The 43851-nt window shown below is 46.0% G+C and carries 44 protein-coding genes; 5 read left to right on the top strand and 39 right to left on the bottom strand.

Going from position 1 to position 43851, the window contains the following annotated elements; genetic code table 11:
• Positions 1-88: 88 nt before the first annotated feature.
• The 14 genes from buk to DEH07_04950 all read right to left on the bottom strand — a co-directional run bounded on the left by buk (position 89) and on the right by DEH07_04950 (position 14364).
• Entirely contained in the window at positions 89-1195 is a 1107-nt protein-coding gene (buk, locus tag DEH07_05015) for a butyrate kinase (protein HBY03898.1), read from the bottom strand.
• 12 nt (positions 1196-1207) lie between these two features.
• Positions 1208-1654: a hypothetical protein gene (locus DEH07_05010; GenBank protein HBY03897.1), complete on the bottom strand. Its 447-nt coding sequence runs from the start codon at positions 1652-1654 to the stop codon at positions 1208-1210.
• 252 nt (positions 1655-1906) lie between these two features.
• Positions 1907-4054, bottom strand: coding sequence for a bifunctional 4-hydroxy-3-methylbut-2-enyl diphosphate reductase/30S ribosomal protein S1 (locus DEH07_05005; GenBank protein ID HBY03896.1), 2148 nt, complete (start codon positions 4052-4054; stop codon positions 1907-1909).
• Between the two features lie 4 nt (positions 4055-4058).
• Entirely contained in the window at positions 4059-4646 is a 588-nt protein-coding gene (locus DEH07_05000) for a 1-acyl-sn-glycerol-3-phosphate acyltransferase (protein ID HBY03895.1), read from the bottom strand.
• Positions 4646-5317: a (d)CMP kinase gene (locus DEH07_04995; protein HBY03894.1), complete on the bottom strand. Its 672-nt coding sequence runs from the start codon at positions 5315-5317 to the stop codon at positions 4646-4648. The genes DEH07_05000 and DEH07_04995 overlap by 1 nt, the downstream gene beginning before the upstream one ends.
• Positions 5318-5414: 97 nt before the next feature.
• A complete protein-coding gene (aroA, locus tag DEH07_04990; protein ID HBY03893.1) occupies positions 5415-6701 on the bottom strand; it encodes a 3-phosphoshikimate 1-carboxyvinyltransferase in 1287 nt (428 codons plus the stop codon).
• Positions 6702-6704: 3 nt separating this feature from the next.
• The gene (locus DEH07_04985; GenBank protein HBY03892.1) at positions 6705-7799 is read right to left on the bottom strand and encodes a prephenate dehydrogenase/arogenate dehydrogenase family protein; all 1095 of its coding nucleotides are present in this window, start codon (positions 7797-7799) and stop codon (positions 6705-6707) included.
• Positions 7800-7829: 30 nt separating this feature from the next.
• Complete coding sequence (locus DEH07_04980) at positions 7830-7970, bottom strand: radical SAM protein (protein HBY03891.1); 141 nt, start codon at positions 7968-7970, stop codon at positions 7830-7832.
• Between the two features lie 5 nt (positions 7971-7975).
• Positions 7976-8635 carry a ribulose-phosphate 3-epimerase gene (locus tag DEH07_04975; GenBank protein HBY03890.1) on the bottom strand — a complete coding sequence of 220 codons (660 nt, stop codon included), beginning with the start codon at positions 8633-8635 and terminating at the stop codon, positions 7976-7978.
• Positions 8632-9513, bottom strand: coding sequence for a ribosome small subunit-dependent GTPase A (gene rsgA, locus DEH07_04970; GenBank protein HBY03889.1), 882 nt, complete (start codon positions 9511-9513; stop codon positions 8632-8634). The genes DEH07_04975 and rsgA overlap by 4 nt, the downstream gene beginning before the upstream one ends.
• 32 nt (positions 9514-9545) lie before the next feature.
• Positions 9546-11423 carry a Stk1 family PASTA domain-containing Ser/Thr kinase gene (pknB, locus tag DEH07_04965; GenBank protein HBY03888.1) on the bottom strand — a complete coding sequence of 626 codons (1878 nt, stop codon included), beginning with the start codon at positions 11421-11423 and terminating at the stop codon, positions 9546-9548.
• 93 nt (positions 11424-11516) lie between these two features.
• Entirely contained in the window at positions 11517-12233 is a 717-nt protein-coding gene (locus tag DEH07_04960; protein ID HBY03887.1) for a Stp1/IreP family PP2C-type Ser/Thr phosphatase, read from the bottom strand.
• Positions 12234-12266: 33 nt separating this feature from the next.
• On the bottom strand, positions 12267-13031 hold the full coding sequence (locus tag DEH07_04955; GenBank protein ID HBY03886.1) for a hypothetical protein: 765 nt from the start codon (positions 13029-13031) through the stop codon (positions 12267-12269).
• A gap of 13 nt (positions 13032-13044) precedes the next feature.
• Complete coding sequence (locus DEH07_04950; GenBank protein HBY03885.1) at positions 13045-14364, bottom strand: serine protease; 1320 nt, start codon at positions 14362-14364, stop codon at positions 13045-13047.
• A 455-nt stretch (positions 14365-14819) separates the two neighbouring features.
• Between DEH07_04950 and DEH07_04945 the strand changes: the two genes are divergently transcribed.
• Positions 14820-15713, top strand: coding sequence for a hypothetical protein (locus tag DEH07_04945; GenBank protein ID HBY03884.1), 894 nt, complete (start codon positions 14820-14822; stop codon positions 15711-15713).
• Positions 15714-15815: 102 nt separating this feature from the next.
• On the opposite strand, the gene DEH07_04940 is transcribed toward DEH07_04945, so the two are convergent.
• The 6 genes from DEH07_04940 to DEH07_04915 form a co-directional block, all read right to left on the bottom strand.
• Positions 15816-16142: a DUF1992 domain-containing protein gene (locus tag DEH07_04940; GenBank protein HBY03883.1), complete on the bottom strand. Its 327-nt coding sequence runs from the start codon at positions 16140-16142 to the stop codon at positions 15816-15818.
• Positions 16143-16211: 69 nt separating this feature from the next.
• Positions 16212-18887, bottom strand: a complete 2676-nt coding sequence (locus DEH07_04935) for a pyruvate, phosphate dikinase (protein HBY03882.1) — start codon at positions 18885-18887, stop codon at positions 16212-16214.
• 56 nt (positions 18888-18943) lie between these two features.
• A complete protein-coding gene (locus DEH07_04930) occupies positions 18944-19570 on the bottom strand; it encodes a TetR/AcrR family transcriptional regulator (protein HBY03881.1) in 627 nt (208 codons plus the stop codon).
• 82 nt (positions 19571-19652) lie between these two features.
• Positions 19653-20423, bottom strand: coding sequence for a transposase (locus DEH07_04925; GenBank protein ID HBY03880.1), 771 nt, complete (start codon positions 20421-20423; stop codon positions 19653-19655).
• Positions 20398-21987 (bottom strand): hypothetical protein, encoded by a 1590-nt coding sequence (locus DEH07_04920; protein ID HBY03879.1) that lies wholly within the window; start codon positions 21985-21987, stop codon positions 20398-20400. Before DEH07_04920 ends, DEH07_04925 begins: the two co-directional genes overlap by 26 nt.
• A gap of 79 nt (positions 21988-22066) precedes the next feature.
• A complete protein-coding gene (locus DEH07_04915; GenBank protein HBY03878.1) occupies positions 22067-22684 on the bottom strand; it encodes a TetR/AcrR family transcriptional regulator in 618 nt (205 codons plus the stop codon).
• Positions 22685-23273: 589 nt separating this feature from the next.
• Here DEH07_04915 and DEH07_04910 point away from each other — a divergent pair.
• A complete protein-coding gene (locus DEH07_04910) occupies positions 23274-23519 on the top strand; it encodes a spore coat protein (GenBank protein HBY03877.1) in 246 nt (81 codons plus the stop codon).
• Positions 23520-23707: 188 nt separating this feature from the next.
• On the opposite strand, the gene DEH07_04905 is transcribed toward DEH07_04910, so the two are convergent.
• Complete coding sequence (locus tag DEH07_04905) at positions 23708-26161, bottom strand: DNA internalization-related competence protein ComEC/Rec2 (GenBank protein ID HBY03876.1); 2454 nt, start codon at positions 26159-26161, stop codon at positions 23708-23710.
• Positions 26162-26182: 21 nt separating this feature from the next.
• Between DEH07_04905 and DEH07_04900 the strand changes: the two genes are divergently transcribed.
• Entirely contained in the window at positions 26183-26419 is a 237-nt protein-coding gene (locus DEH07_04900; protein HBY03875.1) for a hypothetical protein, read from the top strand.
• Between the two features lie 34 nt (positions 26420-26453).
• Here DEH07_04900 and DEH07_04895 read toward each other — a convergent pair whose 3' ends face one another.
• The gene (locus tag DEH07_04895) at positions 26454-26750 is read right to left on the bottom strand and encodes a hypothetical protein (GenBank protein HBY03874.1); all 297 of its coding nucleotides are present in this window, start codon (positions 26748-26750) and stop codon (positions 26454-26456) included.
• Between the two features lie 288 nt (positions 26751-27038).
• Here DEH07_04895 and DEH07_04890 point away from each other — a divergent pair, with 288 nt between their 5' ends.
• Positions 27039-27407, top strand: a complete 369-nt coding sequence (locus tag DEH07_04890; GenBank protein ID HBY03873.1) for a hypothetical protein — start codon at positions 27039-27041, stop codon at positions 27405-27407.
• Positions 27408-27473: 66 nt separating this feature from the next.
• On the opposite strand, the gene DEH07_04885 is transcribed toward DEH07_04890, so the two are convergent.
• From DEH07_04885 to DEH07_04825, 13 genes are all read right to left on the bottom strand, one after another.
• Positions 27474-27821 carry a cupin gene (locus tag DEH07_04885; protein HBY03872.1) on the bottom strand — a complete coding sequence of 116 codons (348 nt, stop codon included), beginning with the start codon at positions 27819-27821 and terminating at the stop codon, positions 27474-27476.
• Between the two features lie 97 nt (positions 27822-27918).
• Positions 27919-28155 (bottom strand): hypothetical protein, encoded by a 237-nt coding sequence (locus DEH07_04880; protein ID HBY03871.1) that lies wholly within the window; start codon positions 28153-28155, stop codon positions 27919-27921.
• 169 nt (positions 28156-28324) lie between these two features.
• The gene (locus DEH07_04875) at positions 28325-28696 is read right to left on the bottom strand and encodes a hypothetical protein (protein ID HBY03870.1); all 372 of its coding nucleotides are present in this window, start codon (positions 28694-28696) and stop codon (positions 28325-28327) included.
• 354 nt (positions 28697-29050) lie between these two features.
• Positions 29051-29677 (bottom strand): competence protein ComEA, encoded by a 627-nt coding sequence (locus tag DEH07_04870; protein ID HBY03869.1) that lies wholly within the window; start codon positions 29675-29677, stop codon positions 29051-29053.
• Positions 29678-29707: 30 nt separating this feature from the next.
• Entirely contained in the window at positions 29708-30661 is a 954-nt protein-coding gene (locus DEH07_04865) for a nitronate monooxygenase (protein ID HBY03868.1), read from the bottom strand.
• Between the two features lie 144 nt (positions 30662-30805).
• The gene (locus tag DEH07_04860) at positions 30806-31531 is read right to left on the bottom strand and encodes a glutamine amidotransferase (protein ID HBY03867.1); all 726 of its coding nucleotides are present in this window, start codon (positions 31529-31531) and stop codon (positions 30806-30808) included.
• A 19-nt stretch (positions 31532-31550) separates the two neighbouring features.
• A complete protein-coding gene (locus DEH07_04855; GenBank protein HBY03866.1) occupies positions 31551-32915 on the bottom strand; it encodes a DUF1727 domain-containing protein in 1365 nt (454 codons plus the stop codon).
• Positions 32916-33071: 156 nt separating this feature from the next.
• Positions 33072-34172: an arabinose ABC transporter permease gene (locus DEH07_04850; GenBank protein HBY03865.1), complete on the bottom strand. Its 1101-nt coding sequence runs from the start codon at positions 34170-34172 to the stop codon at positions 33072-33074.
• 355 nt (positions 34173-34527) lie between these two features.
• A complete protein-coding gene (locus tag DEH07_04845) occupies positions 34528-36693 on the bottom strand; it encodes a PAS domain-containing sensor histidine kinase (GenBank protein ID HBY03864.1) in 2166 nt (721 codons plus the stop codon).
• A 1-nt stretch (position 36694) separates the two neighbouring features.
• Complete coding sequence (locus DEH07_04840; GenBank protein HBY03863.1) at positions 36695-37360, bottom strand: accessory regulator AgrB; 666 nt, start codon at positions 37358-37360, stop codon at positions 36695-36697.
• Complete coding sequence (locus tag DEH07_04835) at positions 37357-37827, bottom strand: hypothetical protein (protein HBY03862.1); 471 nt, start codon at positions 37825-37827, stop codon at positions 37357-37359. The genes DEH07_04840 and DEH07_04835 overlap by 4 nt, the downstream gene beginning before the upstream one ends.
• 190 nt (positions 37828-38017) lie before the next feature.
• Positions 38018-38137: a cyclic lactone autoinducer peptide gene (locus DEH07_04830; protein HBY03861.1), complete on the bottom strand. Its 120-nt coding sequence runs from the start codon at positions 38135-38137 to the stop codon at positions 38018-38020.
• 64 nt (positions 38138-38201) lie between these two features.
• Positions 38202-38684, bottom strand: a complete 483-nt coding sequence (locus DEH07_04825) for a hypothetical protein (GenBank protein ID HBY03860.1) — start codon at positions 38682-38684, stop codon at positions 38202-38204.
• Positions 38685-38919: 235 nt separating this feature from the next.
• Here DEH07_04825 and DEH07_04820 point away from each other — a divergent pair, with 235 nt between their 5' ends.
• On the top strand, positions 38920-39432 hold the full coding sequence (locus DEH07_04820; protein HBY03859.1) for a hypothetical protein: 513 nt from the start codon (positions 38920-38922) through the stop codon (positions 39430-39432).
• A gap of 49 nt (positions 39433-39481) precedes the next feature.
• Here DEH07_04820 and DEH07_04815 read toward each other — a convergent pair whose 3' ends face one another.
• The 4 genes from DEH07_04815 to DEH07_04800 all read right to left on the bottom strand — a co-directional run bounded on the left by DEH07_04815 (position 39482) and on the right by DEH07_04800 (position 43680).
• On the bottom strand, positions 39482-40291 hold the full coding sequence (locus DEH07_04815) for a hypothetical protein (GenBank protein HBY03858.1): 810 nt from the start codon (positions 40289-40291) through the stop codon (positions 39482-39484).
• Positions 40292-40306: 15 nt separating this feature from the next.
• Positions 40307-41983: a hypothetical protein gene (locus tag DEH07_04810; protein ID HBY03857.1), complete on the bottom strand. Its 1677-nt coding sequence runs from the start codon at positions 41981-41983 to the stop codon at positions 40307-40309.
• Positions 41973-42416 carry a hypothetical protein gene (locus DEH07_04805; GenBank protein ID HBY03856.1) on the bottom strand — a complete coding sequence of 148 codons (444 nt, stop codon included), beginning with the start codon at positions 42414-42416 and terminating at the stop codon, positions 41973-41975. The genes DEH07_04810 and DEH07_04805 overlap by 11 nt, the downstream gene beginning before the upstream one ends.
• Before the next feature lie 73 nt (positions 42417-42489).
• The gene (locus DEH07_04800) at positions 42490-43680 is read right to left on the bottom strand and encodes a methionine adenosyltransferase (GenBank protein HBY03855.1); all 1191 of its coding nucleotides are present in this window, start codon (positions 43678-43680) and stop codon (positions 42490-42492) included.
• Between the last annotated feature and the right edge of the window lie 171 nt (positions 43681-43851).

Below are 43851 nucleotides of genomic sequence, written 5' to 3'. Positions count from 1 at the left end.
GTCCACCCCCCCAAACATCCCCTGCCACCCCCCCTTCACTTTGTCAACCCTATCCTCTTTAATCCGCTACGGCTCCTTAGTTTTTATCTTAGTTTTTATTTTCCGGTATAATCATACAGCTATCCGTGGAATATGTTTTTATCTGTTCCTCACCCTTTAAAACTCGCAGGCCACCCTCGGCCAGGGCAAGCATTTCATCTTCACCGGGAAAAACAAATACACTGCCGATAAAGGAAATCCGATCTTTTATCCAATTAATCAGCCTTTCCGAGTAAGCCAAACCGCCGGTAATTACAATGCCGTCAAGATTGCCTTTTATCACAGTCGCCATAGCTCCTATATCCTTGGCAATCTGGTAGGCCATGGCTTCAAAAACTAGCAGCGCTTTTTCATCCCCGTCTTTGATCATTTCCTCAACTTCCCGGGCATCGTCAGTACCCAGGTAAGCTTTTAATCCGCTTCCGCCGACTAATATATCCCTCACGGCGGAAACGCTTTGGCCCCTGGCGAGACTAACCAGCGGCAGAGTTGGAAGGCCGCCGGCGCGTTCCGGTGTAAAAGGTCCTTCATACAAGCCATGAGTAGAGTCAATAACCCTTCCTTTTGAATGTGCGCCGACGGAAATATCCCCGCCCAGATGAGCAACGACAAAGTTAAGCTCACTATAAGGCCTGCCTATTATGGCGGCAGCCCGTCTGGCGGCTGCCTTTTGGCTCAGCGCATGGAGCACACTGCCGCGTTCAATATCCGGCAGGCCGGAAATTCTGGCCAGCGGGTGAAATTCGTCTGTACTGGGTGGATCAACAACAATCGCCTTGATTCTGCATTCCCGGGCAATATCTTTTGATATGACAGGACCGAGGGAGGAATCATGCTTTGCAAAACGCGTGGAAAGCAGATCGTCACACATGGCCTGGTTGACTTCATAAATCCCGCTCGGACACGGAGCTCCGACTCCGCCGCGGCTGACCACGATATCTAAAGTGCTTAGTTCAACACCATACTCGGCGATGAAGTCCAGGATCTGTTTTTTTCGCTCGGGTATTTGCCCGGCAAGATCATGATGGGGGGACAGAAGATTTTTTTCAAACGGAATGTTGCTTCCGGCAATTAGTTCCGTATCCTTATAGCAGGCCACCTTTGTAGAAGTGGAACCTATATTCATGACCAGGATATTAAAAAGAGCAGGAGACATGCTATCACTCCTTTATAACAGCATCGCGGAAAGAATTATTTCCGCCACTTTCTCTTCAAATCTAATAAAAGGAATGTTGACAATCACCGGCTTTACTGTCCCGGCCAGGACCCCGGCATGCGGCATCTTTCCTACAAAAGCAAGCATCTGACTGAATGCATAACCTGACTCTACATTGGGGACAACGTATATATCAACATCTCCGGGAACTTCACAGTCCAGCTTTTTTCTCACCGCCGCTTCCCTGCTTGTTGCGCAGTCTATGTCAAGAGGCCCTTCTATAACCACATCTCCAAACTGCTTGCGCTCGGACATTTTACTCAGCACGGCGGCATCAACAGTAGAAGAAATCCGTGGGTTAACCTTTTCGATCGCAGCCAGAACGGCAACTTTCGGCCTGTCAATTTTCAGCAGTGAAGCAAGCTTAAGAGCTTTTTCAACAATAACATTTTTATCCAGTAAATTTGGAAAACATCGACTGCATTTTGGTCTTTAGCCGGCGCCAGGACTACTTTAGGTTTTTCTCCCTGACGGGGAAATCTTGAACGCAGATAGTCAAGCATCTTAATTCAGTCCCATATTTTTTTCTTTGATGCGCGTCGGGAGCCAGAACAACCAGCTTTTCCGGCCCTTTTTCTCTAGCCAGTTGATATATTTTGGCAAAGTTGTCGATCATTTTTACTACCTGCTCCAAATGATTCTTTTAACTGACTAATTGTTCTCAAATATATCGCCAACAACTTCACCTATGGTAACGTTTTCTTCCTTTGTTTCCGGCAAGGTATTTTTCGGCTTTTGAGCTTCCCGTTTTGCTTCCCGGATCGAAAGACGGATGCGTTTCTCCTCCGGTTCAACGCTTAATACCTTGACACTGATCTCTTCACCTTCATGAACAATTTCACCCGTCGATTCCACATGATGATCCGCCAGGTGGGAAATATGAACCAGACCTTCAACACCGGGTTCCAGCTGAACAAAAGCGCCGAACGGGGCAAGCCGTACTACCTTCGCCTCAACTATGCTACCGACGGGATAATTTTCAACAACCTGCTTCCACGGATCAGGCAGCACCTGTTTTAAACTGAGGGAGATTTTCTCGTTCTCCCTGTCAAGCTGAAGTATCCTTACTTCTATTTCATCTCCGACGTTCAGCACATCTGAAGGATGGTTGACACGGTACCAGGCCATTTCAGAAATGTGCAGAAGCCCGTCCACACCTCCGATATCGACAAAAGCGCCGAAATTGGTCAGCCGCCGGACTATTCCTCTTACTGTCTGACCTTCTTCCAAACTCTCCAGGACGCTCTGCTTCAGTAAAGCCCTTTCTTCCTCAAGAACAGACTTGCGTGAAAGGATAACTTTTCTGCGGGCGCGGTTTAATTCGATCACTCTGGATTTAACATTTACCCCTACATACTTGTTTAAATCTTCAACATAACCCTGTTCGACAAGCGAAGCCGGCATAAAGGCGCGCAAACCTACATCCACCAGCAGGCCTCCCTTGATTACTTCCCTGACTACACCCTCCACGGGGCTCCCGTCATCCAGATGAGCCTGCAAGTCGACCCAGGCCTTTTCCGCGTCCGCCCTGGCCTTGGAAAGAATCAACCTGCCTTCGTCATCTTCAACTTTTACTACGGTTACTTCTATCTCATCACCCAAGGACACAACATCCTGGGGGGAAGCAGCTTCGTATGCGGAAAGTTCACGGAAAGGCACAACCCCCTCCGACTTCGAGCCCATGTCGACGAGAACTTCGTCGGCGCCTACCTGCACAACAACACCTTTGACTATCTGACCCGGGCTCAAGGATTTAACCTCAACAGTATCTTCCATCCCTTCCTCGGAAACCGTATCAGGCTCATCTGTTGAATCAGAGTCCTGTACTGTCTCATCTGCGCAGACCGGCGTTGCCCCCGGGCTCCCTGAAACATCGACAGCCTCTTCCGGAACGGCAGTCTTTACTTCCTCTGCTTCAAGAGCGTTAACATTGCTTTTTTCATTTTTTTCATCCTCAACCATCACTTCGCCCAACTCCTTCATCCGTGTTTGAACTTCCTCTATTATCCAGTCCGGTGTAGACGCTCCGGCTGTCAGGCCTGCAACTTCTATACCTTTAAACCATTCTGCTTTTAAATCACGGGCAGTTTCAACATGATGTGTAGGGGCGCCCGATTCCCGGCTTAGTTCAGCCAGCCTTCTGGTATTGGCGCTTGTTTTTCCTCCAGCCACTACCATTGCGCCTACCTGCCGGGCAAGTTCCAAAGCAGCCTGCTGCCGCATACCTGTTGCATTACAGATAGTGTTAAAAACTTTAACAGAACCTGTCTTGCTCCGGAGAACATCTATAACAGACTGAAAATTGCTCAAAGGCTGTGTTGTCTGGGCCAATACGGCTACTTCAGGGAAAGTATCCAGTAATTCTGCCTGATCAGGACCTTCTACTATTAAAGCTTGTTCCCCGGCATAGCCTATTATGCCTCTTACTTCGGGGTGTTTTTGATCACCCACGATAACTACCTGTGTACGCTGGCCAAGATAATGCGCCAGGTTCTGCGCTCTGCGGACAAACGGACAGGTAGCGTCGACAACACATACCTTTAATTCATCAAGCTTGACCATCACTTCCGGCCCAACCCCGTGGGTCGGAACAATCACTGTAGATCCGGCCGGAATGTCCGCCATATTCTCGGTTTCTTTTATTCCAGCCCGGGCTAATTTCTCGACAACTTGCGGGTTATGAATTAAAGGGCCCAACGAATAAACCTGATTCTTCTCCTGGGCGGTATTCCTGGCGATTTTAACCGCCCGGGTTACCCCGAAGCAGAAACCGGCTTCTTTTGCTAAACGCACTTCCATCCAATCACCGTTCTTTATCGCCCATTAACCCTGAGATCTCATCCATTATTTGAAGGCTGATCGCCCTGTATTTTTCTTTCAGGTCACTTTTTGTTTTTGGTTTTGAAAAGTTTAACGGCCTGCCGATAACAACATTTACCCTGCCAAGAAATCCTCTCGTACCTATTACGGCTACCGGAAGCACCGCCGCATTCCCATGAACAGCCAGCATAGCGACCCCAAGATGGGGATCCAAAAGTTCGGATGTATGGCTCCGCGTTCCCTCAGGGAAAATACCTACAACCTCTCCCTGCTTGAGAAACTGTAAAGCGGTTCGGACCGCTTTCTGATCAGTTCCTCCGCGGCTTATAGGGAAAGCTTCGCACCATGTAATTATTGTGCCAAAAGCAGGTATCGCAAAAAGCTCGGCTTTGGCCATAAAATGAACCTTGCGCTTCAGGGCGGATCCAACTGCTACCGGATCCCAGTAGCTGACATGATTGCTTACTACCAGCAGACCCCCTTGCCGGGGAATATTCTCGCCGCCGGATACTTTCATCCGGCGCAAGAGAAGAACAACCCGGCAGATAAACCGGCCAAGCCAATAAAACACTATCCGCTTCTCCTCCTGATCAGCTCCAGAATAAGTTCAACAACATCACGGGTCTGCATCTTTGAGCTGTCAATGACTTTTGCATCAGGAGCAGCAACTAAAGGCGCCACTGAGCGGGAACTGTCCAATTTATCGCGTTCGTTTATTTCTTCTATCATATCACCCAAAGTCATTTTAAAACCCTGCCCTGCTAAATCCTCTAAACGCCTTTTCGCCCGTTCATTTGCGGAGGCGGTTAAAAATATTTTAACCTGGGCATCCGGTACTATTACTGTGCTCACATCGCGCCCCTCCATTACTACATTACTTGAACTGGCCATCCTTCTTTGCTGGTTGACAAGCTCTTTTCTGACACCAGGCACACGGGCAACAAGGGAAACGCTGCGGGAAACTTCCGGAGCTCTTATCGCAAAGGATACTTCTTTTCCATCCATAAACACACGGGTACATTTATTGCAGCCGGCGGACAGTTCAATCGCAGTTGAAGCCGCAAGGCAGGTCAGCGCCTGCTCATCCTCCAGGTTTATGTGCCGCTGCAGGGCATTCAATGTTACAACCCGATACATTGCCCCCGTGTCAACATATATATAGTTTAATCTTTCCGCAACCATTTTAGCGACAGTGCTTTTACCGGCTCCGGCCGGCCCGTCAATTGCTACACAAAAAGGCATCAACCTTTAAACCGCCAGTTAATATAATATTTAGTGCAAGGAATTCGACAAAACAAACCCGTTTCCTGTTTTTTTTAAGTAATTTTACAGTAAAAACCTAACCAAGCGAATAAAGAGTATCAAAAAATCCAGGAAAAGAAACATCAACACATTCCGTATTTTTAACTACAGTTTGCCCCTGGGCCAACAGTCCGGCGACTGCCATGGCCATAGCTATGCGGTGATCCCCGTGGCTTTCACAGACAGCTGCTTTCAGTGGACGGCCCCCCTGAATCGCCAGTCCGTCGGGCAGTTCCTCCACAACTGCGTTGAATTTACGCAGTTCCCCTGCCAGAACAGCTATCCTGTCGCTCTCTTTTACCTTTAACTCCGCTGCGTCTTTAACCACGGTTTCACCTTCGGCAGCCGTTCCCAGTACTGCCAAAACGGGAACCTCATCAATAAGCCTGGGAATAAGTTCCCCGCCAATCGTAGTCCCTTTTAATTTTGAATGTCTTACGCGAATGTCGGCTACAGGTTCGCAGCTGACCTCCCGCCTGTTAAATACCGTGATATCCGCGCCCATCTGCTCCATTACTTCCAGAATGCCGCAGCGGGTGGGGTTAACCCCCACATCTTTTATTGTGAGATCCGAACCGGGAACTGATGCGCCTGCCGCCAAAAAAAAGGCTGCCGATGAAATATCCCCGGGAACAATCACATGCTGCCCTTTAAGTTTTTGTTTCCCGCGGATCCTGATTACTTTGCCGTCGACCGTTAATTCCGCTCCAAAAAGCTTCAACATGCGTTCCGTATGATCCCGGGACTGAAAAGGTTCCGTCACTTCAGTTTCCCCCGAAGCCAGCAGGCCGGCTAGTAATATGGCTGATTTTACCTGGGCGCTGGCGACGGGAAGGCTGTACTTAATGCCGGCGCAACTCCCTCCCTGCACGGCCAGAGGGGCAAGTTTCCCTCCCTGGCGCCCCCAGATTTGGGCCCCCATCAAACTCAGCGGAACGGTCACCCGGCTCATCGGCCTGCTGCGCAGCGAAGCATCTCCTGTCAATACACTAAAAAAAGGCAATCCTGAAAGAATTCCTAATAGCAAACGTATTGTTGTCCCTGAATTCTCAGCGTCAAGCGCCATTTCCGGTTCCCTCAAAACCAGGGGTCCGCTTCCGTGAACAACCAGATCCCCCTTTTCATTGGGTCCGTCAAATTTCACTCCCATCAGACGAAAACAGTTCATTGTAGCCAGGCAATCTGCGCCTGTCAAAAAATTTTCAATATATGTCTCCCCTTCGGCCAGCGAACCCAGCATTACTGCCCGGTGAGAAATCGACTTATCTCCGGGTACGCAAATAGTTCCGCGCAAGCCGGCGGGGGATTTAATTCTGAATTCCATAAACTACCCCTTTACTACCTGCATTCCTTTTCTGCGCAGCTCTTCAACCGCAGAATTCTGCTCCGCCTCGGTAGCGAAAGCAACTCTGACGCTCCCGCCAACTCCTTCTCTTACTCTTAAAATCTCTATATCTGCAATATTTATTCCCGCTTTGCCCAGCTGGACAGCCAAATCGCCTATTACACCCGGCCGGTCGGGGACTGAAATCAATATCTGATAAAGCACCGGCAAATAACCCTTTGTTTTTGCCGGCACCTGCCGCCGGACTTCCCTGGCTTCCTCCAAGAGTTCTATAATCCGCGGACCGTCTTCAGCAACCACGGCGTTTTCCAATAATTCAAGCTGCTGTCTGAAAACCCTGCACATATTCAGCAGCATATCTTTATTGGAAATAAATATATCACGCCACATTGGGGTATTGCTTTGGGCAATACGTGTAGAATCCCGGAAACCGCCTGCCGCCAGAGGCAGGATTTTTTCCCTGTCGGAAAGGCTGGCCAGAGACCTGACAAGAGCAACCGCGGCAAAGTGCGGCAGGTGACTCACCGCAGCAACAGCGCGGTCATGTTCTTCAGGCGTCATCTCAATTACCCTTGCCCCAACACCTTCCGCCATATCTTTTACTCTGTCACAGGCAAACCGCGGCGTTTCCGGCAAAGGGGTTAAAATATAATAGGCATTTTCGAAAAGGTACGGGTCCGCGCCCTTTACCCCCTGCTGTTCCGATCCGGCCATGGGGTGGCCGCCCACGAAAAATACCCCCGGCGGCATCAATTCCGAGGCGAAGCGCACTATTTTAACCTTGGTGCTGCTTACATCCGTAACTACAGTTCCCTCGGACAGGCAGGGAAGCATTTCTTTCAGCAAACCGCCTACTGCTTCAACATGTGCGGCCAAAACAACCAGATCGGCGCCGGCAACAGCATCCGCCAGGTTATCCGCAGCCTTATGGATCGCCCCGCATTCAACAGCCAAACGCAGGTTTTCAGGGTTTCTGCCGACACCAACCACAGTAGACGCAAGTGAGCGGCCGATCAGCGACAGGCCCAAAGACCCGCCGATCAGTCCCACTCCAACGATAACTACTTTTTTAAACATTTATGGGTCCAACCCCTTTAAAGGAACACTCTACTTTTTTTTAGCTTTTGGTTTTTTTTCGGCTTCCTCTTTGATCAGCTTTCCTTTTTCCGCTCCGCAGGAAGAACACTTACCCGGTTTGCACCTTAACTCGACGAGGGTACCGCATTCCGAACACTTCCAAACTGCCACAGGATTCACCTCCTTGCTGCAGCTTCTTTAATATTTCTAACCGCCTGGGCAGGATCAGGGCTGCCAAAAACCGCCGAACCGGCTACAACAACATTTGCGCCGGCCTCGACAACCGAAAGGACGGTCTCAGGACCTATCCCGCCGTCAACGCTTATCTCGGCGTTATAACCAAACGTGTACAGTATTTCTTTGACAGCTTTAATCTTAGGGATGACTTCAGGAATAAACACCTGCCCGCCAAAACCAGGGTTTACAGACATAATCACAATCAGATCAACAAACGGCAGGATATATTCCAGGCATGAATGGTGGGTAGACGGATTTATCGCTGCTCCGGCCTTTCTGCCGCGGTCCTTGATATATTTCAGTGTGCGGTGAAGGTGCCTGTCAGCCTCTGCGTGAACTGTGATCAGGTCGGCGCCTGCCGCAATAAAGCTATCTAAATGCCTGCCCGGTTCTTCAATCATCAGGTGGACATCAATCGGCAGCGCCCAGTGGGGACGAAGAGCTTGTACAACCACCGGCCCAAAAGTTATATTGGGCACAAAGCAGCCGTCCATCACGTCAACATGCAGGTAATCGGCGCCGCTGTTTTCTATTTTCTTTACTTCCGCCATGAGATTTGCAAAATCGGCGGAAAGAATCGAAGGCGCTATTTTGATCATTTCAGGTATCTCCTTTCCCGCCCGGCAATTTCATTTAACAGTCTCAGGTAATTCTTATACCGCATGCTGCTGATTTCTCCCGCTTGAAGAGCTTCTTTTACGGCGCAGCCGGGTTCCTGCATATGCAGACAACCAGTAAACTGGCATGCGTATATATATGGCTCGAATTCCGGGAACAGCCCGGCGAGCTCAACCCGGTCCACTTCCGGGAGACCAAGTTTGGAAAAACCGGGTGTGTCTGCCACAAATCCTCCTTCGGAAAGAGGCAGCAATTCGACATGACGGGTAGTATGCCTGCCCGTGCCCGCTTTGCCGCTAATGGCGCCGGTCTTCAGCATCAAGCCCGGTGAAACAGCATTTAAAAGGCTGCTCTTTCCCACTCCGGAAGGACCAGCCAGCACGGTTATGCCATTTGAAAGAATTTCACGCAGTTTATCTGTTCCTGTTTTTTCCTTTGCGCTGGTCAAAAATACACTGTAGCCGATTTTTCCGTACATTGCAGCGAGTTCCTGCACTTCTCCAGTTCCGAGGTCGATTTTATTAAAAACAATATAAGCCCTGATACCCGCATCCTTTGCCTGAATGAGAAAACGATCAAGCAAAAGCGGATTGGGGTAAGGGTTACGGGTTGCCAGGACGATAACCGCCTGCTCGACGTTAACTACCCTGGGACGCAAAAGAGCGTTTCTCCTGGGGAAAACAGTTTCAACAATTCCGGATCTTTCATTCTGAATAATAAATTCTACGTTATCACCCACCAGCACACGCTGCTGTCCGATCCGGAAACGTCCCCGCAGGACACATTCCCATACTGCGTTTCCCGCCCTTATGTAGTAAAAACCGCCGTAAACCTTAACTACAACCCCTTGAGTGAGCACAAAAACCTCCTAAAAATTATTTAAAAAGCTAATCACAGGTTCTGGTCTTTAACCATCGAGCCGTCAATGTAGACCCTTATTGTGCCGCCCCCGTAATAACGGACAACCTGGGATACTTCATCGCCGGGGGCATGCGAGTTGACATAGACATCCTTCGTACCCCTTATATCTTCAAGGCTTATCCTTACATCGTGACTTCGTCCATCATCCGGAACCGGTATCTTTACTCTAACACTATTAGGCGAAGGGCCAGGCCCCCTGCTTAAGACAACCTTGACGGCAGTATCTTCCGTCACATCGCTGCCTGCTTCAGGCTCCTGCGACAAAATCTGTCCGGAAAGATAATCGGCGCTGTCAAAATCTGCCCATTCAAATTTTTCATCCAGTTTCAGATTCGTTTTGCTTAGCTCCGCCCTGGCCTGTTCTATGGTCAGGCCAATAAGGCGGGGGACCTGTGTTTTAGCTACGTTTTTACCCAGTGAAACATAAACCGTAACATAGCTCCCGGCAGGTTTTTTCTCACCGGGGGACGGATACTGCTGATATATGCAGCCTTCCGTGACGTTATCATTGTTTCCCTCTTGGACCGGTTCGCTTATTTTTAATCCTGCCCGGGTAACCTGGGCTTTGGCGTCTAGAATGGTTAATTTATACAAGCCGGGTACTTCCCGGAGATCTTTGCCCAGGCTGACAGTAAGCTTGATTAGCCTTGGCGGCTTGACTGCGGGATCATCCGGACCTATATCCTGGTCAATTACGTAACCTTCAGCCACATCGTCATTATGCTCTTTAACAACCTGAACTTTAAGTCCCAGTTCGGTGAGAGTCTTTTCAGCTTCCTCCTGGCTTTTGTTAACAATATCCGGCACTTTAATTTCGGGTATATTAAAATAAAACTTGTTAAAAGCAAAGGCAGCCCCGGCTACAATCAAAATTAACAACAGGCTGCCAATCAGCACACTCAAAGTACGCATTTTTCGTTTTTTTACAACGGCAATATCAGGTTCCTCCTTTTCTTCCTCTTCAACTAAAGGTTCAAACAATCCCGTCGCTGTATTTTCAAAGGCGCCGTTTTCCGCCGGCTCACCCTTGTTTTTTGACAACGATTCCCGTAAAAGCAGGGATAGTTCCCGCCCGTTTTGAAATCTTTTAGAAGGGTCCTTGGCTATTGCACGTAGAATTACTTCTTCCAGCTGCGGAGTTATCTTTTCATTTAGCTTTGAAGGGCGCTCAGGTTCGTCCTGAATGTGTTTTAAGGCCACTGCAATAAGGTTGTCTCCCTGATAGGGAACAGAACCCGTTAACATTTCATAAAGGACAACACCCAGTGAATAAAGGTCGGACCTCTGGTCAGCCAACTGCCCGCGCGCCTGTTCCGGTGACAGGTAATGCACCGAACCGATAAAGGAACTCGTATAAGTAAGCGTGGTTCCTGTTACATCCCGTGCAATACCAAAGTCGCTTAATTTTGCCCATCCTTCCCTGGTTATCAAAATATTATGCGGTTTTACGTCCCGATGGACTATATTATTTTCATGGGCATGCGTAAGCGCCTCACAAACTTGACACACTATATGGATTGCCCTTGCAGGGGACAAAGGTCCTTCTTTGGCAATGATTGCCTTCAGATTATCCCCGTGTACATATTCCATGACCAGGTAATGTATATTTCCTTCCTGGCCAACATCGTAAAGACTGACAATATTGGGATGGCAAAGGCTGGCAACCGCCCTCGCCTCGTGTTGAAAACGCCTTACAAAGTCGTAATCGGTTGTATATTCCGCCCGCAGAATTTTAATTGTCACGGGACGTCCAAGGGAGGCATCCAGGCCTTTGTAAACAACGGCTGTTCCCCCGCTGCCGAGTTCCTCAATTATTTCATACCTGCCCCCAAGCGTCTTACCAATCATAGTACCCAACTCCAAAAGTCTTTATGGTTTAACTTCTCCAATAAGTACAATAAGTATATTACGCAAGAATAACGGATTTTTTGTCTTATTAAATTAATCAACAGCCACTAAAACTACTGAAACATTGTCAGCTCCTCCGGCGTTTAAAGCGCATTGAACAAGCGCATTCACCGCCTGGTCAAGATCGGCGGCGTTTAAAACTACCTGCAGAATAGTTTCATCACTGACAAAACCGGATAAACCATCCGAGCATAAAAGTATTATATCCCCCGGCAAAAGCTGAAAATGATCAATATCAGTTTCCATATTCAGCTCTACGCCCAGCGCCCGTGTCAGAACATGACGGTAAGGGTGGTTCCTTGCCTCTTCTTTGGTGATAACCCCTTCGTTCTGCATCTCCTGGACCACCGAATGATCCTGGGTTAACTGAACAATAGTCCCGTTCCTGAACAGATAAATTCTGCTGTCACCTACATGAGCCAGGTAAAATGTATCACCCCGCACTATAATACAGCTTAAGGTCGTGCCCATACCGTGGTAATCCTCACTCTTGAAAGAAGCCACATAAACAGCCTTGTTTGCCCTTTTAACACCTTCCGCCAGAATCACACCGGGATCCTGGTTTTGGTCCGGATAGAAAATTAAAAAGCTTTCCAGTTCCTGCAGGATTTTGCGGCTGGCTACTTCTCCCGACCGGTTTCCGCCCATACCATCGGCTACGGCAAAAAAACCGAGCTCGGGACGGACACAAATGCTGTCCTCATTTACAGTACGTACGCTGCCAATATCGCTGGCCTGGCTCCACCTCATAAGTCCACCTCGCCATATTAATAGGTAACCGGTCTATTTTTCCGTCTTTTCCATCAGTTTCACCAAAGGCATAATCAAATCCATAGGCAGAGGGAAAACTATCGTGCTGGCCTTGTCTGTTGTAATTTCCCTGATTGTCTGAAGGTAGCGAAGCTGCATGGCTGCCGGCGCCTGGGAAATAATTTGAGCCGCCTGGGCCAGCTTTTCAGAAGCCTGGTACTCACCATCTGCATGGATTATCTTTGCGCGGCGTTCACGTTCGGCCTCCGCCTGGGCGGCCATTGCCCTTTGCATGGTGGAAGGAAGTTCAAGGTCCCGGATTTCAACCAGGCTCACCTTAATCCCCCAGGACTCCGTTCCTTCGTCAATTGTTTTTTGCAGCCGCTGGTTTATTTCTTCTCTTTTAGCAAGTATCTCATCCAGCTGTGACTGTCCCATAATACTGCGTAAGGTAGTTTGAGACAGCTGTGAAGTAGCCCGGATATAATCCAAAACATTTACCACGGATTGAACCGGGTTTACTACCTGGAAATAGATTATGGCATTTACCTTAATTGTCACGTTATCATTTGTTATGGCTTCCTGGGCTGGGACATCCATCGTTATTACCCTGAGATCAACCTTCTGCATGCGTTCAATAAAGGGAATCAACAAAATTAATCCGGGGCCCCTTGATCCTACAACGCGGCCAAGGCGAAAAATTACCCCCCGCTCGTATTCCTGCACTATCCTGATAGCCGACGCAAAAAGAACCAGAATGACAATGATCAGAATTGATGTGGTAAAATATCCCATCATCCTTACCTCCTTTTTAACTATTATTCTTTTTCATAACCGTTAATTTTAAGCCTTTTACCGATTTTATAACAACCTCTTCACCTTCGCCGACAGTTCCTTCTTCAGAAACAGCATTCCACAAACCGCCTGAAAAGATAACGATCCCCGCCGGGTTTAGCGTTGAGCGCGCAACAGCCGTCTGTCCAATTATCCCTTCCGTTCCGGTAATTACATGCCGTTTTTGCCCCCTGACAACCGCCAGAAGCAATAAACCAACCAGGGCTATGAAGAAAGCGGTTGTGACGACTATTAACCAGAGACTAATGGCAAGCCCCGTCCCGCTGCCTGAAAAAAGCAAAATTGAGCCCATCACAAATGATACGGCGCCGCCGGCGCCTATTACTCCATGGCTGGTTACAAAAGCCTCGGCGGCAAAAAGTCCGAAAGCAAGAAGTAACAGCATTATACCAACCCAGTATGCGTCAAGGGTCCCAAGTCCGTAAAGGCCCAGAAGAAGGCCTAGAGCGCCTACCAAACCCGGGAATACAGCTCCCGGGTGGTAAAGCTCCGCGATCAGGCCAATCATGCCTAAAGTAAAAAGAAGATAAGCAACTTCCGGATTGCTTATCGCCGTTAAAAATTTCTCGCGAAAGTTCATCGCCACCGGAAACAAATCTGCATTGACTGTCGTCAGGATAATTATCCTTCCGTCCCGGACAGTTAATTCTTTCCCGTTTAAATTTTGAAGCAATTCGTCCATTGTGCGGGCGCGCGCGTCGATAAGTTTAATTTTTAACGCTTCCTGATCAGAATAGGATTTGCTTTCACGTACGGCAAGCTCTGCAGCCTGAACATTCCTGCCGCGCAGCTGGGCAAGCGAACGGACCCAAGCTGCGGCGTCCTCGGTGATTTTCTGGCCCGAAACGCCGGATTGTTCAGTTTGTCCGGTACCGGCAGAAACGGGATGGGCTGCGCCAATCCTGCTCCCGGGCGCCATAACAGCATAATGAGCGGCTATAGTAATAAAGGTCCCGGCAGAACCTGCCCAGCCTCCCTGAGGCGCCACATAGACTATCACAGGCACTTCAGCGTTTAAAATATAATCAACAATCTGCTGCGTTGAACCATACAAACCGCCGGGCGTATTTAGTTTAATTATGCAGGCAATGCCTTCACTTTCAGCAAGATCAATCCCCCGCTGGATATAACTTGCCGTCACCGGCACGATTGGGCCTTCAACTGAAAGCACTACAACACGGCTGCGATTGGCGCCTGCACAGGCGGTACACGCCGGCAACAGCCAAAAAAGCAAAAGAGTCAAATAGATTAATGCTTTTATTTTTTGTCTGATCATCCGAATCCTCCCCCAAAACTTGAGATGTATTCTGACAATAATGACAATTTGAGGAAAATTGCAGATACCAAAACCACAGGTAATTATACCATGAATCAATAACCTGTACCAGATACACTGCTTGAAAAGCCTGCAGGGTCGACTGCTAAAATACATAAAAAAGAATAGGCCGGAGAAGATAAATGGTGAAAATATCCATATTGTCATGGTCCGTGGTTATAGCTGTCCATCAAAGACTATTTTCATTTTTAAATAGACCCCCATGCTGCAGCAACAAGGGAGGTCAATGCCTTAAGTGCGATTTTGAGCCTTCATTCAAAGAACGAGTGAACCCGAGGATAAGCGAGGGAATTGTTTGAGGCGCATAAGCGCCGAGTTTTGACCGAGCCCGAGGGTGAACGAGTTCGTACAAGTATAAGAGGCGAACATGAGCATGTAGGCAGTTGACCTCCCTAATGTACATCAATTTTCAGAGTAGTAGAGTAGGACTAAGAGGGAGGTTGTCCCAAGTACTGGATTTTCCTGTAAAACCGATGCTGCTCGAAACAAGAGGCAAACCATTCGACTCCAAAGATTACCTTTTCGAATGGAAAGTGGACGGTATAAGGCTCCTGATGTTCTACGACCGTAAGGCCGTACGCCTGCAAAGCAGGACAGGCAGAGATTGCACAGACGCGTTTCCCGAGCTTATACCAGAAATTTCTGCACAGGAAGCTGTCTTGGATGGCGAAGTTACTGTTCTCACCAACGGCAGGCCTGATTTTGAAGCAGTTATGCAAAGGTACCTGTCCAGCTCCGCCCGGGCAAAAAAAACCGCCTGGAAAACGCCGGCATCCTATGTCGTTTGGGATATTCTCTGGAACGATGGGAAATCTACCATGGACCTGCCGTTAACTGCCAGAAAGCAGATTCTTGCCGGTGTCCTGGAGGATAAAAACGGAATCAGTAAGATAGACTGGGTTGACCAAAGGAGCACGGACCTCTGGCATTCCATCAGGGAATTGAAACTTGAGGGAATGGTGGCCAAGAAAAAAAACAGCTACTATACACCGGGCAGAAGATCAGCGGCCTGGATCAAAATAATAAATTACCAGGAACTGGTTGTTAATGTGTTTGGATATTCAAAAAAGGACGGAGGTATTTTGGTTGGCGGGGACAGAATTCAAGGCCATGCCATCGGGATGAGCCCTGATGAAAGAGCCGTATTAAAGGAATTGCTTGACCAATACGGCAAGGTTGAAGGTCATGCGGTCTATTTATCCCCAGGCATCAAAGGACGCGTAAAATTTACCACCTGGACGGCAAAAGGCAACATGCGCGACTGTATCTGGGTAGGCTATGAAATTTAACAACCGGCAAGGATTTAAGGCCTTTGGCCCTGTTCCCCTGCCTGTTTTTACTCTTATTACTGGCTTGCCGACCTATCTACCTTTTGGCAGCCACCTTTACTTCTACTTTCTAGTGATATTTCTTTCCCTTAAAATATTGTATCTTACATCCAACTCGATCAGTTTCCTTTTGAGAGTCTTCCGTTCTGTTTCATCTGTGCTTTCTTCGATCTTTTTTTTGAGAGTCTCCATCTCTTTATTTAAGCTGACTTCCATGGGTACCAGCCCCGCGTTTTTAATAATCCTAAAGGCCATGCGCAGTTCGGCCGGGACAAATGACATATTATCAATCTCCAGGGGTTTGCCTTTTCCCGGAAGATTTTCAAACTCACCATTTTCTATGGCTTCCCTTATTTTCACCTCAGCAATTCTAGCAAGAGCTTCAAACATCTCTAATTCACCCGGCCTTTAAATATTTTTGGGCGCCTTATGTTTTGCCTATGTTTTATTGCCTATGTTTTATTGGAGAAATACTTTGCCTTCATCCCCGTCGACAACTATTTTTTGGCCTTCTTGAATAGCTTTCATGACACCCGGTACATTCACCACGGCGGGGACCCCGAACTCCCTGGCCACAATGGACCCGTGGGACAGGTATCCTCCGGTTTCCATAACCACCGCGCAGGCTTTTAAAAACAGCGGCGTCCAGCCCGGGTCGGTGGACGGCGCTACCAGGACGTCTCCCGGCTGCAGCCTGTTTCCTTCACCCGGATGGCTGATCAGCCGGGCGATGCCGGAGGCTTTCCCTGCAGCAGTTGCCACTCCTTGCAGGTAATTACCGGAATCCTGTACGACAGGCTCCGCAAAGATTGGCTCTTTTCCTAAAACAACGTCAGGCGGAGCAAGCGTCTCTTTTTCCCTCCGGCTTGCTTTTCGCGCCGCCACCAGGGTCCGCAGTCCGTCGCCGTTCCAATCCCCCTCCAGTATGGAAACCAAATCCGGCCAGGAGCAATAAAATATATCACTCTGCTCCTCAATAATGCCGCGCTGAGAAAAACGCCTGCCCAGCTCCAGGGCTATTAAACGATAAGGTTTCAGGGCCATGACTAGAACCGATTTGGTCATTTCCCGCACAGCCGCCCCCTCTTGAGCCTCCCGGATCCCTTTTCGCATCTCCGTCAGTTCGTCAGGGGGCGCCTTTTTAAGTACTTCCCGCCAGGCCCGTTCAAATTTCTCTTTTTGCATAGCTTTCCATTGATTGGGGTTTGCGGTTGCCATGCTACTCTTGATGATATCCATAAGATATGAGGGGTCTTCTTCCCAACGGGGATTTATGATATCAAGCTCGTAAACCGCCCGGTGCCCATAACCTTTGATAAACTCCCGGAATTCCTTTTTAAAAGAAGAGTTTTCCGGCAGATGATCTTCCCAGGAACGGGGGTCAAAATTGTCCCCGGTTAAATATTGGACGGCGGCTTCATCCTGACGGGCCAGTTGGGCCATCTCCATTAAGCGGTAGCCGTGGTCGGCGCTGGTTATTCCCGATTCTCCGCCCACCATTAAGCCATTTATCACGAGTATCGTTTCCGGCCCTAAATATCCAGCCAGTTTTTGCAGCAGCATCACAAACGGAAAGGTGCCAACCCCGCTTAAAAAAGTGAATTTTTCACAATATGCCTTAATGATTTGACCCAACTCATTGTATTTATCAATAAAACCTTGGTCGGGAATCTGGCTGAATCCGGATCCGATCAGGGATTCGACGGAATGAGCAACTTCGGCAAAAGTACCGGAGGCATTGGCAGCCGCCTCCATGATCAGAGATACGCCCTTCATCCCGCGGTGTTGTCTTTCCAGGCCAATCTCACCCTTATAGGGGTCGGCGTCTTCTATTTCAATCCCGGGCTGGTGCCCTCCCCAGTTGGGATTGAAATCTCTGGGCAGCATTCCGGAACAATCATAATAAGCCCACTGAAGAGCAGATACGTTGCAGTACAACCTGCCCTTGACCAGGCGCGAAAATTTAAAACCCTCCGGGATAGGATAGCCGGGTCCCGATAAAGAAGTATACTGGATAGTATCGATACCGTCCTTCATTACCCGGCGGTGCAGGGGACTGATAACCATGGGGAGAGCATCCCGGTAGTTGCCGTTGGACCATATCTGGACCTTGTTTTTTAAAGCGTCAAAGGTATAGCAAGGCAGTGCGGTAACCGGCCGGGCCTGGAGCAATACGAAATTATGCCCGTCAAAGGCCCATTCCACATCCTGGTGCTCTTCGCATTCTCCCAGGGACTCGAAAACTCGCGCCAGCAGCAAACCCAGTTTTTCGATATTCTCGTCCGGCAGAACCTGCTGCGAGGCCATATCCCCATTCGGTACAAAACGTGTTCCGCCGCCTGCGCAGGTCATGGTCATTCCCTGCTTGGCTCCTGTTTTCTTTGCTTTGAGGCGGGGCACGGCATAATAGGCCGAGGCGTCAAGATAATAGGTGTCGGGCTCTATTGCGCCGCTTACCACCGATTCTCCCAGCCCAAAGTTGGCGTTGACCACGAACAGGTCCTCGCGGCCGGTTTGTGGATCGCAGGTAAAGGCCACCCCGGCTGCCCGTGCCTCAACCATCTTCATGATCACCACCGCGGGCAGGACATCCTGGTCCGCCAAACCAAGCTTTCGCCGGTACGCTGCCGCCCGGGGCGTCCACAGGGAAGCATAGCAGTCCCTGACAGCTTCCAGTATGTTTTCCCAGCCTGTGACATTAAGAAAAGAATCGTGGACACCGGCAAAAGACGCCTGGGCGGAATCTTCCGCAGTGGCCGAAGACCGGACGGCCACCGGTTCCTCCAGTAGGCCCATACTTTTTAAGCTGGACTCCATTTCATCCCGGATATTTGAAGGGATTTGCCCGGCCTTGATTTTTTCTCTGATCAGGAGGAGTTTTTGATCAATTTCCTTTTCTCCAATGTTGTCGACAGTCGCACTTCGCGTAATTTCCGCCATGTCTTCAAATAAATTGTTTTCTTCTATAGAAATTTGATATGCCCTGGCCGCAAGAACGCCTCCTGCAGGAACATAAAATCCGTACCGGTCAAGCTTTGCCAGGTTCCACCCTTTCCCCCCGGCAGCAATCACACCGGCCTGAAAAGCCTCCGGCCAGTTGAAGAAGTATTCTCCGCTACTCTTTTCCACGTGCATCCTCCCCTAAAGATGGTTTACTTTTTAATTTTTTGCCGATTGATCCCTGCGCTTGTTTATATTTCTTTCCTCTTAACTGCCCCGTATATAAACAGGTTCACTATTTTTGCCATTTCTTTGCGAAGTTCGAACATTGACGGGTCCTTTAACCAATTCAGGACGATAACGCAGCGGGAAATATTTAATTGCTCCACCATCAGATCAACAGAAACATCCCGCCTGATTTCGCCGGCCTGCTGGCCCTGCCTGATAATCTCAGTCATAATGCTTTTTGTGCCTGTTTCGACGCTGCAGTCTCCGGATCCCAAAGACATGTTTTTTAATCGATAACCCAGACATATTCGTGTAATTTCCGGATTGGTTTCTACCCACGCATATGCTTTATCTAACGCGGCTATTAACCGTGTCCTTGTATCAGGCAAGTTTTGCAAATTATCAAAGGTCTCCTGAGCCAGTCCCTCGGAGATGGCTTTTACATATTCATCAACAATAGCCTCTTTGACAGGAAAATGATTATACAGAGTTTTCCTGGCGATGTCGGCTGCTTCGGCAATCTGTTCCATAGTCGTATTGCCAAAACCCCGTCGCTGAAATAAATCCATGGCCAGTTCAATGATCTTCTGCCGCGTCTTTTTTTTCTTCCTTTCCATCCTGTTTTCGCCGGGTACTCCCATCGACTCCATTGCCGCCTCCTATAAATATCAGGCATTCAGACCAACAGGGGACGTTAGACCAACAGGGGACGTTCTTTTTGTTGGCTACAAACTAGGAATTAAATACAATATCTACACTTAGCCCGGTGATTCGGGAAATTTGTCTTAATGATACACCTTCGATTGCTTTAATTTTTCTCAATATATCGTTTCGTTTTGCCTTTTCCATTCCTTGAAGCCTTCCGATTAATTCACCGTTCATCAGTTTTTCTATCTCTGTTTTGATTTCATTATCGGTTTTACGCAGCTTAATCTTATCTTCCAGGCATTTATCTTGATTTTCTCGCTTCATATATTCTCGAAATGCCTCTATTGCTCTCTTTCGGTCTTGATTTATAATACTCAAAGCGAAAGCTGGTTCACTTAATCCTTGCGGGTACTCCCTGGCCCCATAATAAGCATGGATACTGCTCCAGCGGTATTCTTTCGGTTCTTGAACTATTCCGGCTTTTACCGGATTGTTGTGTATGTAGCGGATTACCGTCAATAAGTAGTCGTCGTTTTCAACGCATTCACTTCCATAACGACCTTGAAAAACATGGCCACTTCGCCCATATTTTCCGTTATACCACCAAGCGTAACTAGTGCCAATCCGGCTCATGATACGCGATATCGTATCGGTGTTTTCCCTAATCAGCAGATGAACATGATTTGTCATCAAGCAATATCCGTAAACTGCAAACCGATCGTCTGATTTCATCTTTTCTATCGTTTCCAAAAAACGTTGATAATCTTCATCATCATAAAAAATATCCTGCCGGTTGATTCCTCGTAAAACAACGTGGTAAACACCACTTTCACTCCGCTTTCTTGGTTGTCTCATCTTCAACCTTACTCCTGTTATTTTTTTCGTTATAAATGTTATTTAATTTTAGAATAGCCAACAATAAGAACGTCCCTCTGTTGGAGAACGTCCCTCTGTTGGTCTGTTGGTCATTTTCGGACCCGGTCAGGGATTCGACGGACCGGGCAACTTCGGCAAAAGTACCGGAGGCATTGGCAGCCGCCTCCATGATCAAAGATGCGCCCTTCATCCCGCGGCGCTGTCTCTCCAGGCCAATCTCACCCTTATAGGGGTCGGTGTCTTCTATTTCGATTACAGGCTGGTGTCCACCCCAGCCGGGATTAAAATCTTTGGACAGCATTCCGGAACAATCATAATAAGCCCACTGCAGGGCAGATACGTTGCAGTACAACCTGCCCTTGACCAGGCGCGAAAATTGAAAACCCTCCGGGACAGGATAGCCTGGTTCCGATAAAGAAGTGTACTGAATAGTATCAATACTGTCCTTCATCACCCGGCGCTGCAGGGGACTGATAACCATGGGGACGGCATCCCGGTAGTTGCCGTTGGACCATATCTGGACCTTGTTTTTTAAAGCGTCAAATGTATAGCAGGGCAGTGCGGTAACCGGCCGGGCCTGAAGCAATACGAAATCACGCCCGTCAAAAGCCCATTCCACATCCTGGTGCTCTTCGCCTTCTCCCAGGGACTCGAAAACACGCGCCAGCAGTAAACCCAGCTTTTCGATATTCCCGTCCGGCAAAACCTGCTGCGAGGCCATGTCCCCACCCGGTACAAAACAGGTTCCGCCGCCTGCGCAGGTCCTGGTCATTCCCTGCTTGGCTCCTGTTTTCTTTGCTTTGAGGCGGGGTAAGGCAAAATAGGCCGAGGAGTCGAGATAATAGGTATCAGGCTCTATGGCGCCGCTTACCACCGATTCTCCCAGCCCAAAGTTGGCGTTGATCACAAACAGGTCTTCGCGGCCGGTTTGAGGATCGCAGGTAAAGGCCACCCCGGCTGCCCTAGCCTCAACCATCTTCATGATCACCACCGCGGGCAGGACATCCTGGTCCGCCAAACTCAGCTTTCGCCGGTACGCCACCGATCGGGGTGTCCACAGGGAAGCGTAGCAATCCTTGACAGCTTCCAGTATGCTTTCCCAGCCTGTGACATTTAGAAAGGAGCTATGGATACCAGCAAAAGACGCCTGTGCGGGATCCTCCGCTGTGGCCGAAGACCGGACAGCCACCGGTTCCCCAAGCAGGCCCATGCCTTTCAAGCCGGACTCCAGTTCATCCCGGATCTTTGAAGGGATTTGGCCGGCTTTGATTTTTTCTCTGATCAGGAGGAGTTTTTGCTCAATTTTCTTTTCTCCAATATTATCGATATTCACACTTTGCGTGATTTCCGCCATGTCTTCAAGCAGGTCGTTTTCTTCTGCAAAAATTTGATATGCCCTGGCTGTAAGAACGCCTCCTGCGGGAATATAAAACCCGTACCGGTCAAGCCTAGCCAGGTTCCACCCTTTTCCTCCAACCGCTTCCACACCGTCCTGAAAAACCTCCGGCCAGCTTAAAAAGAATATTCCGCGACTCTTTTCCATGACATCCTCCCTCTAAAAGATAGATTACTTTTTTAATTCTTCACCGATTGATCCTTAAGATTGTTTATTCTCGGCTTCCTTACCTCTTAATTGCCCCGTATATAAACAGGTCCACCATTTTTGCCATTTCTTTGCGAAGTTCGAACCTTGACGGGTCCTTCAGCCAATTCAGGACAATAACGCAGCGGGAAATATTCAACTGCTCCACCATCAGCTCAACAGAAAGATCCTGCCTTATTTCGCCGGCCTGCTGGCCCTGCCTGATAATCTCAGTCATCATGATTTTTGTGCCTGTTTCGCCGCTGCAGTCTCCGGATCCCAAAGACATACATTTTAGACGATATCCCAAACATATTCCCGTAATTTCCGGATTGGTTTCTACCCACGCATATGCTTTATCCAACGCAGCTATTAAACGTGTCCCCGTATCAGGCAAGTTTTGTAGATTATCAAGTGTCTCTTGAGCCAGTCCCATGGAGATGACTTTTACATATTCATCAACAATAGCCTCTTTGACGGGAAAATGATTATACAGGGTTTTCCTGGCAATGTCGGCTGCTTCAGCAATTTGTTCCATAGTCGTATTGCCAAAACCCTGACGCTGAAATAGATCCATAGCCACTTCGATGATCTTCTGCCGCGTCTTTTTTTTCTTCCTTTCCATCCTGCTTTCGCCGGGCATTCCGATCGACTCCATTGGCACCTCCTATTAATGCCGGGTATTGTTTGTTCGTTTTATTGGTACATCGATCTATCATTAGAAAACAAATACTACTACTACTACTACTACTACTACTACTACTACTACTACTACTACTACTACTACTACTACTCCTACTACTATACATTATATACTATTATACATTGTGTAATTTCATTAGTATTATCCACCCTCATTATCAATGTGTCAATACCCAATACCGCCGCCGGGATGCCGTTATTGTAAACCGGGCAGAAGATCATCTACCTGGATCGCAAACTACCGGCGCGACATACAACGGCACTGTTTCCCTGCCTGTTAAACCAGTTTTGATAATAAAAAGCCCTGAAAGATTATTACCTTCCAGGGCGATGAAGTAGTAATTTCATTTCATGTGCTCTATAAAGGTCCTATACATGATCCAAATCCATGAAATGATAAAAATCACCCAAAACTAGGACGTATAATTCAAGAAAAAGCTTGAGAAATAGGAGCCAAGAAGAATGCCGAAGGAAATAAGAGTGATTTTCAAACAGGCAAAGTCTGCAAGAGGGGAACTAAATATATCATACGAGGAGATGAAAGCATGCAGGAGAAAGATATGGTAAACGATGTCCTGTCTATGATTAACAGCAGTTTGACAGGTTATGCCGCTGTTATTGCCCAGTGCTCTGACCAAAATCTAAGGCAAACAATACAACAAATCAGAAATGCCGATGAGCAGTTTCAATATAATCTGTATAAGGTTGCCGAACAAAAAGGCTATTATAAAGCCGCCCAACACGCAACACCAGAGGAAATTCAACAGGTCAGTTCCCTTTTTCGACAATAGCCTTTTAAATACAAGACAGTAGTGTCACTATTTTTTATTGTTAAACCCGTCTGATGGCTTCAGGTGGGATTTACCTTTTGTAACAGTATCTGACCCCAGTTTTGAACACCGTTTTGAACGCCTGTCCACTTCCGCCATGGCCGGCCTGGCGTGTTATATCGCCATATTTCGCCTGGCTGCCATCTTTACTATGACCCTGTTCCCCTGCCTGTTTTTACCCTTATTTTACTGCCGTTTGCAGATAAGATTATTGCGCCGTCCTTGTCCGTCCGGTAGACGGGGATATTCAAATCTTTGAGCAGTTTTACTGTTTCAGGCCTGGGTAGAAAGAAACGGTTATGGTTCCCTACGGAGATCAGGGCAAGTGAAGGGTGAACCCGCTCAACGAAGGGCCTGATCAGCTTGCTGCCGTGGTGAGGCGCTTTAAGAATATCAGCTCTAAGATCAGCTCCCGATTTTAAAAGGCTTTCCTGAGCTTCAACTTCTATGTCCCCGGTTAGAAGAAATTTTTGTCTCCCGTAGCGGATCATCAAAACCACCGAGCTGTTATTTTCATCATCCGCCTGGTAAGACCGTGCCGGTGAAGGGCTTAGGACCTTTATTTCCACATCCCGATCAAGCAGCAGCCTGTCTCCCTCATTAACGGCTTGAATAAGGATCCCCTTTTTCCGGAAACCCTCCAGAAGGCGGGAGTATGGATCTTCTTCAGGCGAAGCCCCGGAAAGCGAATTTGCTTTTTGAGCGGCGGAAGATACTATTACTAGAGCTGCCGGAATGCTGTTTACCACTGCCGCGGCGCCCCCCGCATGATCCTCATGAGAGTGAGTGAGCAACAAGGCATCCAGCCTGCGTACTCCCAGCCTTTGCAGGTAAGGCAGAACAACCTTGCTTCCGGCTCCTTCGCCGGTAGCAAATTCACCGTCCCATCCACCGGTATCAACCAGCATGTTTTTTCCCGAGGGGAATTGAATCAGAATGCTCTCCCCCTGTCCGACATCAATCATATGCATAACAAGTTGTTTTTCTGCCGGCGTCTTGAAGAACAATAAAGATATCACCGTCACGGCCAGAATAAGAATTAAAACAGCCGTGTTTCGCTTTTCAGATAAAAACCGGACTATGATTGAAGCATTCTTTTTGTTGAAAATTCTTGCTGAAAAAAACAAAACAATAAACCAGACAGGTATGACAATTAGAGGAGGGCTGGGCACGGAAATAAACGAACCGGGCAGGCTGTTCAACAAAGAGACAACCGCGATAAATATATCTAAAACTGCAGACGTACAGGCATTGATCAAGCCGGCCAGAAAAACAGAAAAAAGACCCAAAATACCGGAACATACACCTAAAGCCAAAATTAAAGTGGTTAAAGGAACGGCTAAAATGTTGGCCAACATGGAGACGGGTGAAAAAAGATTGTAATACAGGGCTACGAGCGGCAGTGTGGCCAGTTGCGCGGCAAGTGAAACCCAAATGGTTGCCTGAACCCAGGCGGGCCAGCGGGTATGCTTTTTTAACAGTTCGTCAATAACCGGACCGAGGTAAAGTATTCCCCAGGTGGCGGAAAAAGAGAGCTGAAAGCCAATATCATAGATAGCCGCAGGTTTCCAGAGCAGGATTATCAAAGCAGCCAAAGAAAGGGTCGTCGGCCAATCCTGTTTGCGCCCCAAGCGATGCGACCAGAGAAACATTAAAGCCATCAGGGCTGAACGGGTCACCGCCGGACCCATGCCGCAAAAAAGTGAATAAAGGACAACCAGCAAAGATATCAGCAAGGTACCCTGAATACCCGGGATGTTCAAAAGTCCGGTAAGAGCAATTGCCCCGGCTAAAACAAGACCCACGTGCATTCCCGAAACGCTTAAGATGTGAACGATTCCAGTCTGGCTGAATGCTTCCCACAGGTTTTCCGGGATCTGGCCCTGGGTTCCGAAAACAATCCCGTTTACCAGGGCGGCCTTGTCGTCCGGCAGGGTTTGCTGCTGTACCATAATGATTTTTTTCTTTAAAAGCAGCAGTTGACGCATAAACAGATTGCCCCTGACACCAAGCAAAACAAAATCTTCAGAACCGGAAGCCCTTAAAATCACCCCTATTCCCTGCCTGGTCAGGTAAGTTCTGTAATCAAATTCACCTGGATTCCCGGGCTCATCGGGACGGACCAGCAATCCGTGAATCCTTAATAAATCTCCAAAGCAGTATACTTTGTCCGGCTTCGGCGCCTGCACCAACACCCTGGCTTTTAAACGGCTTTGCTCTTCCCCAATTTTTATCCCGGTCAGATCCAGTTTATAGAAGACCTTATCCTGCCTTAAATCAGGTTCAGAACAAACCACCCCCTCCAAAGTAACCCAGTGGCCGGTATACCGGAATAGATCAGGGTTCACCCGGTTGTTGGAAATAGTCCCGTAGAAAATGCCGGTCAGGAAAAATAATAAAGAAAAGACGATGCCGGAAGCCTTCCACGAAAAGAGATACCCTGTTACGGCGGCAAAGAAGGCAATGCCCAGCAGCAGCAAAAGGAAACCCGGGGAAATATTGAGATAGCCCGACAATACTATCCCGAAGATTAAAATACTGGTAAATAACAAAATCGGCCTCGAAACCAAAAAACATACCACCCGAGTATAATTACAGCCCATTTATAAAGCTGGCGCCGGAAATTGCCCACAACTGCAATATTTAATACTATAGGATCGCAAGAAGTTTTTCCTTCAGGGAAAATGTCGATTATTGTAGAGAAGCAAATTTTTATTCATAAAAACATAAAAACCCCGCCGACATATGACAGGGTTTCAGACTTACTTATTTTCCCCAGTGGTTTAAAGAACGTCGTTGTTCACTGCTCTCCCAACAAAAAAGAAAAGGCGCATCATGGCGCCTTCAAAAAGTTTTCCTAATCTCCCCATCTCCCCGATTTTTTAAATCACTTTTTCAACTGTCAAGTTCATGTATCAATACCTTAAAGTATTCTGAACTCCTTGGGCTTGGAATTAACGTTACTATGTGATTATGATGATTATCAAAGTCGTAATTGCAGTAACATCCTAATAAATTAACCGAAAGCAGTCCTCCTATATTTAAATTATCACCATCTATACTTACAGTTGCCGGATATTTTTCGATTGGGTTTTCCACATCATGATACGCCACTACTCTGCAAGATTTGCCTTTGTTAAAAATCTGTCTCAACCTATCCTTGGTTACCGCTGACCCGCCAATCATCCCCACATGTCATCCCTCCCCAGATAGATTAATAATTATATAGTTCGACGGGCGGGGTAATATTCCTTTCGGTTTTGACTGATAATTTATAATAATACTTTTTCCCATTTTAAGAATCTGCCTTATTATTTAACTATTCTCAAAGATATTAAAAATACATGAAAGTTTAATAATTATAGTTTGAAAAGCTTCTTCCGCTTATGTTAGAATATTTAAAAATCGCTAAAATAATTTAACAGTCTAAAAAAGGACAGATCTGCTTTTCTTCACGAAAAAACTTAAGGAGGAACGACTTTGAAAATAATTATAGAATCAGGAGCAAGTTCATGGCAGGCAACAATTAACCAGACACCTACAGGTCAGTTAATCTTCGAAGCGCTGCCTTTCAAGTGCACAGCAAACCGCTGGGGTAAAGAGATATATTTCATCATACCTGTAGCAGCAGATCTCGAACCGGGTTCGACAAATGTAGTTTCCAAAGGAGACCTGGGATATTGGCCGACAGGAAATGCTTTCTGTATTTTTTTTGGGGCAACCCCGATCAGCGAAGGAAACAAAATTGTCGCGGCTAGCGCTGTAAATATATTTGGCAGCATTGCTGGAGACCTGGAAAGCCTTGATCAAGTCGCAGACGGTGATGAGATATATGTAAAAAAAGCATAAAAGAAATACACCTGTCCAAAGGGCACACCCTTATCAACAGCGAACGGCTTTGTCCATCAAACCAGTTTAAAGATCTCCCTCCTCAGGCACAATGCAAATAAAAGAAAGTTCCGAATCACCTTCGTTGATAAATTGATGTTCTATTCCTTCAGGTATATAGGCGACCGATCCCTTTTGGACAATATGCCTGGCGTCGCCAAGGAAAAGAACCCCTTTCCCGTCAATAACGTAATTTATATGCGGCCAGCCGTGAGCATGTCTTGGTGTATAACCTTCTTTTTCAATTGTAAAAACACGCATGACCCATCCGTCCCAACCATGTTCCGGGTCTATTACCCTTTGTTTGCTTACATTTTGAGCGCCTTGTGTTTGGACCTTTTTCTTTTCAATATTTTCTAAAGTGTTCACATACATAACATAAAAACCCTTCCTGACCTTCTAAAAACTAAACGTTTGTTATAAATTTAAAGGATTCTTTGAGAATTGTACAGCCTAACCATTTGCAATGATATTAGTATAATAAAAGCTGAACAGGAATAGTTCCGGCAACAAAGTAAAAACCGGCTTTTAGCCGGCTCTGTAATAAGTCTGTCAACCATAACCATGGCTTGTCACTTTCCCTCTCAACAATTCGAAACGGGCCTGAGCAGATACCTTTTTCTAGGCACCGCGGAATACCTCCTCTTATTGAATCAAAAAGCGTTTCCAGCTTTTTAATCAGTCGCATGATATGATACGTTAAAAACAACTTTAGATATTACCTGAGATAAAAAAGCCCCGTCCAAACGGACGGGGGGGGCTGCTTTTTAAGACCTTGATCACCGGGCTGAAAAATGTGATCTGGTCTTTCCGGGAATACCACTACGGCTATTGCAAAACTGAAATTTATGTAAATAGGTGTCTTTCATATATCTTTACTAATTTGAATTGCCGCTGCCACCTGCCCCGCTTACCGGAGCCGATCCGGGGCCTTTACCTTCCCCACCGGGACCATGGCCGCCAGGCCCATGGCAAAAACCAAATCCAATAAACCCGCAATCCTCGCCGGAATTAATTTTTTCGATCATTTTGCCAGCTTGATCCTGAGTGATCGTGCCGGCTTCTACGGCGCCATCAATCATTTGCAATTGTGTTTCCTTCAGCGCTTCTTTTACCTGGTCCTCGGTCACGCCAAGATTGTCCGCAAATTTTGATATAAAGCTTTGATACATGGCAGTCATATCCGGTTTATCCGCAGGCGGATTACCTGCTTTGCCGGAATTAGTGCCGGCAAGAGCAATGCCGGCCATAATATCCCCATAACAACAACCACAGCTAAAAGAACAGCTCCTAGACGCCATTTAAAACGCTTCATACATTACCTTCTTTCGTTTTTTAATTTTATCCGGTGCACCATAGTTAAACAATACCATATAAGATTCTAAAAAATCCTTAAAGGGCGCTTAAAGAATTGTGGCATCTATTCTTACAAAAAGCCTAAAATATATGACGCATAATCTCTCTTAAAATATTTCCAGCCCGCAAGTAAGAAAGCTGACTTACGCCAGCTTTCTTACGATTACACGCAATAATTAAGATATACTCCACCTTATAAATCAGCCGGTAAATCCCCTGTACACACACGTCCCCCTGGGAAGTTTCCTTTAGATTGTGATTTTGTCTTTTATATCCTCATAGCGCTTATCCCCGATTCCAGAAACATTTTTAATATCTTCCGGAACCCGGTAAGGGCCGTTTTCCTCCCGGTACTGAATAATCCTTCCGGCAAGGGCGGGACCAATACCGGGCAGTGTCTCGATTTCAGTTTGATTTGCAGTATTAATGTTAATCAAGCCGCCCTGCGTACTGCTGTTCATTTCTGTTGACTGGCTGCTGCCCGCCGGGGCGCTGAACAAAGCTGAATTCCCGGTTTGTACGGTCTGTTGCAGCTCAAAAACGGTTATTTTCTGCCCGTCTGTGAGCGTCGCAGCCAGATTTAAAGAGTTTAAGTCTGCTGTCGGCAAAGCAACGGCCATAATGACTGCATCGTTTACCCGGCAACTGGCATCCAGTTCATATACGCCGGGTTTTTGCACCGCTCCGGCAATATGCACCTTTATTTTTCCCGGGGGGCTGTTCTTGTCTTCTTCTTCCGACTGTACAACTGTATTATCACTGTTTGTTTCCGCTTTTGACAGCTGCCAGCAGGCATACCGGTAGCCCGCTCCAAAAAGCAGCACTGCCGCTATAATTAAAATAACTAATTGCTGCCGCCGTTCCAACTGAAACATTTGTGCCACATTTACTCCCGGACTTTGTTGTTATTTGAAAAGGCCAATCCTGGCAAACCTTTCGTGGATTTCCTCAGCTCCGTTAACCATGCGGTCAATAACTTCCTTAACCGTCGGAATATCGTGGATTATTCCTGCAATCTGGCCGCAGTATGCCATTCCGGCGTTCAGTTCTCCATCAATAACCCCCTTGCGGTAGCTGAAGCCGCTGATCCAGCCGGCCAGTTCGCCGATTGTCGCACCTCTTGCTTCAAGTTCCAGTGTTTTTTGTACCGCAAGGTTAATTAAAGTCCTGTGCGTATTTTTAATCGAACGCTGCGCAAGTGTCGTCTGGTATTCTTCGGTCCTTAAGATCCAGTCCTTATATTTGGGGTGTGCGGGGCTTTCCTGGGTCGTAACGAAGCGGGTTCCCATAAGGACTGCCTCGGCGCCGAGCGCAAGCGCCGCCACAAAACCGCGGGCATCGGCAACACCTCCTGCCGCTATGACAGGTATTTTCAGAACGTCAACGGCTTTAGGTACGATTACCATTGTCGATACGTCTTCCATGCCCACATTCCCGCCGTTTTCGATGCCCAGCATAACCATCGCATCCGCTCCTGACCTTTCTCCGTTTAAAGCATGCCTGATCGTGGTGGCTTTCGCCATTACCTTCACTCCACCGGCATGCAGGGCGGGAATGACTTCCGCGGGGCTTCTGGCGCCGGAAACTTCGGCAATTTTTACATGCTCTTCAACAATAACTTGAACAAATTCATCGTTCGGTGTTTTTCTCAGTGTCGGGTTCAAGCTTAAGTTTACGGCAAACGGTTTGTCGGTCAGTTCCCTCAGTTTTAGTATTTCTTTGCGCAGGCCCTCGGCGTCAAACAGGTTTGCAGAGGTTATAATCCCTAATCCGCCAGCATTGGAAACAGCAGCGGCCAACTCGGCCCTGGTTACCCAAAGCATTCCCCCGCAGATTATTGGGTAGTCTATTCCGAACATTTCGGTAACTCTGGTTTTAAACAATGCCTGCAACCCCCCTTAATTAAGGTAATAAAAGATTAAAAGTTATTTTTTAAAAATAATAACATTAATCTTTTTATTAGTGAAGATAGAAAATTCTTAATTGGCTGCTCATTAATCAAATTAATCAATGCGCATCCGATGCAGGATTGCTTTTTTGGCGGACGCTTCCAGGCTGTCATCAAGGGGCTCAAGCAGATGAGAAAGGCCGCGCCTTTTTAAAGCTGCACTGATTAGATAATCGGTCAGTTCCGGATTTTTAGGAAGCAAAGGCCCGTGGAGGTAAGAGCAAAAAACATTCTTATAACGGGCGCCCTCTAAGCCGTCCTCACCGTTGTTCCCATAGCCGGAAAGCACCCGCCCCAAGGAAGCGACATTATTCAAGTAAGTCTTCCCGGCATGGTTTTCAAAACCCGCCAGTTTATATTTTTTTCCATCAAGGTTTATTTCTACGGCAACATTGCCGATCATTCTCTTTTCACCCGCCTGTGTGTAGAGGTTCATTAAACCAAGCCCGGGGATCACTTTTCCGTCGCCCGTCAGATAATAGTTCCCCAGCAGTTGATAACCCCCGCAGATCGCCAGCACAACCAGTCCTTCCTCTATCGCCTCGCCGAGTTCCCCGGTCCTGCTCTTAAGATCTTCAGCCATCAGGCCCTGTTCACGGTCGGACCCCCCTCCCAGGAAAAGAAAATCCATTTCTTTAAAATCAACATTTTCCCCGGGACGGACCTGATGTACAAATACGGGCAAATTACGCCAGCGGCAGCGGGCTGTAAAAGCCAGTACATTGCCCCGGTCACCATATAAGTTAAGCAAATCCGGATAAAGATGACAAACTTGAATCATTCCGGTGGAGTTCTTCTCCTTACGCAACATACTTTCTCAGCTCTTTTTCAACCGGCCACAGGGCAGTATAGGTTGCCAGAAGATATGTATGCTGTGCCTGACCACCCATGATGCGCCTGACTGCATTGCTGTAATCCGGTTCGACAATTATCTTTTCAGCCGGCACACCGGCATATTTCAAGCGCACACCCATCTCCTGAGCGCGCAGGCCCGCGCAGACGAAAATATTAATTTTTCCGTGTATCTGTTCCAATATTTCAAAATCGACATCCCACAGCCAGGAAATGTCCCGTCCGTCTGCCGCCTGATCATTTATGGCAATTAAGACATCCAGCGGCCCTGTAGAGGAAAGCAGGTACATCAAGCCTTCGCCAAAACCGGTCGGGTTTTTAACCAGGTTGAGGACAACCTTTTTGTCAGGACAGTTGAATTCCTCCATCCTTCCGGTAGCCGGCCTGTAACTTTTCAGACACATACTCATCTTTAACGGATCTCTTTCTAAAAGAAAACCGGCGGAAAAAGCCGCCAGCGCGTTGTAGATGTTATAGAGCCCGCCCAGGGGCAAGTTTACAGGGACACTGCCCCCGGGGTAACGTATAGTAAAGGAGAAATTACCGTCGGAAGCAGCGGCTCCACAAGCTTCAACTTTTCCGGGAGGCCTGTGAAAGCCGCACTTATTACACTGAAAATTACCCAGCTGGCCATAATGATAATAGGAATAATCCAGCCTTTCGCCGCAAAAGGGACAAAATCTTGCTTCCCGGACGCGGAACCCTCCTTTTTCTGACAGGCCGGTATTTTCCCCCAAACCATAGAAGAAAGCAGGTATCCCGGAATTAATCTGGATTTTTGCAACAAGGGGATCATCGGCGTTGAGAACAAGTTTTGGTTCCGGAATCATTTTTAAGGCATCTTCAACGAATTTAATTGTCTTATCCAGTTCACCGTACCGGTCAAGTTGATCCCTGAAAAAATTCGTCACGATTACTATTCCGGGTTTTATTATTTTACTTATTATCGGAAAGAATGCCTCGTCAACTTCCAGACAGGCGTAATCGCAATTAACTTTTCCTCCAAGGCTGGCTTTTTCAATAAAGGCTGCAGTTACACCGCCGATCAGATTTGCCCCGATACTGTTTGCAACTACCCGGTAACCGGAACTCGACAGTATCCCAGCCAGCATGTTATTGGTCGTTGTTTTGCCGTTCGTACCGGTAACCAAAATTGTCCCCAGTTTTGTCTGGCCGGCCAGCGTTTCTAAAATTTCCGGGCAAATTTTCAAGGCTACCACTCCCGGCAGCGAAGAACCTTTCCCTTTTCGAAACAAACGGCTTAACCTATTGGCTATCCTGGCCATAATTATGGCTGTCGAAATTTTTAACATTGCTATTCAACACCTTTTCAATCTTGCGTCAAAAAAATCCCTGCGCATGACCGGCTATACTTATTGTTATTATATTAAAAGTTTTACCAGAGTGGTTGTAATTCCTGCCATTTACTTAAATGTTTCCAGTTAGATACGTAGCGGCATGGATGTCTATCAGGAAATTGTCTCATTTGAAGCTTTGTCCGGTTTCGGAAGAGCAGTCAGAAAACTGACCACAGTTATAAAGGCCGCAAAAAACATAACCCCCTTGTAACCGATGCCCTGAGCCACTGCTCCACCAATGAAAGGACCCAGTGCATTGCAAAGGTTAATAGTGGACTGGAAAATACCGCTGGCCGTACCTTTATCCTCACCGCTGCCCAGCACAATCAGCAAGGCGCCAACGTATAAACAGGACCAGGAAATACCCAGAGCTACCTGAACTGCAATCAGGTGCCGGTAATTATTTATAAATCCGTAGGCAAGAAAAACCAGAATTGAAAGGATCTGTCCCAGGGCAAATACTTTATTTTCATTGAACTTTTCCACATAACGCATTGCTATAAACTGAGCGCCGAAATTAATGCTCCAGAGCAACCCTATCCAGTACCTGTCGGCCCCTATAGAAGCAAGGTAAAGGGGCATGATCAGCCATACTGCCGTTGCTCCCAGATGGCGCAGGAAAATAGCCAGGTAAATACGGAAATTGCGCCGAATGATCCCTAAAAAATCCGGCGCTTTTTTCCTTTGTCCAAGTTCTTCCTTTAGACATAAAGACACCAGAAAAGCCACCAAGCACAAAATACCGCTTAAGAAGAATAAATGGTTGAAATCCTGTATTATACCGGCAGTCATTGCGCCGGCTATCCATCCCAAAGCGCCGTATGAACTGAATTTGCCAAGTTGGCTTACCGATTCATAAGCAAAAGCAACCAGCGCCGCCGACACTACACCCATGGCAAAACCTACGAATGACCTGGCCAGCATTAAAAGCAATACATTACTGGCCAAAAGTTGGAGTAAAAAAGCCAGACAGGCTATTAAGAAGCCATAACGAATTAAGGGTAAGCGGCCCAGTGTATCTGAACGCCAGCCAAAAAAAAGCGAGGAAAGCATGAAAGCGGCGCCGTAACACGTGCCTATCAAACCCACTTGAAAATCAGATGCTCCTAATTGAACACCCAGCAAAGGAAGGAATATAATGGAAAGTTCGATAGCAAAGTAGAGCAAAAAATTTATTAGGTTAATAATTAACTCCGGGGAGTTCTCCTTCAAAGATACAGAAAAAGTATGTCTCAAATTGTTGCCTTCCTGCTTTTTAAAAACATTATCGTCCAGCAAATATTATCATATTATTATGTTCTGAACCAGAACAAAGCTTGACATTTAGAACAGGTTTTTTACTTGATTTTTATCGCAATAATACCATATTATGGTAGTTTGCTTGAGTCTTAGGAAAATCAAATGTCGAAAATAACCTGCTGAAATGTCATCTGTGAATTAAAATCTGTGGATAATGTGGATAAGTCTGTTGATAACCTCTAAAGGAAGGCTTTTTTTTGTTATGAAAATTTGTACTTTGAATAAAATGTCATAATTGGTATTTTTCTTTACAATAGATTGTCGAAATCTAGTATGAATCTTGCACTAAGGGTTCAGAAGTTATGCAATTCAGATCAAGCCCCCGCCCAAATTTTGTTAACAAAGTTGTCCCGTCTGGACCGCTGTGGATTCTTATAACCGCATTATGTCTTTCAGCTATGCTGTAACAAACCGACAAACCTAACCCGGTACCGTTTTTTTTGGTTGTAAAAAAAGGTGTGCCAATTTTTTCAATTAACTCAGTGTCAATTCCCCCTCCCTGATCCTGGACTGCCATAACTATATCTTCGTCATCCAGATAAGTCCTGATAGTTAAGATACCCCCGTTGGTCATTGCCTCAATGCTGTTGCGGACGAGATTAAAAATAAGCTGACGGATTTCCTTCTCGTCCAGGGGCAGATCGGGGATCTTTTCAGTTTCAACAACCAGTTTAACTCCAGCCTTTTTAACGTCTGCCTGAATTAAGGGGTACGCCGACTTGATAATGTCATTTAGATTTTGAATTTTTAACTCTATCGCTTTATGTTTCGACAGTGAGAGATAATCTGTAACTATAGAGTTAGCTCTGTCAAGCTCGTCAATCATTAGGTCAAACACATCCTTAAAGGACATGCACTCCTTTTTGTCACTCAGGTATTGCAGGTACCCCCGTACAGTTGTCATAGGGTTCCTTATCTCGTGAGCAATTCCAGCGGCCATTTGCCCAATCAGGTTTAAGCGTTCCAAACGCTGCATTTCCTTTTCAAATTTTCGCAAGACGGTAATATCGTAAACCAGCATTAAAAGACAGAGCTGGCCCCGAATGTTGATCAAAACCCCTGAATACAAACCTATTCCGCTTTCTCCCGACTTTTTACAGTATTCAAGCTCATAATTGTAGATGTGGCCATGTTCCTTGATCCTTCCAATGATCCGGGAATAATCAACGGGATTAATTAAATTAATATCAAAAAAGGAACGGCCGATAATCTCTTCCCTGCTATAACCGCAGTTCTCCAAAAAAACTTCATTTGTGTCAATAATTTTTTCGTCTTCCAGCGCAATCAGGGACATTGAAACAGGATTTGCCCTAAATACATTTGAAAAACATTCTTCTGACAGGCGAAGCGCTTCTTCAGATTTATTTCTTTCGATAGCGCTGATTAAAATATCTCCTGTCACCTTAAGGAGCATGATAATTTCATCAGTCCATTGCTTCCCCGGTTTTTTAGCTTCCGCTCCTATAAAACCAACTAATTTATTTCCATAGATTAAAGGAGCCGCAATAACCGATTGAACTCCCAAAAATAAAAAAAACTCTTTTTCAGCGCTTGCTTCAAAAGGCAAGTCCTTGACGTTGGGAATATGGATACTCTCAAAACTGTTTAGTTTACTCCACCACCAGACATGTTTTTCTGCTGACAGATTCCCGTTTAAAGGTAGAGGTGAATACTCTTCAGCAAACCAGTTATAAAAAGTGTACTCATTTGACCCGCTTTCAGGGAAATACGCAACGTAAACCCTGTCCGCCCCGCTAAAATCCCCAATGATTTTTAAAGCGTTGTTTATCCCCAGGTTTATCTCTTCCAAGGCAAGGCTGATAAATTTTGTCGATATGTTAGCAATTATCTCCTCCAGCTGAAGCCGGTACTGCAGCCGTCTTTGCTGCTGGGCTTCCAGGTCGGAAAGCCCCCCGATAAACCAACCGACAACAAACATAACGCTGATCAAAATAAGCACCGGCTCCAGCCAATTAACATGCAGGGAAGGATTGATAAAAGGGAATGAAATCTGGTGTACTATAATTATAACAGCACAGATGAAGGCCATAATCATGCCGGCTGCCTTGCCTAAAACCGAGGCGGTAACTAGAATAGGCAAAAAAAAGATTATCCAGCCGTATGGAACGTGACTTCCGCCTGTAAACAAGGCAAATATAGAAATTATCAAGGGAAAGGCAACATAAACGAGATCAATCCAGGAAAATGATTTATTTCGCAGCGGAAGGGATGTGTTTTGAACATACAACAATACTGCGCCAAAAATTAGAAGTGTAATTAAGATTAAATACCTTATATTTGAGGCCGGATAAATTTCCTTGGGAAGAAAATTGCGATCCAGGATAAAAAAACAAATCAGAATCAGCAGTGAAAACATATGCGTAGCGCTTATGTATTCGCGTAATTCTTTTGTTTTTTCCTCTTCGAAATTCATCCTACTTTTCTCCCGGCATTGTCTTTCCACATAAATCTTTTTTAAAAAAGTTTATACTGTCAACGCAAGAAAAAAAGAAATGTCCCGGTTTACTAAGAATAAAGGAAACCCATAAAATACTTAAAGACAGACAAAGTTGAATTTCGGCGGCCTTCACCCAGGAACTTAGATGCAAATAAAAAATAATCGCAGCAAGTATTGCCATTATAAAAACAGAAAGTATTTTTAATCTTTTCCTTCTCAACGGTGATATTATCGGCGCATTGGGTGAATCAACGGGAGCCTTCAAAAGAACTGACAAAAAACCTGTGCCTATTGCTAAAAAGCATATTAGATTATTATAAAAAGAGGTATTATGCAGTGACAAAAAGGCGGCAAAAAGGGCAAGCAAGGGGAAAATAATAATCGAGATCAACGCGCACCGCCAGGCGGAGTCCGAATGAGCCCCGCCCGCCACCTGCCTGAAGATTGCGATCGTAATCAGGCAGGCCGCTGTACCCTTAAAGACACCAAGTAAAAAGCCCAGCAAAAGCGCAAAAAGAATATTAGCCGCGTTAAGGACAATGAGTTCAATCACATATGCCAAAATGTCCTCCTGCTCGGGCTGGAGTTCAGCTTTTGCAGCCAGGTATCCCGCGCAATATCTGCTGAATGGAAGATAGCTCATAATTTCCATGCTTCCCGGTCAGGTTTTATATATTTTGTAGTTATTATAGCGGCAAGAATCATTAGAAAAGCCTGCAGCAGGCCGGAAAACAGCCATAGCAGGTTGTTTGAGCTGAGTGCCTCAATGCTCATACCTGAACCCCAAATAAATATCTCAACAATGACAGGTTCAAGGATAGCAAGCAGGGCTGTGCTGGAAAAGACAATAATAAAACTTTTACTTAGCGGGACTTTTGTACTTTTCGAAATTATCAATACCAAAACTAGTAATTCTACGATTAAATGAGTAAATAAAGGAACACCAGGCAAATTTCTGATCACATAACTAATTATTGCCAGCATGAACCCCGCCGGAATTATCCTTCCCCAGCGCAAGGGAACCGCCCCGAGGGCCAAACTTAAAGCAATCACACCGACTACTTCAGGAACACCAGGCGCTAGAAACAACAAAAATTCTTCCCATTTCATCTTGACGCTCCAAGTACTTTATCCGGTCTTTAAAATCATGACTTACCCAGTGTATTTCAATAAATATTACCAAATCCCTTCAATATATTAATAATTAATAATTTATAAAATAAAAAACCTCTCTGGCAAGTAGCTGCTTTTAATTCAAAAAAAGGAGATTGAATAACTCAATCTCCTTTTTTTGTGTTAGTTACTTCCTCAGGATTTCAGGCACTTTTGGTTGGTAATGACTTATCCAACATGCTGAGGAGGACATAATTGCCGCTGAAAAGAGTAATACGGTCGTTGAAATTGAAGCCGGTAAATACATTAGCTTTTTCAATTCTTACACCTCCTCTCTTTTTTTTAATAAGAACCCCGGGTTCATTGTTTAATCAAAACCTGAATCTGGTAAGATCCTGCTTTTTCCACGAATTCTGAACAGGTTTATAGAATTTTAGAACCAGTTCCGCAAACAGGATCATTAAAAAGGCGTGTACTAAGCCTGTCATTACTAAATAGACGTTGCTGTTCAACAGTAAATGAACATTTACCCCACCCATGGTCAAACTGAAATAATGAGTAAAATACTTGAGTACAAGCAGGATAATCAGGCTTGCCGAAACAATTATTATACATTTAGTCAAGGGGACAACGGTCAATTTTGAAATGACTATCGCCAGTAAAACTATTTCAATTAACACTAGTGTTCCATAATCAAAAGGTAAAAGCCTGAACAAAAAAAGAACCGCTGTCGCAATAAGGCTAATCACAACCACCCTTCCCCAAAGCAGGGACGCCTGACCGAACACTAAACTTAAGGCAATCACTCCGATTGTTTCAGGAAAATCATTTAAAACACGTAATAAACTAGTCATTAATCTCTTCTTCTTCTTCTTCTCCTTGTTTTTGTCTTAAATATGCCTGATATGAATATGTTACTACATATGTAACTATATACCTTTATAAATAATTCCAAATTATATGATAATTTGTGACAGATTACGCCATTCATGAATCTGATAATCCTTTGTCTTTGATTAAAAAAAATATGTTAACATAAGAATATTAAATAATTTTCAGGAGGAATGATCTTTGAGTTTAAATGACGCAATGCTGCTGGTTGCTGAATTAATGGCTATATCCGCGCGTACAGCTCCAAAGGGAGGCGGACACGACTGTTTGGAAGTAAAAGTGCTCAATGAAAATGAGAAGCTTTCCCTGGCGGAAGCGATGGTGAGCTATGGCAGTGAAATAAAAAAAATTAATTTTGACCGTGATGCGGAAAACGTGCGGAAATCTGATGCTATTCTCCTTATCTCAGTTGATCAGAACAAGCCACTTGGTTTGAATTGCGGAGCATGCGGATGTGAAACATGTAAAGAAATTGAAGGTAAAGAAGGATCGGAATTTTTCGGTCCTATTTGTGCCTGGCGGTTGATCGATCTGGGTATTGCGCTGGGCTCTGCTGCTAAAACAGCCAGCATGTTAAATGCTGATAACCGTATTATGTACAGGATAGGCGTGGTCGCCCGCAAGATTGGGTTGAGCAAAGGATCCGTCGTTGTTGGAATTCCGATCTCCGCCTATAGTAAGAATATTTACTTTGACAGACAACTATTTTGAAAATCAACTTCATTAAGAAGGTTAAAACTTATCCGGAATAGGCTTTCAACTATCTTATAGTCGATGTAGCTACTGTAGCGACAAAAATGTTTTTCAGCCCGGCGTTTAATAAAACGCGGGAACATTCCGAAACAGTGGAGCCGGTTGTGAACATATCGTCTATCAAGATAACGCTCTTTCCAACAGGAATTTTACATTGGGAAACGCCAAACACACCTTCCAGATTGGATTGGCGCTGCTCACGGGAAAGGCCGGTTTGAGCGGAGGTCTCTTTTAGTTTATTTAACATAGGAAGGAAGGGTAAATCCAGATTGTGTGAAACAAACCTGGCCAGCAGTTCAGACTGGTTAAAACCCCTCTTGCGCAAGCGTTTATTGGCAAGTGGAACGGGAACCAGACCGGCTATTTCACTTTTTTTCAATCCCATTTCCGAATGTCCGAGATCAATTAAGCTGTTCACCGCACCCGCCAACAATCCGCCGAGCGGTTTGGCCAGGTATGTTTTGCCGCCATATTTAAACTTCCAAATTGCCCTCATCAAAATCCCTTCATACGGCCCCGCCGCGCGTGCAAAAACATAAGAACGCTCGGAATGCCTGCATTCAATACAGACTATTGATTGTTTTTTGTTCTCTGCTATATCTAAGGGATTTTGTTTGCCGGCTGATAAAAAACGGCCGCATATATAACATTGCGGCTGGTTAGCATAATTGTTTAACTTATTTTTGCAATCTGAACAAATACCCTGAATATCAGCAGGACCATTACAGAAGAAGCATATGTTCCGGGGCGGAAAGATGAGGTTTAAAAAATCTTCCCAAAGATCATAAAGAAAACCAGAGTAGTTAATTTGAATCATCTACTTCTTTGAAGTTTAAAAGGCAACCATAACCCTGTCTTTTCCGGCTTCCTTTGCCCTTATCAGAGCTTGGCTGGCTTTTTTAACCAAATCAGAAACATCCCTTGCGTGATCGGGATAAACAGCTACTCCCAAGCTCACTTTAAGCTGTACCAGACTGTCATCAACATGAAATTGATGAGCGCTTATTTTTTTACGCAAGAAATCGGCAAATTCCCTGGAACTTTCCCCGTTAAAATCTGGAAGGCTGATGATAAATTCCTCCCCGCCAAACCTTGCCACCATACCTTCATGAATAACCTCTTCTTTTAAGAGACCGGCTAACTGGACTAAAATTTGATTGCCTGCCCTGTAACCAAAATACTCATTTATCTTTTCGAAGTGATCAATATCCAGCAGGACAAGACTTAAGTTCCTGCCTTTCTCTTTAGCCCGGTTAAAATCCACCTCCACCTGTTCGAAAAAAAAACGTTGGTTAAATATCCCGGTTATGATATCTAAATTAGCGCTTTCCTGGATACGTTTGACCTGCATTTTATTGGCCAAAAAAATTGCGGTCTGGCTGCAGATAACAGAAAGAAAACGCTGGTGTCGCTGGTCGAAGGCCAAGGGTTTCTTTTCACCCAAAACAAGAGCCCCTAAGATTTCTGTTTCAACAAACAAGGGAATGACCAGTAGCGAACGGTGAACCTGAGTTAAACCCCTTTCTTCTTTTAAACGGGGATCCGATTTTGAATCATAAACAATTTCAGCCTGCCTGTTTTCTATTGCCGATCCTATAAAGCCCTCACCTTTTTCAAGGGAGGATCCAAAAAGTTGGTTCCTATACGGACCGACAGCCATTGCAGCCTTGAAGCATTGATAATCGTTAGACCAGAGAAAAATGACTCCTGTATGGTAAGATATTACACGGCTTGTCTCTTTGAACAGAAGATCCATAATCTGTTCGCTGCTGAACTGGCCTCCCGCCTTTTGGGCAATCTGATAAAAAGCAAGCAGTTCCTTGTTGAATAAAGCAGTCTTGACATATAACCGTAAAACAAACTGTACTGCCAGAATCGGTAAAAACAATAAAAAAGGACCTGTAATACCAACCGGCTGATAAATCAAATACATCAGAGCACCAAAAGGAATGCTGAAAAGATAGGTAAAGCCGTCCCAGTATAAAGTGTCAAACCTGTATGGCATTGAATCATGTTTGCGTCCGGGAAGAAGATAAAGGTTAACCAGTAAGTGATTAATCACAAAAAAAGAAACCAGAAAAACAAGCAGCGGCAAAAGATTGGAAATTATCAACTCAATCCTTGACAGGTCCTGTCCGCCGGTTATCCTAAAAAGGTAATCCGCGATGCAAAGAGAAAGAACATACTGGCTGGAATTAAAAAAGGCGGTTCGCAGCGGGTTTCCCCGGTTTATTATTCCCTGGCTTAATAAAACAGCAAGGGCGCTGATCCAGATGGTAGAAGCCGGCCCAAAGATCAGATACGAAGCAAAAACAACAGAAAAACCTCCCGACAACTGACCCTGGGGCAGGTAAACGGCAAACCATTCAGCGAGCATTCCCAGGGCGACCATGATTAGGTATTCTTTGCCTAAATCAAGGTTTAATACCCTGAAAGCAAAGAATAAAACCACCCAGCCTAAGAGAATAATCAACCAGGTATATAGGATGTGCCTTGATTTATTGGCCATCCTCCTTCACCTCAATAACTGACTGATTGGTTGAGATTAGAGAAAACAGCGGCGCTTTAAGCAGTTCGCCGTCTTTAAACGGTCTGGCGTCGTAACAGAAAGATTTTCGTTGGACTTCGCAGAATTCGATTATTTCCCTTTCGCCGGCGGTTATTACTTGAAAATTATTTTGGGCGGCCAAAAGAGATATGATCCTAGTAGTCCGGCTGTTTTGACAGCTGTCCAGAATCATTATTTCAAAAAGAGGCCAATATTTATTCCGTAAAACTATCAATTTGCGCAAGAAACCTTCCATAGAACGTTCCTGCTCGCCTATTATTACAATCAGACGTCCCCGTTCCTGATTGCCGGTTTGCAAAATATACAGGCTTCTTAAAATCCACAATACCCAGATAAACCATAGACCAATTAACAAAAAAACAACCGGCAACATTCTTCCGCCCTCTTTTTTAACATACCTGCAAACAGCATATGTTACAGCAAAAAAAGGGTGAAAGATTGCCGATTTATAATCCGGCCTGGGACCGTATAATTTCAGCCTTATCGGTGCGTTCCCAGGGCAGGTCCAGATCAGTTCTTCCAAAATGCCCGTAAACGGACACACGGCGATAGATGGGACGGCGCAGATCGAAGTTCTTAATAATTGCTGCAGGACGCAAATCAAAGTTTGTGCTAACAAGCTCCAATATCTTTTCGTCGCTTATTTTTCCTGTCCCAAACGTTTCTACCATCACCGATACAGGTCTGGCCACACCAATTGCATAGGCAACCTGCAGTTCGCACCTGTCCGCCAGCCCGGCGGCTACAATGTTCTTAGCTACATAGCGCGCCATATAGCACGCTGAACGGTCTACTTTCGTAGGATCTTTGCCTGAAAAACTTCCGCCGCCATGCCTGGCTACACCACCGTATGTATCTACGATAATCTTTCTCCCGGTTAAGCCGGTGTCTCCCTGAGGACCACCAATAACAAAACGGCCGGTAGGATTAATCAGGTAGCGGGTTGCGGAATCTATTAACTCGGGAGGAACAATAGTTTTGATAACTTTCTCGATTAAATCCTCCCTCATCAAATCCAGTTCTATCAGCGGATGATGCTGGCTTGATACAATAATGGTATCTACCCGGACAGGTTTACTGTTTTCGTATTCTATTGTAACCTGTACCTTTCCATCCGGTCGAAGGTAAGGTATCTCTCTTGTTTTGCGAACTGCGGCAAGCTTTCTGGCCAGCTTATGAGCCAGGGAAATCGTCAAGGGCATTAATTCCTGCGTTTCATTTGTAGCGTACCCGAACATCATCCCCTGATCTCCCGCTCCAATAGCCTCGATCGCTTCATCGCTCATTTCACCGCTGCGAACCTCAAGCGGCTTGTCCACTCCTTGCGCAATATCCGGTGATTGTTCGTCAATGCAGGTAAGAACAGAACATGTATCGCAATCAAAGCCAAATTTTGCCCTTGTATACCCTATCTCACGCAGTGTTTCCCTGACCACTCCCGGTATATCACAGTAGCATTTAGTGGTAATTTCACCCGCCACAAGGACCATTCCGGTTGTAACCAGCGCTTCACAGGCAACCCGGGCCAAGGGATCATGGGAAAGTATTTCATCCAGTATTGAGTCAGCTATTTGGTCGGCTATTTTATCCGGGTGTCCCTCGGTTACTGATTCTGATGTAAACAAGTGTTTTCCCAAACAAATTACCTCCTTAAAAAAAAATTCCCTGTCGTTTTTAAATAGTGGGGAGAAATTGATTAAAATCTATGCATATTCTAGCAATTCCAATATAGAATGTCAAACCAAAAGAGTCAAGACAACCCCAAAATGGGGAGGCTTGCACGAGCCCTATAAGGGCTAATTACTTGC

This window comes from Desulfotomaculum sp. (assembly GCA_003513005.1).
Taxonomy (GTDB): domain Bacteria; phylum Bacillota; class Desulfotomaculia; order Desulfotomaculales; family Nap2-2B; genus 46-80.
The sequence above is the reverse complement of the archived record's forward strand: the minus strand, read 5'-3'. Positions and strand labels throughout refer to the sequence as shown.

Excerpts from the sequence above, each read along its gene's own strand:
- buk (HBY03898.1), bottom strand. The coding sequence starts at position 1,195 with ATGTCTCCTGCTCTTTTTAATATCCTGGTCATGAATATAGGTTCCACT.
- DEH07_05005 (HBY03896.1), bottom strand. The coding sequence starts at position 4,054 with ATGGAAGTGCGTTTAGCAAAAGAAGCCGGTTTCTGCTTCGGGGTAACC.
- DEH07_04995 (HBY03894.1), bottom strand. The coding sequence starts at position 5,317 with ATGCCTTTTTGTGTAGCAATTGACGGGCCGGCCGGAGCCGGTAAAAGC.
- aroA (HBY03893.1), bottom strand. The coding sequence starts at position 6,701 with ATGGAATTCAGAATTAAATCCCCCGCCGGCTTGCGCGGAACTATTTGC.
- DEH07_04985 (HBY03892.1), bottom strand. The coding sequence starts at position 7,799 with ATGTTTAAAAAAGTAGTTATCGTTGGAGTGGGACTGATCGGCGGGTCT.
- DEH07_04975 (HBY03890.1), bottom strand. The coding sequence starts at position 8,635 with ATGATCAAAATAGCGCCTTCGATTCTTTCCGCCGATTTTGCAAATCTC.
- pknB (HBY03888.1), bottom strand. The coding sequence starts at position 11,423 with ATGATTGGTAAGACGCTTGGGGGCAGGTATGAAATAATTGAGGAACTC.
- DEH07_04960 (HBY03887.1), bottom strand. The coding sequence starts at position 12,233 with ATGAGGTGGAGCCAGGCCAGCGATATTGGCAGCGTACGTACTGTAAAT.
- DEH07_04955 (HBY03886.1), bottom strand. The coding sequence starts at position 13,031 with ATGATGGGATATTTTACCACATCAATTCTGATCATTGTCATTCTGGTT.
- DEH07_04950 (HBY03885.1), bottom strand. The coding sequence starts at position 14,364 with ATGATCAGACAAAAAATAAAAGCATTAATCTATTTGACTCTTTTGCTT.
- DEH07_04945 (HBY03884.1), top strand. The coding sequence starts at position 14,820 with ATGTACATCAATTTTCAGAGTAGTAGAGTAGGACTAAGAGGGAGGTTG.
- DEH07_04940 (HBY03883.1), bottom strand. The coding sequence starts at position 16,142 with ATGTTTGAAGCTCTTGCTAGAATTGCTGAGGTGAAAATAAGGGAAGCC.
- DEH07_04935 (HBY03882.1), bottom strand. The coding sequence starts at position 18,887 with ATGCACGTGGAAAAGAGTAGCGGAGAATACTTCTTCAACTGGCCGGAG.
- DEH07_04930 (HBY03881.1), bottom strand. The coding sequence starts at position 19,570 with ATGGAGTCGATGGGAGTACCCGGCGAAAACAGGATGGAAAGGAAGAAA.
- DEH07_04925 (HBY03880.1), bottom strand. The coding sequence starts at position 20,423 with ATGAGACAACCAAGAAAGCGGAGTGAAAGTGGTGTTTACCACGTTGTT.
- DEH07_04920 (HBY03879.1), bottom strand. The coding sequence starts at position 21,987 with ATGGAAAAGAGTCGCGGAATATTCTTTTTAAGCTGGCCGGAGGTTTTT.
- DEH07_04915 (HBY03878.1), bottom strand. The coding sequence starts at position 22,684 with ATGGAGTCGATCGGAATGCCCGGCGAAAGCAGGATGGAAAGGAAGAAA.
- DEH07_04910 (HBY03877.1), top strand. The coding sequence starts at position 23,274 with ATGCAGGAGAAAGATATGGTAAACGATGTCCTGTCTATGATTAACAGC.
- DEH07_04905 (HBY03876.1), bottom strand. The coding sequence starts at position 26,161 with ATGGGCTGTAATTATACTCGGGTGGTATGTTTTTTGGTTTCGAGGCCG.
- DEH07_04885 (HBY03872.1), bottom strand. The coding sequence starts at position 27,821 with ATGTATGTGAACACTTTAGAAAATATTGAAAAGAAAAAGGTCCAAACA.
- DEH07_04875 (HBY03870.1), bottom strand. The coding sequence starts at position 28,696 with ATGGCCGGCATTGCTCTTGCCGGCACTAATTCCGGCAAAGCAGGTAAT.
- DEH07_04870 (HBY03869.1), bottom strand. The coding sequence starts at position 29,677 with ATGTTTCAGTTGGAACGGCGGCAGCAATTAGTTATTTTAATTATAGCG.
- DEH07_04865 (HBY03868.1), bottom strand. The coding sequence starts at position 30,661 with ATGTTCGGAATAGACTACCCAATAATCTGCGGGGGAATGCTTTGGGTA.
- DEH07_04860 (HBY03867.1), bottom strand. The coding sequence starts at position 31,531 with ATGATTCAAGTTTGTCATCTTTATCCGGATTTGCTTAACTTATATGGT.
- DEH07_04855 (HBY03866.1), bottom strand. The coding sequence starts at position 32,915 with ATGTTAAAAATTTCGACAGCCATAATTATGGCCAGGATAGCCAATAGG.
- DEH07_04845 (HBY03864.1), bottom strand. The coding sequence starts at position 36,693 with ATGAATTTCGAAGAGGAAAAAACAAAAGAATTACGCGAATACATAAGC.
- DEH07_04840 (HBY03863.1), bottom strand. The coding sequence starts at position 37,360 with ATGAGCTATCTTCCATTCAGCAGATATTGCGCGGGATACCTGGCTGCA.
- DEH07_04835 (HBY03862.1), bottom strand. The coding sequence starts at position 37,827 with ATGAAATGGGAAGAATTTTTGTTGTTTCTAGCGCCTGGTGTTCCTGAA.
- DEH07_04830 (HBY03861.1), bottom strand. The coding sequence starts at position 38,137 with ATGTATTTACCGGCTTCAATTTCAACGACCGTATTACTCTTTTCAGCG.
- DEH07_04825 (HBY03860.1), bottom strand. The coding sequence starts at position 38,684 with ATGACTAGTTTATTACGTGTTTTAAATGATTTTCCTGAAACAATCGGA.
- DEH07_04820 (HBY03859.1), top strand. The coding sequence starts at position 38,920 with ATGCTGCTGGTTGCTGAATTAATGGCTATATCCGCGCGTACAGCTCCA.
- DEH07_04815 (HBY03858.1), bottom strand. The coding sequence starts at position 40,291 with ATGATTCAAATTAACTACTCTGGTTTTCTTTATGATCTTTGGGAAGAT.
- DEH07_04810 (HBY03857.1), bottom strand. The coding sequence starts at position 41,983 with ATGGCCAATAAATCAAGGCACATCCTATATACCTGGTTGATTATTCTC.
- DEH07_04805 (HBY03856.1), bottom strand. The coding sequence starts at position 42,416 with ATGTTGCCGGTTGTTTTTTTGTTAATTGGTCTATGGTTTATCTGGGTA.